The 49,212-nt window shown below is 45.3% G+C and carries 42 protein-coding genes and 1 riboswitch (1 of these 43 cut by a window edge); of the genes, 28 read left to right on the top strand and 14 right to left on the bottom strand.

Going from position 1 to position 49,212, the window contains the following annotated elements; translation table 11 throughout:
• Positions 1-704: 704 nt before the first annotated feature.
• Positions 705-1,424: a peptidylprolyl isomerase gene (locus ACRRU2_RS17565; protein ID WP_432503611.1), complete on the bottom strand. Its 720-nt coding sequence runs from the start codon at positions 1,422-1,424 to the stop codon at positions 705-707.
• A gap of 189 nt (positions 1,425-1,613) precedes the next feature.
• On the opposite strand from ACRRU2_RS17565, the gene ACRRU2_RS17560 reads away from it, so the two are divergent.
• Positions 1,614-2,441 (top strand): YheC/YheD family protein, encoded by an 828-nt coding sequence (locus tag ACRRU2_RS17560; protein WP_331700786.1) that lies wholly within the window; start codon positions 1,614-1,616, stop codon positions 2,439-2,441.
• Positions 2,442-2,631: 190 nt separating this feature from the next.
• Here the strand turns inward: ACRRU2_RS17560 and ACRRU2_RS17555 are convergent, their stop codons facing one another.
• The 3 genes from ACRRU2_RS17555 to ACRRU2_RS17545 form a co-directional block, all read right to left on the bottom strand.
• The gene (locus ACRRU2_RS17555) at positions 2,632-3,873 is read right to left on the bottom strand and encodes an S-layer homology domain-containing protein (protein WP_432503608.1); all 1,242 of its coding nucleotides are present in this window, start codon (positions 3,871-3,873) and stop codon (positions 2,632-2,634) included.
• Positions 3,874-4,155: 282 nt separating this feature from the next.
• On the bottom strand, positions 4,156-4,494 hold the full coding sequence (gene ytxJ, locus ACRRU2_RS17550; protein ID WP_432503606.1) for a bacillithiol system redox-active protein YtxJ: 339 nt from the start codon (positions 4,492-4,494) through the stop codon (positions 4,156-4,158).
• A gap of 105 nt (positions 4,495-4,599) precedes the next feature.
• Positions 4,600-5,271 (bottom strand): universal stress protein, encoded by a 672-nt coding sequence (locus ACRRU2_RS17545; RefSeq protein WP_331700820.1) that lies wholly within the window; start codon positions 5,269-5,271, stop codon positions 4,600-4,602.
• A gap of 790 nt (positions 5,272-6,061) precedes the next feature.
• Between ACRRU2_RS17545 and ACRRU2_RS17540 the strand changes: the two genes are divergently transcribed.
• The 18 genes from ACRRU2_RS17540 (at position 6,062) to deoC (ending at position 21,974) form a co-directional block, all read left to right on the top strand.
• Positions 6,062-8,467 (top strand): Na+/H+ antiporter subunit A, encoded by a 2,406-nt coding sequence (locus ACRRU2_RS17540; protein WP_331700789.1) that lies wholly within the window; start codon positions 6,062-6,064, stop codon positions 8,465-8,467.
• The gene (locus ACRRU2_RS17535; protein ID WP_331700790.1) at positions 8,467-8,889 is read left to right on the top strand and encodes a Na(+)/H(+) antiporter subunit B; all 423 of its coding nucleotides are present in this window, start codon (positions 8,467-8,469) and stop codon (positions 8,887-8,889) included. Before ACRRU2_RS17540 ends, ACRRU2_RS17535 begins: the two co-directional genes overlap by 1 nt.
• Before the next feature lies 1 nt (position 8,890).
• Positions 8,891-9,229 carry a Na(+)/H(+) antiporter subunit C gene (locus ACRRU2_RS17530; protein ID WP_331700791.1) on the top strand — a complete coding sequence of 113 codons (339 nt, stop codon included), beginning with the start codon at positions 8,891-8,893 and terminating at the stop codon, positions 9,227-9,229.
• Positions 9,222-10,703 (top strand): Na+/H+ antiporter subunit D, encoded by a 1,482-nt coding sequence (locus ACRRU2_RS17525; RefSeq protein WP_432503603.1) that lies wholly within the window; start codon positions 9,222-9,224, stop codon positions 10,701-10,703. Before ACRRU2_RS17530 ends, ACRRU2_RS17525 begins: the two co-directional genes overlap by 8 nt.
• 42 nt (positions 10,704-10,745) lie before the next feature.
• Complete coding sequence (locus ACRRU2_RS17520) at positions 10,746-11,216, top strand: Na+/H+ antiporter subunit E (RefSeq protein ID WP_432503619.1); 471 nt, start codon at positions 10,746-10,748, stop codon at positions 11,214-11,216.
• Positions 11,216-11,500: a Na(+)/H(+) antiporter subunit F1 gene (locus ACRRU2_RS17515; RefSeq protein WP_331700793.1), complete on the top strand. Its 285-nt coding sequence runs from the start codon at positions 11,216-11,218 to the stop codon at positions 11,498-11,500. Before ACRRU2_RS17520 ends, ACRRU2_RS17515 begins: the two co-directional genes overlap by 1 nt.
• The gene (mnhG, locus tag ACRRU2_RS17510) at positions 11,478-11,855 is read left to right on the top strand and encodes a monovalent cation/H(+) antiporter subunit G (RefSeq protein WP_331700794.1); all 378 of its coding nucleotides are present in this window, start codon (positions 11,478-11,480) and stop codon (positions 11,853-11,855) included. Before ACRRU2_RS17515 ends, mnhG begins: the two co-directional genes overlap by 23 nt.
• A gap of 136 nt (positions 11,856-11,991) precedes the next feature.
• A complete protein-coding gene (locus tag ACRRU2_RS17505; RefSeq protein ID WP_331700795.1) occupies positions 11,992-13,104 on the top strand; it encodes an ABC transporter ATP-binding protein in 1,113 nt (370 codons plus the stop codon).
• Positions 13,097-13,915 (top strand): ABC transporter permease, encoded by an 819-nt coding sequence (locus ACRRU2_RS17500; protein WP_331700796.1) that lies wholly within the window; start codon positions 13,097-13,099, stop codon positions 13,913-13,915. The genes ACRRU2_RS17505 and ACRRU2_RS17500 overlap by 8 nt, the downstream gene beginning before the upstream one ends.
• Positions 13,902-14,708 carry an ABC transporter permease gene (locus ACRRU2_RS17495; RefSeq protein ID WP_432503599.1) on the top strand — a complete coding sequence of 269 codons (807 nt, stop codon included), beginning with the start codon at positions 13,902-13,904 and terminating at the stop codon, positions 14,706-14,708. The genes ACRRU2_RS17500 and ACRRU2_RS17495 overlap by 14 nt, the downstream gene beginning before the upstream one ends.
• Positions 14,705-15,778: an ABC transporter substrate-binding protein gene (locus tag ACRRU2_RS17490; RefSeq protein WP_432503597.1), complete on the top strand. Its 1,074-nt coding sequence runs from the start codon at positions 14,705-14,707 to the stop codon at positions 15,776-15,778. Before ACRRU2_RS17495 ends, ACRRU2_RS17490 begins: the two co-directional genes overlap by 4 nt.
• Before the next feature lie 313 nt (positions 15,779-16,091).
• The gene (locus ACRRU2_RS17485; protein WP_331700799.1) at positions 16,092-17,351 is read left to right on the top strand and encodes a Glu/Leu/Phe/Val family dehydrogenase; all 1,260 of its coding nucleotides are present in this window, start codon (positions 16,092-16,094) and stop codon (positions 17,349-17,351) included.
• Positions 17,352-17,380: 29 nt separating this feature from the next.
• A complete protein-coding gene (locus ACRRU2_RS17480) occupies positions 17,381-18,358 on the top strand; it encodes a diaminopimelate dehydrogenase (protein ID WP_432503595.1) in 978 nt (325 codons plus the stop codon).
• A 172-nt stretch (positions 18,359-18,530) separates the two neighbouring features.
• The gene (locus ACRRU2_RS17475) at positions 18,531-18,665 is read left to right on the top strand and encodes a hypothetical protein (protein WP_432503593.1); all 135 of its coding nucleotides are present in this window, start codon (positions 18,531-18,533) and stop codon (positions 18,663-18,665) included.
• A gap of 265 nt (positions 18,666-18,930) precedes the next feature.
• Positions 18,931-19,410, top strand: a complete 480-nt coding sequence (gene infC, locus ACRRU2_RS17470; RefSeq protein WP_432503617.1) for a translation initiation factor IF-3 — start codon at positions 18,931-18,933, stop codon at positions 19,408-19,410.
• 259 nt (positions 19,411-19,669) lie between these two features.
• Positions 19,670-19,815: riboswitch (cyclic di-AMP (ydaO/yuaA leader) on the top strand.
• A gap of 178 nt (positions 19,816-19,993) precedes the next feature.
• Entirely contained in the window at positions 19,994-21,130 is a 1,137-nt protein-coding gene (locus ACRRU2_RS17465; RefSeq protein WP_432503591.1) for a KamA family radical SAM protein, read from the top strand.
• Positions 21,079-21,237: a hypothetical protein gene (locus tag ACRRU2_RS17460; RefSeq protein ID WP_432503589.1), complete on the top strand. Its 159-nt coding sequence runs from the start codon at positions 21,079-21,081 to the stop codon at positions 21,235-21,237. The genes ACRRU2_RS17465 and ACRRU2_RS17460 overlap by 52 nt, the downstream gene beginning before the upstream one ends.
• Before the next feature lie 38 nt (positions 21,238-21,275).
• Positions 21,276-21,974 (top strand): deoxyribose-phosphate aldolase, encoded by a 699-nt coding sequence (gene deoC, locus ACRRU2_RS17455; RefSeq protein ID WP_432503587.1) that lies wholly within the window; start codon positions 21,276-21,278, stop codon positions 21,972-21,974.
• A gap of 411 nt (positions 21,975-22,385) precedes the next feature.
• On the opposite strand, the gene ACRRU2_RS17450 is transcribed toward deoC, so the two are convergent.
• On the bottom strand, positions 22,386-23,558 hold the full coding sequence (locus ACRRU2_RS17450) for a peptidylprolyl isomerase (protein WP_432503585.1): 1,173 nt from the start codon (positions 23,556-23,558) through the stop codon (positions 22,386-22,388).
• 176 nt (positions 23,559-23,734) lie between these two features.
• On the opposite strand from ACRRU2_RS17450, the gene ACRRU2_RS17445 reads away from it, so the two are divergent.
• The 4 genes from ACRRU2_RS17445 (at position 23,735) to ACRRU2_RS17430 (ending at position 31,964) form a co-directional block, all read left to right on the top strand.
• Positions 23,735-25,747, top strand: a complete 2,013-nt coding sequence (locus ACRRU2_RS17445; RefSeq protein ID WP_432503583.1) for a bifunctional diguanylate cyclase/phosphodiesterase — start codon at positions 23,735-23,737, stop codon at positions 25,745-25,747.
• Between the two features lie 36 nt (positions 25,748-25,783).
• A complete protein-coding gene (locus ACRRU2_RS17440; RefSeq protein WP_432503581.1) occupies positions 25,784-27,208 on the top strand; it encodes an HD-GYP domain-containing protein in 1,425 nt (474 codons plus the stop codon).
• An 83-nt stretch (positions 27,209-27,291) separates the two neighbouring features.
• The gene (locus ACRRU2_RS17435) at positions 27,292-31,149 is read left to right on the top strand and encodes a response regulator (protein ID WP_432503579.1); all 3,858 of its coding nucleotides are present in this window, start codon (positions 27,292-27,294) and stop codon (positions 31,147-31,149) included.
• Positions 31,150-31,247: 98 nt separating this feature from the next.
• Positions 31,248-31,964 (top strand): response regulator transcription factor, encoded by a 717-nt coding sequence (locus ACRRU2_RS17430; protein ID WP_432503577.1) that lies wholly within the window; start codon positions 31,248-31,250, stop codon positions 31,962-31,964.
• 86 nt (positions 31,965-32,050) lie between these two features.
• Here ACRRU2_RS17430 and ACRRU2_RS17425 read toward each other — a convergent pair whose 3' ends face one another.
• The 4 genes from ACRRU2_RS17425 to mscL form a co-directional block, all read right to left on the bottom strand.
• Positions 32,051-32,269 (bottom strand): hypothetical protein, encoded by a 219-nt coding sequence (locus ACRRU2_RS17425; protein ID WP_331700810.1) that lies wholly within the window; start codon positions 32,267-32,269, stop codon positions 32,051-32,053.
• A gap of 87 nt (positions 32,270-32,356) precedes the next feature.
• Positions 32,357-33,001 (bottom strand): TraX family protein, encoded by a 645-nt coding sequence (locus ACRRU2_RS17420; RefSeq protein ID WP_331700811.1) that lies wholly within the window; start codon positions 32,999-33,001, stop codon positions 32,357-32,359.
• Between the two features lie 81 nt (positions 33,002-33,082).
• Positions 33,083-33,979, bottom strand: a complete 897-nt coding sequence (locus tag ACRRU2_RS17415; RefSeq protein ID WP_331700812.1) for a manganese catalase family protein — start codon at positions 33,977-33,979, stop codon at positions 33,083-33,085.
• Positions 33,980-34,551: 572 nt separating this feature from the next.
• Positions 34,552-35,016: a large-conductance mechanosensitive channel protein MscL gene (mscL, locus tag ACRRU2_RS17410; RefSeq protein WP_432503574.1), complete on the bottom strand. Its 465-nt coding sequence runs from the start codon at positions 35,014-35,016 to the stop codon at positions 34,552-34,554.
• A 213-nt stretch (positions 35,017-35,229) separates the two neighbouring features.
• Here mscL and ACRRU2_RS17405 point away from each other — a divergent pair, with 213 nt between their 5' ends.
• Positions 35,230-37,020, top strand: coding sequence for an ATP-binding protein (locus tag ACRRU2_RS17405; protein ID WP_432503572.1), 1,791 nt, complete (start codon positions 35,230-35,232; stop codon positions 37,018-37,020).
• Positions 37,021-37,089: 69 nt separating this feature from the next.
• Here the strand turns inward: ACRRU2_RS17405 and ACRRU2_RS17400 are convergent, their stop codons facing one another.
• The 3 genes from ACRRU2_RS17400 to ACRRU2_RS17390 all read right to left on the bottom strand — a co-directional run bounded on the left by ACRRU2_RS17400 (position 37,090) and on the right by ACRRU2_RS17390 (position 39,721).
• The gene (locus ACRRU2_RS17400) at positions 37,090-37,377 is read right to left on the bottom strand and encodes a hypothetical protein (protein ID WP_432503570.1); all 288 of its coding nucleotides are present in this window, start codon (positions 37,375-37,377) and stop codon (positions 37,090-37,092) included.
• 563 nt (positions 37,378-37,940) lie between these two features.
• The gene (locus ACRRU2_RS17395; RefSeq protein ID WP_331700815.1) at positions 37,941-38,546 is read right to left on the bottom strand and encodes a TVP38/TMEM64 family protein; all 606 of its coding nucleotides are present in this window, start codon (positions 38,544-38,546) and stop codon (positions 37,941-37,943) included.
• Between the two features lie 2 nt (positions 38,547-38,548).
• On the bottom strand, positions 38,549-39,721 hold the full coding sequence (locus ACRRU2_RS17390) for an MFS transporter (protein WP_331700816.1): 1,173 nt from the start codon (positions 39,719-39,721) through the stop codon (positions 38,549-38,551).
• A 127-nt stretch (positions 39,722-39,848) separates the two neighbouring features.
• On the opposite strand from ACRRU2_RS17390, the gene ACRRU2_RS17385 reads away from it, so the two are divergent.
• Positions 39,849-40,406 (top strand): hypothetical protein, encoded by a 558-nt coding sequence (locus tag ACRRU2_RS17385; RefSeq protein ID WP_432503568.1) that lies wholly within the window; start codon positions 39,849-39,851, stop codon positions 40,404-40,406.
• A gap of 96 nt (positions 40,407-40,502) precedes the next feature.
• On the opposite strand, the gene ACRRU2_RS17380 is transcribed toward ACRRU2_RS17385, so the two are convergent.
• Both ACRRU2_RS17380 and ilvA read right to left on the bottom strand, forming a co-directional pair.
• Entirely contained in the window at positions 40,503-44,480 is a 3,978-nt protein-coding gene (locus tag ACRRU2_RS17380; RefSeq protein WP_432503566.1) for a collagen-like protein, read from the bottom strand.
• 603 nt (positions 44,481-45,083) lie between these two features.
• Positions 45,084-46,352: a threonine ammonia-lyase IlvA gene (gene ilvA / locus ACRRU2_RS17375; protein WP_432503565.1), complete on the bottom strand. Its 1,269-nt coding sequence runs from the start codon at positions 46,350-46,352 to the stop codon at positions 45,084-45,086.
• 134 nt (positions 46,353-46,486) lie between these two features.
• Between ilvA and ACRRU2_RS17370 the strand changes: the two genes are divergently transcribed.
• The 3 genes from ACRRU2_RS17370 to ACRRU2_RS17360 all read left to right on the top strand — a co-directional run.
• Positions 46,487-47,341 carry an AraC family transcriptional regulator gene (locus ACRRU2_RS17370; protein WP_331701931.1) on the top strand — a complete coding sequence of 285 codons (855 nt, stop codon included), beginning with the start codon at positions 46,487-46,489 and terminating at the stop codon, positions 47,339-47,341.
• A gap of 82 nt (positions 47,342-47,423) precedes the next feature.
• Entirely contained in the window at positions 47,424-48,089 is a 666-nt protein-coding gene (locus ACRRU2_RS17365; protein ID WP_432503563.1) for an SOS response-associated peptidase, read from the top strand.
• A 235-nt stretch (positions 48,090-48,324) separates the two neighbouring features.
• Positions 48,325-49,212, top strand: partial view of a YecA family protein gene (locus ACRRU2_RS17360; RefSeq protein WP_432503561.1) — the 5' portion only. Its footprint extends 276 nt past the window's final position; the window shows 888 of its 1,164 coding nt (coding positions 1-888); the start codon lies at positions 48,325-48,327; its stop codon lies off the right edge, out of view.

The following is a 49,212-nucleotide window of genomic DNA, read 5'->3' as shown; positions in this document are numbered from 1 at the left end:
ACAGAAAAGTCCGTTAGCGGGAAAAAAGCTAGAAAATTCGGCGGAATGTTATTCTAATGGTCATAAGTGTCCGCATACACAACAAAAAGACTGCTTTTTTGGTTCTAACGGTCATGGATGTCCGCACCGCAAATAACATCGCATCGTTTGTTTTTTGCACACGATGATGGCAAGTTAGGTCACCGATAGGTGATTTTATTTAACGAAAACTTTGATTTCGATGGATAAACGTTGCTATGTTGCTCACAAATTGCTGTTTTCGAAGTTTCGCGGACATACGTTCCGTTATTTGCTCACAAATTGCTGTTTTCAAAGTTTCACGGACATACGTTCGTTATTTGCTCACAAATTGCTGTTTTCGAAGTTTCGCGGACATACGTTCCGTTATTTGCTCACAAATTGCTGTTTTCAAAGTTTCGCGGACATACGTTCCGTTATTTGCTCACAAATTGCTGTTTTCGAAGTTTCGCGGACATACGTTCCGTTATTTGCTCACAAATTGCTGTTTTCGAAGTTTCAAGGACATACATTCCGCTATTTGCCTCGATTTGGCCATTTATTTATGATTTTTGGAGCAATAGCGGAACGCCTGTCACTTTTAGCGGGCAATAGAAGCAATTTATGCATAATAGCGGAACGTCTGTCCAAGTTTTTGTTACGCTGCTATCTACGCCACATCCATACGAAATCTTTAACCGTAATTTTTACTTAATAATAACGGGTTCTTCAAAAGTTAAATTTTTTGTATCCACCGTTACTTTTTTCATTGCGATCGGCTCAAGAGGCCTGTCATTCTGACTCTTCTGCTCTACTATTTCATCAACAGCGTCCATACCTTCGATGACTTCGCCAAAGGAAGCATAATCCTTATCCAAGTGCGGGGAATCAGCTACCATAATAAAAAATTGCGAGCCTGCTGAGTCAGGCAGCCCGTTGCCTCTGGCCATAGAAATAACGCCGCGCTTATGAATAAGCAAATTCTCAAAGCCATTGTTCGTAAATTCACCTTTGATGGAATAGCCTGGTCCGCCAGAACCGTTGCCCTGAGGATCTCCGCCTTGGATCATGAAGCGTGGGATGACACGATGGAAAATCAATCCGTCGTAAAAGCCTTTATTTGCAAGTGAAATCATATTATTAACCGTATTAGGTGCTACTTCAGGATAAAGCTCCACTTTAATAACCTTATCATTGCTTAGCTCAATCGTCAGAACAGGATGCTGATCTGAGCTTTGCAGTTCCAGTTGTTTGGCAGGCGGCTCGGTTGATGCTGGCGCAGCAGGCTGCTCAGACTGCTTAGGAACAGGCGTAGCCGTTGGTGTCGATTCCGTTGTATTGTCGGGCTTGGCGCCGCATGCAGCAATGGTCAGTGCCATGGCAGCTACAGCAAGAAATAATGCGATGCGTTTTGTCATTTGTATCATTGTACCCTATCCTCCTAGAGATTGAAGCTGGACAAGCAAGTCTTATCATAGCATATAAATTTGACTAAAATCCAGAAGGCTTGACAGCAGCCTAAATCGTTTGTCTCTCTTCTTACGTATGATAATACATGCACCTTGCAAAGTAAAAGAGACTAGGGTCAATCCATTAATAAAAAGGAGAATATGAGGATGAGGATGCTGTATGTATCAGGATTGCATATTAGCAGCGCTCAAAAGTTGTCGAGCAAATGGAGAAAAACAAAGCTTCTGGGCAGTGAAGCCTCATTGCAGAAGCATATTCCAGTTACAAGGCCAATGACAAGAACAACGCTCAATACCATGCTTGCCTCTAACGGCATGGTATATGTGAAGCCTTCGATCGGCTCATTGGGACGCGGTGTAATGAGGGTGGAGCGCTTTTATGACCAGTACAATGGCAGGCGTATCAGCTATGCCTATCAGCTAGGAGCCAGTCGCCGTGTATTTGGAGATTATGAGGCATTGTACGGCGCCTTGCTGAAGGAAACAAAAGGGAAGAGGTATATTGTACAGCGTGGTATTCATGCGCTGAAGCATGATGGCAATGTGTTTGATTTGCGTGTAGTCGTCCAGCGTTCGCCAAGCGGAGGCTGGGAGGTTACAGGTATAGTAGGAAGGGTCGCGCAGCCCGGCAAAATCGTTAGCAACGGTACGCAAGGCGGTAGCATTATGCCCGCCCAACAGCTGCTGTATAATCATACAGGCTTTTCCAACCATCAGCGCTTAATGCGGCAGCTGGAACGAATAGGCATTCAAACGATGAAAAAGATGCATCGCGCAAATCCGAAGCTGAAAGAAATCGGAATCGATATTGCCATCGATCGCAATCTGAAGCCATGGATACTTGAGGTTAATGTAAGGCCCGATCATTGTCCATTTGCGGTACTGCGCGATCAGACGATGATTAAACGGATTATTCAATATGGAGCTGCTTATGGCAGGACGTATAAGCTGAATTGCTTTCGCAAAGCAAATTAAATGAATTAGGCAAGTAAAAACAAGCTAGCTGCCTGTTTATAGGAAGCTAGCTTGTTTTTACTGCTGCAATAAAACTTATTCGTACTAACACTCATTCATACTATCAATCAATCCGGTTGACCGCAGCGGAAGCAAGCAACAGAAAAGCTTGATCGCATGGTCATCATTTCTTTTTACTTAATCTGTACAGTTATCTTTTTGTCGCAATAGAAAAAATAACTGTTTTTGCTTTCTCGTCAATATGAATGCTAATTTGGTCATTGCCAATTATTTTGTTGCGGGCAATTACTGCTTTTCCTTCTTGCACCAGTGTACAAACTTCGTTGAACAGCTCGCGGAAAGAGATAGCATTATAACCGAATAAGTGATTGGCGAATTGGTCTATTGCTTCCTGGTTGCGTGCAAGCGAACCGTCACGGAGCCTTATCGTAATGCCATATGTATTATACTGCGGATCAAGCCAGATAGCTGCTTCCTCATATTCAGGCGGGGAGCCGGCCAAAGGCTTGGTAACAGCGTCCTTCTCTAACTGGTCCTTGTAGAAGCGCAGTGTCGTTTCGTATAGATCGTGATTGGCTCCGCGCAGCTGGCCTACAGCCGTTAAAGCTTCATAAGCATCCCACATGCGCTGGTCAGGGAAGACGACGATTTTGTTGCCGTTGTTAGCGGTAGGTACGACTTTTTCAAAGTTTTCAGGCGATACTTCAATCGCCAAGCGCTTTGCCTTATCTGTCAGCCTGTTGAGAATAACGAGCGCTTGAGCGCGAGTTACTTTTGTGCCTACGCCAAAAAATCCATTTGGAAAGCCTTCCATAATTCCTTTGACCAAGGATTCTGCAATAAAGCGCTGCTCACGCTCGGAGGCCCCCATTAAATCGCCATATTGCTGTGCCATCTTTTGACCGAATGAGCCATCCTCTAAAAACTCGGTTTCCTGCAGTGTATAATAAATAATTTCCGCGACATGCTCGCGATTCATATCCGCTTGAAAGTCGCTGTATCTGTTTTTGTTTAAGAAATGTAAATCGCTTGCAATATCAATGAAATCTTTTGCCCAATAGCCTACAGGGTTAGGCTGAAAGTTGAAGTAACGATAGTCCTGTTTAATAATGGCTTGATTCTCTGCGCTTAGTGACTGCAAAAATAGGTTGTTCCAGGTGCGAGAACCGTTTCTGTGAAGATCGGTGTACGATAAAATAAGCATCTTAATAAATTGGTCTACCTTAACCGGGTCGTTCGGTTTGAACGTGCCGTCCGAAAATCCGTCCAGAATGCCTTTTTCGACCATCTCAGTAATCGTTTTTTCCGCCCAATGTCCCTTTATGTCAGAAAATACCGGGACAGCTTCAGCCTGTACCGGAGCTGGCGTATAGTTCACAGTTCCCCATATCAGTGCTGTTATAACTAGTAAAAATGTCAAACGTCTTTTCACTGCAAATCCTCCTACTAAAAACGATTTATTCCGACATCTACAAATTAACCATAATTAAACAGGAATTAGAATGGGCTAAATGATACAACCATGCTGTATATGCAGGCACTATTTCACATAGAGTCTTAAGTATGAAGAAGGGCGGAGGGATAGTCTTATAGTAATGGAATTAGGGGAAGGAGGCGCAAAATAACAAAAAAAAGCAGAATATAAGCGCTATACTCATACTCTGCCCGTATGTTTCTTAAGGTCTATATGCTGTTCAAAAAGCCTATTGCGAAACTAGTCCAGCACTGCGCTCATATGAGCCTTTGTGACTGACCAATGGGAAGCCGTCCACACTTTTGCTTTGTTATCGATGTACAGAACCTGTGGTGATTCATGCTTTACTCCTGTAGCTTCGGCAATAGCATTTGAAATGGGACGTGATTCAATGACCTTCACCCAATAGTAATCAACGTCGCTGCGCGGCTCGCCCTGCAAATAGTTGCTGAACTCTTGGTAAGCATTCGCGCTGACGGGGCAAGTTGTACTATGCTTTAAGACGACGATTGGCCGTGCTGCGGACTGCTCGTAAGCATTTTCCCATTGCGCCATTGTCGTAATTTCTGTCCATGTCATGGCAAACTCTCCTCTTTTTTAATTCTTTTAATTATAGCGAAAATATAAGCTTGTCGCCAGCATAGAGAAAGACGCCGATGAAAGTCGGCGTCTATAGGTGTCTAGCTATTGCTCTTTCTTATTCGGATCGTTAGCAGCCCGCGGGTAAGCAGGCATATCCTTTACATAGTCGTCTACAATTTGCACTTCAATCATGCAGTTATCCTTCATAAACTTAAAGGTGCCGTTGTTGAAGTCTGTACCGATTTCTTTATAGAAGATGCCTTCGTAAACATCTTGAGTTGTATGATTGAAGTTAAGGCGGTAGTGGTCATTTTCTTTGAGCAAATATGCGCGAATTCCTTTTTCGTAATATCCTTCGCCATGATTTTCAAGATCTCGGGATACCGACACGATATGGAGATCGACAAAAGGAATTTCAGTCAGCAAAATATTGATGAAGGAGCCTTTCGTAATTTCCTTCCATCTGCTTTGCGCGGTTTGGCCTAATACGATTTGGGTAATATTATGTTTTCTGGCTATTTCACCAATGACTTTTGCAACAGGGCGGCTCTCGTTGTACTTTATATAAAAGTGCTCCGCATTATGTTCCTTCACCAATTGCTTCCAATGCTCAATGTAATGCGTCTTCTCGATATCCAATTCATCTTCGGGCAGCGGGTCAACTGTGAGAACATATAGAGGGCAGTTCAGCATATTAGCAATTTTTCCGCCTCTACGAATTAGTCGCTCTCCGTTTGGACCGTAATAAACACAAACGAGTATGCTTTCATCCATTTTACCGTTCCACAATTAAGAGGTCACCTCATTATTAATTCTTTGCCGGGCAAATGCAAGCTGTTCCTTATTATTATGCCCAAAATCCATGCAAATGTTCACAACATTGACTACAGAGTACATTTTTTGTTTGGTTCTGTCAATTACTATAGTGTATAATAATACTGTTAGACATTGTATGAGAACTTTCTAATCAAGGATACACGGCTCCGCTGTCGCGTTTACCGGCATATTATAAGAACAAGTTTATAGTGGAAAATTTATTAAGCCTTATAATTAAAGGCAAACGGCTTCGCTGTCTTACGGAAATCCTTTCTTAAGGATAAAGAGTTAGCTCGTATAATTATAAGATATTGTTATAAATTACATTCATGGCGCAGGCTGTTGAAACAGCTTTGCGGCATCTTAATACCTGGATAACAGACCTGGAGCGGAGCTCCAGAAGCCATTCATTTTGTAACGAATTCTGAAGGCGCTATTTCGCATAAAATGCACCTTTTTAAATTCTAACGCATCGTCAAGGCGTTATCTGTGAAAAAATACTCATTTGGGCAGCATTTTACAGCCAATAAGCATGCTACAATTCGTTACAAATTTAAAACAAGCTTTTTCGGCATAATAGCGCTACTAGCATTCGTTAGAGTTTCAAAACGAGTTTTTCAACAGCCTGATAGCTCCATTGAGTTCAAGGCAAGAAGTTTGCCTAGGAGTCCAAGGCAAGAAGTGTCTAATTGTTATTGTATAAGTCTTAATCATTCAACAAAGAAAAAAAGATATAGGAGGGCCCGTATTGTCCTTATTGCACGCAGCTGTACTGACTCCCTTTCTCTTTGCCTGCCTAGTACCTGTTTTATTTAAGAAATTCCGCAACATACATACCGGGTGGTTCGTGCTTCTCGTTCCGCTTACTCTTTTCAGTTATTTTTTTACGTATTTCATATCATCGTATTTTCCTCTTAATTCAGCAATGACCCCTATGCAATTTTCTATTCCGTGGGTCCCTTCTTTGGGTATCCATTTCTCTTTGTATGTGGACGGCTTATCGCTTCTGTTCCTGCTGATTATAACCGGTATTGGATTGCTGGTCGTGCTGTATTCGATTTACTACATGTCGAAGGAACGGGAGGCGCTGCACAATTTTTACGTCTATTTGCTCATGTTCATGGGGGCAATGCTCGGCGTAGTGCTTTCTGATAATGTCATTGTCCTTTACTTGTTCTGGGAGCTGACAAGTGTATCATCTTTCCTGCTTATCGCTTATTGGTATCAGCGCAAAAATTCCCGTTATGGGGCGCAGAAGGCGATGCTTATCACAATGACTGGCGGATTCGCCATGCTCATCGGATTTCTTATGCTTGGACATGTTGCAGGCACCTTCAGTATAAGAGAAATGATCGGAGCATTGGACCAAATTACGGCAAGCGGGCTTTTTGTGCCAGCTATGCTTTTGATTTTACTTGGAGCATTTACGAAATCAGCCCAATTTCCATTTCATATATGGCTGCCTGACGCGATGGAGGCTCCTACGCCGATCAGCTCTTATTTGCATTCCGCAACGATGGTTAAGGCGGGCATTTATATCGTAGCCAGATTTACGCCTATTTTTGGCGGCGAAATGGAATGGTTCTGGATCATTGTGACGGTAGGGATGATCACGTTATTCTGGGGCTCCTTTATGGCCATTCGCCAGGTTGATTTGAAGGCGCTGCTGGCCTACTCCACAATAAGCCAGCTGGGGCTTGTGATGACCTTGCTCGGCATCGGCTCTTTGGCGCTTAATGGACAATTCAGCGATCAATACAAGCTGTTTGCTTTTGCCTTGCAGGCCGCTATATTTCACTTGGTTAACCACTCTATCTTTAAAGGCTGTTTATTTATGGTTGTCGGCATACTTGACCATGAGACGGGCACACGGGATATCCGTAAGCTCGGCGGTTTGATGAGCATTATGCCGGTGTCATTTACATTGACGCTGATCGGCGGGCTGTCAATGGCAGGCTTGCCGCCATTCAGCGGATTTTTAAGTAAGGAAATGTTCTTTACAAGCGTATTGTCAGTATCAAGCAATATGGCCACTTGGACAGTGCTTATTCCGATTGCCGCCTGGCTTGCCAGCGTGTTTACGTTCGTATACTGCCTGAGGCTTGTCTTCAGAACCTTTACTGGCAATTATCGGCCAGAGCTGCTTGATCGCAAGCCGCATGAGGCTCCGCTTGGCATGCTTATTCCGCCTGGCATATTGGCGCTGCTTGTTGTGCTCGTATTTTTCTTCCCGAATCTGCTTGCGAACAACGTGCTTGAGCCTGCTATGCATGCGGTGCTGCCGAATTTCCTGCCGGAAGGTGAGCGCTTTGTAGAGCCTATTTCGGCATGGCATGGCTTTCAGCCAGAACTGTTTATGACGATAGGAATCGTTATTCTGGGAACGATATTGCATAAGCAATTTAAACGCTGGGCAGAAATTTATGACAATCTGCCGCGCAAATATACGTTGAATAATGCTTACGAAAAAGGTTTGCAGGCGCTGGAACGCAATTCGCGCAATTGGACCGCCAAATATATGACCGGAAGCTTAAATACTTATTTAATGTATCTGTTTTCTTTTGTCATTATTGTAATTGGCGGCTCATTGCTGCTGCAGCGTGCGTTCGTTATCGACTGGTCGTACGCATCTCCGATAAAAGTATATGAATACGTACTGGGCATCGCGATTGCAATTGTTGCAGTGTACATTATATTTGTTAATTCCCGTGTCACATCCGTCATTGCCGTAGGTGCGGTTGGCTATTTGGTGTCGCTGTTCTTTGTTATATTCAGAGCGCCGGATCTTGCATTAACTCAGCTGGTTGTTGAAACGATAACGACAGCGTTGTTTTTAATGTGCTTTTATTTTATGCCTAAGCTGAAAGCAGAAATGAAACGATTGCCGTTAAATATAGCTCATTTAACTATTTCTATAGGTGTTGGCTTAACGCTTACCTTAGTCGGATTATCGGCTATGGGGCATAAGCTGTTCCCGTCCATCACTGTCTTTTTCGAGAATGCATACGAATTGACAGGTGCTTTAAATATGGTTAACGCTTTGCTGGTTGACTTCCGCGCCTTTGATACGATGCTGGAGATTGTCGTGCTGTTTACAGCAGGAATTGGCATATACACATTGATCAAGATGCGTAAGTCAAAAGGGGGACAATAATGAACTTCAAAGATACGATTTTGCAAACGGCGGCCAAGGTGCTTGTCTTTATCATTATAACGTTCTCCATCTATATTATGTTTGCCGGCCATAACAATCCGGGAGGCGGCTTTATCGGCGGCCTTATTACAGCGTCTGCCTTGCTGCTGCTCTATATTTCCTTCAATGCTCAGACTGTGCTCGAAATATTGCCTATGAATTTCCGGATTTTAGGTGCTGTCGGCTTGCTGCTTGCCGTCCTAACCGGCGCTGGGGCGTTTTTGTTCGACGTTCCTTTTTTGACGCAAAAGTATGAGTATGTAAATTTGCCATTGTTCGGGGAAACGGGACTTGCGACCGCCGTATTGTTCGACTTAGGCGTATACTGTGCAGTTGTAGGCACGACTATGACGATTATTCAAAGCATAAGCGAGGACGCGTAGTATGGAAATATTTATTACAATTATCGCAGGAATTTTGTTTACGGTCGCAACCTATCTTGTTTTAAGTAAATCGCTGCTGCGTATTATTTTGGGCCTGTCTTTGTTTTCGCATGGTGTCCATTTGATGCTAATGGCAATTAACGGATTGAAGAAGGGGGCCGCTCCTTTGCTGGGAGAAGGCGCCGAGAGCTACACCGATCCGATACCGCAGGCGTTAATACTTACCTCCATCGTTATCAGTTTTGCACTTACTGCATTTTCATTAGTGCTGGGATACCGGGCTTATCAAGAGCTGGGTACTGATGATGTGGAGAAGTTAAGGGGACAAACCGATGAATAATATAGTTGTACTTCCAATCTTTCTTCCGCTGCTATTTGCGATTGTTTTATTCTTTTTTCAAGGGCGCCACAAGCTTCAGCATGTTATCGCTACATCTGGTGCAGCGGCGACGCTTGTTGTCTCCCTGATGCTTATCGGCCAGGTATACAATAACGGAATACAGGTTTTGCATATTGGGGGCTGGAGGGCGCCGTACGGTATTCCGCTCGTAGCTGATATGCTCGCTGTGCTGCTGGCAGCAGTAGCTTCTATAGTAACGCTCGCCTGTATTTTATATGCCCAGCATTCGATTGGAGAGCAGCGCAAAAGCAACTATGTTTACCCTTTAATGCTGCTGCTGTTGACAGGGGTAAACGGTTCGTTTTTGACAGGAGATATTTTTAATCTATTTGTATTTTTTGAAGTGATGCTGCTGGCATCTTATGTGCTCATTAGCTTGGGCAGCGGGAAAACGCAGCTTCGGGAGACGATTAAGTATGTCGTCATTAATATGCTTTCCTCTAGCCTGTTTGTTATAGCAATCGCTTATTTGTACTCGATTACAGGCACGCTCAATATGGCCCATTTGGCTGAAAGAGTGGCGGAATCAGGCCAAACAGGCTTGCTGACAACAGTAAGCTTGCTGCTCCTCACTGTATTTGGATTGAAATCAGCGCTGCTTTTATTTTTCTGGCTGCCAGGCTCTTATCGTGTGGCGCCGCTTCCTATTATGGCTTTGTTCGGCGCATTGCTGACTAAAGTCGGTATTTACACCATACTTAGAACGTTCACGTTAATATTTAATCATGAGCCGCAAATTACCCATCAAATAATGCTGTGGATGTCGGCTATTACGATGGTGCTTGGCGCAATAGGCGCGGTTGCTTATTGGAGCATCAAACCGATTCTCGTCTACAACATTATTATTTCTATCGGTTTTATTGTATTCGGCATCGCACTTGCCACTCCTGAATCGCTTGGCGGAGCTTTGTATTATCTCATTCACGATATGCTCGCTAAAGCATTAATTTTCATACTTGGGGGTACTATTATCAGTATTGCCGGCACAGATAAGCTTAAAGAAATAAGCGGGCTTATCCGCTATCGTCCATGGCTTGGCTGGCTGTTCCTGTTAGCTGCGCTAGCATTGGCAGGCGTTCCGCCGCTTAGCGGCTTTATCGGTAAAATAACCGTTTTAAAGAGTGGAATCTCAGAGCAGCAATATGTGATGACAGCAATCGGAATTATAACAAGCCTGTTCGTGTTGTATTCCGTTATCAAAATATTTATTAACAGCTTTTGGGGAGAAACCTTGCTGAGCGAAGGCGAGGAAAAATCGACTGGCAAAGGAGCATTGCTGCCAGCGGCATTACTTGCCATTCTCGTAGTTGGAATGGGTGTTGGAGCAGAGGGTGTCATGCTGTTTGTCAATGAAGCTGTACAGGTGATGACAAATCCATCTTTATATATAGAGGCTGTGCTGTACTCTTCGTAGCGCCGGCCGTTTGATCAGGGAGGAAGTGATAGGAAAGTGACGATGCAAATATTGCTCAATTTGCTCATTGCAATGGTATGGATGCTGCTTCATGATGAGTGGAATACATTAACCTTTATGATCGGCTACGTCATTGGAATGAATATGATCTTTATACTAAGACGATTCTTCCCAACACCTTTCTACGGCCGCAGAGTATGGGCTATTATTAAACTGCTTTATTTATTTGGCATCGAAATTGTAAAGTCGAGTGTTATTGTTATCGCTCAAATTACACGTCCCAAAATTAATATTCAGCCTGGGATATTCAAAATGACTACCTCGCTCAAGTCGGAATGGGAAATTACGATGCTGTCCAATCTGCTTACGCTTACGCCAGGCTCTGTCATTATGGAGGTAGCGCCAGACGAAGGAATTCTTTATGTCCACGCTATGGATGTTGCCGAGTTTCAGGAAGAGATCGAGAAGACGAAGCGCTTGTTTGAGAAAGCGATTAGAGAGGTGATGGGCTAATGTTCGATACGCTGCTCTTTATATGTATGAGCCTCTTGTCAATATCTATCGTTATCGCTCTGTATCGCGTTGTAAAAGGGCCTACTTTGCCAGATCGCATATTAGCGCTTGATTCAATCAGCTACAGCATTATTGGGATTATTGCGATTCTATCGATCCTGCTTGATTCCAGGGCTTACCTGGAGACGATTCTGCTAATCGGCATACTGGCATTCCTCAGCACAATCGCCCTATGCAGATTTTTGGAAAGAGGTGTCGTGATTGAACGGAACCGCGATCATTGAAATTATTGTGCTTATTTTAATCATATCAGGCACAATTCTCAGCTTGATAAGCTCGCTTGGCTTTATACGCCTTCCAGATGTTTATAATCGTTCTCATGCCGCTACCAAGAGTATTACTCTAGGCATTATGTTTGTATTGCTCGCTACCTTTATATACTTTTGGTTCGTCCATAACATTATTAGCATCAGACTGCTGCTCGGAATTATTTTTGTATTTTTGACTGCTCCGGTAGCTGGCCATATGATTGTCCGGTCCGCTTATCGGTCGGGGACCAAGCTGTCGGACACCAGCATCAAGGATGATCTGGGCGATGATCTAAAGAAGCATAAAGAAGCGCTGGAAAGCCAATCCTAACGATACACAATTCCTCATCAGCATATGTCTTCGTAGAAGAAGATATGGGGTGGGGAATTTTTTTGTATAATATGACGACGATCGTTAAAATTTGCTGTATAATCATGGGCAATATGACGTAAAAGGAGTATGTGCAATGCGGGAGCAAACGATTATTCGCTTTGAACATGTGACGAAGCGGTATGCTCATAATGAGGAAGCAGTCTTGAAGGATGTCAGCTTTACAATTGAAAGAGGCAAGTTCTATACCCTTCTAGGTCCTTCCGGCTGCGGCAAAACGACAATTCTAAGATTAATTGCTGGATTTACGGAACCATCTGAAGGGAATATTTATTTTAACGGGCGAATTATTAATAAGGTTCCTGCCAATGAGCGGCAGGTGAATACGGTATTTCAAGACTACGCATTATTTCCGCACCTCAATGTATTTGAGAATGTAGCATTTGGTCTTCGTATTAAAAAGCTTAAAAATGCTGCTATTGCCGAAAAGGTTAAAGAAGCGCTGCGTTTTGTTAACCTTAGCGGATATGAGAATAGAGAAATTTCCGAGATGTCCGGCGGCCAGAAGCAGCGTGTAGCTATAGCCCGGGCGATTGTAAATGAGCCGGAGATTATACTGCTCGATGAGCCGCTGTCCGCGCTCGATTTGAAGCTTCGAACAGAGATGCAGTATGAGCTGCGCGAGCTGCAGCGGCGGCTCGGCATCACGTTTATTTTTGTTACGCATGATCAAGAAGAAGCGCTTGCCATGTCAGATGAAATATTCGTTATTAATGGCGGAAAAATTCAGCAGTCAGGCACGCCTACAGATATTTATGATGAGCCTATTAACCGTTTTGTTGCAGATTTTATTGGAGAATCCAATATCGTCAAGGGTAAAATGACACGAGATTTCGAGGTGGAGTTTGGCGGCCATGCCTATGAATGCGTCGACCAAGGGCTGCTTCCTAATGAAGTAGTGGATATTGTCATTCGGCCCGAGGATCTAGAAATTACTTCTCCTGACAAAGGCAAGCTGCAGGTACGGGTAGACTCACAGCTGTTCCGCGGCGTCCACTATGAAATTTGCTGCTATGACGCTGCGAACAATGAATGGCTGGTGCATTCTACACGGAAAGCTGCGGTTGGAGAGCATATTGGTCTTTATTTTGATCCCGAAGCGATTCATGTCATGCGTTTGAATGAGACGGAGGAGGAATTCGACAAGCGTCTCGAGTCCTACGGCGGGGAGAATGATAGCGATGGCTAATAAGGCAAGAAGCTTATACCTAATCCCTTATCTACTATGGATTGCCCTATTTGTCATTGCGCCAATCGTATTGATTGTGTACTATTCTTTGTTTGATGTAGAAGGCAATTTCACGTTCAGTAATTACGAAAAATTTTTTACACCTGTTTATTTGAAAATGACGCTAAGCTCGTTTTGGTATGCTTTTTTAATTACAGCATTTTCACTGCTGGTAGCTTATCCGACCGCTTATTTACTGACCAAGACAAAGCATAAGCAATTATGGCTGCTGCTCATTATCGTGCCAAGCTGGATTAACCTGTTGTTGAAAGCATATGCTTTTATCGGCTTGTTTGGCACATATGGGTTTGTTAATGCTGTGCTGGAGTGGAGCGGCATCGGCACGAAACAAATTTTATTTACAGATTTCAGTTTTATATTTGTTGCCGTATATATATTTATTCCATTTATGATATTGCCTATATTCAACGCCCTCGAAAAAATGAACCCAACTCTAGTGTTTGCGGCCAGAGATTTGGGGGCATCGGCTTGGACTACATTTAAGCGAGTTATATTCCCGTTAACGATTAACGGTGTTAAGGCAGGCTGCATGTCCGTCTTCATTCCTGCGCTTTCCTTGTTTATGATTACGCGCCTTATTGCAGGCAATCGGGTTATTACACTTGGAACAGCTATTGAGCAGCATTTTCTCGTTACGCAGGACTGGGGAATGGGTGCGACGATTGCCGTGTTCCTTATTATTGCGATGGCATTATTTATGGTGCTGACCGGCAGCAGAAAGAAAGGAGTGCTGGACATTGTTAAAAAATAGATGGAAGCTCTCCAATCTTTACTTGATTGCTATATTTATTATTTTATATGCGCCGATTTTTTATCTGATTTTGTATTCGTTTAACAGCGGCGGCTCCATGCGCAGCTTCGAAGGGTTTACGTGGGAGTTTTATGCCGATGTATTCCAGGATACGCGTTTGCTTATTATTGTGATGAATACGTTCGTAATAGCGCTTCTGTCTGCTGTTATTTCGACAATACTGGGCGTACTTGGCGCGATTGCAATTTATCAGCTGCGCAGCAATCGTCCCAAGCAGACCTTGCTTACACTCAACAATGTATTAATCGTAAGTCCGGATGTCATTATCGGTGCGTCATTTTTAATCTTGTTCACGTTTATTGGCATTCAGTTGGGATTCGTGTCGGTATTGCTGGCCCATATTGCGTTTAGCGTGCCGATCGTCGTTATTATGGTATTGCCTAAGCTTGAGGAAATGAGCAGCACGCTCATCGATGCTGCTCGTGATCTTGGAGCAAGCTCATGGGATGTGCTGTCAAAAGTAATTTTGCCTTACATTAAACCAGGCATATTTGCCGGCTTCTTCCTGGCATTAACATACTCGCTGGATGATTTTGCAGTGACCTTCTTTGTTACTGGCAATGGCTATTCAACATTATCCGTCGAGATTTATTCACGGGCAAGACAGGGAGTGTCCTTGTCGATCAATGCGCTTTCGGCATTGCTGTTCCTCTTCACCATATTACTAGTTGCAGGCTATTACTTTATTAATCAGCGGAATCAAAAGCCTGCCAGCAAGGAGGAGAGAGGATGAAACAGCTAGTCCGCACATTTCTGCTTGTCGTTATAGCAGCTTTAGGAATGATGTACGCAGCCAAAATGCTTAACTCCAGCGCAGGCTATTCCAGTGGAAATACACTGACGATCTACAATTGGGGAGACTACATTGATCCAGATTTAATTAAGCAGTTCGAGCAGGAAAGCGGAATTAAAGTTATTTACCAAACCTTTGACTCCAACGAAGCGATGATGACTAAAATTTCGCAAGGCGGAACCGCCTTCGATATCAGTATTCCTTCAGAGTATGCCATCAGCAAAATGAAGGAGGAAAATTTGCTTCAAAAGCTGGATCATAGCAAGCTTCCGAACTTGCAATATATTGATCCGCGCTTTATGCATCTTTCTTTTGATCCGGACAATGCGTATTCAATCCCATACTTCTGGGGAACGTTAGGCATCGTCTATCATCCTGATTTGGTTGGCGATCTGACCTTTGAAAGCTGGGATGAATTGTGGAGCGAACAGCTGCGCAATCAAATTTTATTGGTGGACGGGGCGAGAGAGGTTATAGGAATGGGCCTTAACAGCTTGGGCTATTCCTTGAATGATACGAATGAAGAGCATTTGCAGGAAGCGGTGAAGAAGCTTACGAAGCTGACACCCAACGTAAAGGCTATTGTAGGCGATGAAATCAAAATGCTGTTGGCCAATGAGGAAGCTGCTGTAGGCTTAGTATGGTCCGGCGATGCTTCAGAAATAATGGATGAAAACGATGTGCTGGAATATACAGTTCCTGAAGAAGGTTCAAATCTATGGTTTGATAATATGGTTATTCCAGCCTCTGCGCGCAATGTAGAAGGAGCGCACCAGTTCATTAATTTTATGCTCGATCCCGAGGTCGCTGCGCAAAATGCAGAGTATGTCGGCTATTCTACGCCTAATAAAGCTGCTCTGGAGCTGTTGCCCGAAGATATTTCAGGAGATGAGCGCTTTTATCCGGATGAGGAATTAACGGCGCGGCTTGAGGTTTATAACAATTTGGGCGCTAAAATGCTGTCGCACTATAACGAGCTATTTTTGCAATTCAAAATGCACCGCAAGTAATGTAATTATTTCCAGTCCACCCTGCTTATTCGAGTGTCTAGAAAGGGTAAGCCTGTGCTTATTATGTCTTGTTTACTACAAGATCGGGTTGCTGTTTAAGAGGAAGACACAACATCTAGGCAAGCTTAAAGCAGGGCGGATATTTTATAAAATCTGGTTAAAATTAAAGACATATTAATGACAATTGGACAAATTCCTAAAAATATACACATTTTTTTGTGAAAAAATCCTTTCAAAATAAGATATGACAGGTTAAAATTATTAAATCGGCTACTGCCTCGAGTCGAACTTTAAAAAGAAGGACTGAAACGGTATGACAGCAACTACGGTTAAAGAGAATTTAAACCCTTATGAGATCGCTCAACAGCAGGTTGATGCAGCCGCAAAGCTGTTGCAACTGCCGGAGCATGTCACTAATTTATTGAAGCATCCAAAGCGTGTGCTTTCGGTAAGCTTTCCAGTAAAAATGGATGACGGTTCGGTTAAAGTTTTTGAAGGCTTTCGAGCGCAGCACAATGATGCGATCGGACCTACAAAGGGAGGAATTCGATTCCACCCGGGAGTTACACTTGATGAAGTGAAAGCTTTGTCGATGTGGATGAGCTTTAAGTGTGGTGTAGTAGGTTTGCCGTATGGCGGTGGCAAAGGCGGCGTAATTTGTGATCCTCATGATTACAGCAAAGCTGAAGTTGAACGGATTAGTAGAGGATTTATGGAAGCAATTGTAGACTTCGTTGGACCGGACAAAGATATACCTGCACCAGATGTGTACACTACCCCGCAAATCATGGGCTGGATGATGGACACGTACAGCAGGTTGAAAGGCACTTATTCACCTGGCGTTATTACAGGCAAGCCGCTAATTGTCGGTGGCTCTAAGGGTCGTAATGAAGCAACAGCTCAAGGCTGTGTGTACACGATTCTTGCAGCACTAGAGGACAAAGGATTGCCGGTTGAGAACGCGACAGTTGCTATTCAAGGGTACGGAAACGCGGGAAGAATTGCAGCGCGCTTGCTAAGCGAAGCAGGCTGCAAGGTTGTAGCAGTAAGTGATTCGAAATGCGGTATCTATGATGCAAATGGCCTTGATCTTGAGGTTGTAGGTAATTTGAAAGACAATTCCTCCATTGCAGAATATGGCCAATCCCATATCATTACAAACCAAGAATTGCTTGAACTAGAAGTAGACATCCTCGTACCAGCCGCTCTAGAGAATGTCATTACGGCAGCTAATGCAGACAACATTAAAGCAAAAATCATCGCAGAAGCCGCTAATGGACCAACTACCCCTGAAGCAGATCGCATCCTATTCAGCAAAGATATTACAGTTATCCCAGATATTCTTGCTAATGCAGGCGGAGTTACCGTTTCCTATTTCGAGTGGGTACAAAATCTTCAGCACTACTACTGGAGCGAAGCAGAAGTATTGGATCGTCTAAAAACAAATATGATTATTTCCTATGAAGCAGTTCGCGATATGGCAAATGAATTCAAAACTGACTTCAGAACTGCTGCGTATATGATTTCTATCAAGCGCATTGCATCTGCAATGGAAGCACGCGGCTGGATCTAATAACCGTCATAATGAAGGATGATGTTAGATTGAAAAAAAAAATTAAGATTGGAATAGTAGGCTATGGCAATCTGGGCCGTGGAGTAGAGCTTGCAATCGCACAAAGCCCCGATATGGAGCTGAAGGCTATCTTTACGAGACGCGACCCGGCTACTATTACTTCAACGACAAAAGCATATACGATAGATGACGCAGAAAAGTTTACCAATGAAATTGATGTTATGATTTTGTGCGGCGGTTCGGCTACTGATTTGCCTGAGCAAGGCCCGCAATTCGTAAAAATGTTTCATACGGTGGACAGCTTTGACCGCCATGCGCGAATTCCGGAATATTACGATTCTATTAACGAAGCTGCGGTTGCAAGCGGCAAGATTGGAGTAATCTCCACCGGTTGGGATCCAGGATTGTTTTCCTTGAATCGCCTGCTTGGCGAAGCGGTATTGCCAGAAGGCAAGGAGTATACGTTCTGGGGCAAAGGTGTGAGCCAAGGTCATTCCGATGCGATTCGCCGTGTGAATGGCGTCAAAAATGGCGTGCAGTACACGATCCCAAGTGAAGATGCTGTCGAGAGAGTACGCGCTGGAGAAAATCCTGAGCTGGATACTCGCGAGAAGCATATCCGTGTTTGTTATGTTGTGAAGGAAGAAGGCGCTGATGAGACGGCAATCGCAAATGAAATCAAAACGATGCCGAATTATTTCGCTGACTACGATACAACGGTACACTTTATTACAGAAGACGAGCTGAAAGCTGAGCATTCTGCAATGCCTCATGGCGGCATGGTGCTTCGCAGCGGCAAAACAGGAACAGGCAATACGCAAATTATAGAATTCGGTTTGAAGCTGGACAGTAATCCTGAGTTTACAGCGAGTGTTGTAGTAGCATGTGCAAGAGCAGCCTATAAGCTTGCTGAAGAGGGTCAAAGAGGCGCTAAGACGATCTTTGATATTCCGCTAGGCTATTTGTCGCCTAAGTCTGGAGCTGAGCTTCGAAAGGAAATGCTGTAATCATCTAATTGCGGCGAGCCTAATATGAATCAAACAGATTGAAGAAGTCCCAGGCAGAGTAATGCTTGGGACTTCTTCACTATTTAAGTAAGCTAAGGTTACTTTTGTATGAAAGTTGACTTATTATTACATAAAGTAAATAATTTCTTGAACGTATGCAGGAGGGGCTGCAATGATGAAATGGATAAAAATGAGCGGTAAATGCCTTCTAGCCGCATTTTTATTGTTGTTTGCGCTACTCTGTTTGTTTGAAATTGTTTTTATAGCAGGCATATGGTTTAAATCGACTTTTGAGGGGATCGATTAATTGTGGGCAACTAATGATAAGCAATAAGAAAGGGGAACGAAGAGCAAGATTGGGAATGGAGAAGCGGCAGCGTCCGCCTTTGTAGACCAATTTTATCCTTTATAGGGGTTATTTCATCAAAAAATTGGACTACAACAGCGGTCGGAATCCCAAACTTGATCGTAGCAGTATCCCTTACGATTGCCTTATCCACAATTAATCGACACCCTCCATTTATTAGCCGAATAAAGAACGGAGGCTGGCAGTAGTGGCAGGTTCAATCATTATGAATGAGAAAATAAAAGCAGCAGAAGTTTTGCTGACTGGATTAGATGGGCAGGAGATAGGCGTAGTTTCTCGCGAGGATGCACTTGATATGGCTAAGCAGCAATCCGCAGATCTGGTATGTACATCGCTGATGAGCAGTCCGCCGCCCTGCCGCCTTGTTGCCAAGGGGCAAGCCAAGCAGCAGCGCGATCAGCAGAAAAAGCAGGAAAGCAATAAGCCAGCCAAAGTGAAGGAGCTTCGTCTGTCACCAGAGATTGAAGAGCATGATTATGAGACGAAATGCCGTCAGGCACAAAAGCTTCTTGAGTCAGGCCACTCCGTACTGCTGGTTGTCAAAATTAGCGGCAAGCAGGGAGCGGCAGCGAAGGAGCTTGTCGAAAGATTAGTAAAGGATCTGGCAGAATCGGGGAGCAAGCAAACAGGAATACAAGTGAGCGGCAAGCAGGCGGCAGTACAACTTCAGCCTAAAGCTGAATAGAGTTACGGGCATAAGAGAGCAAGAATGGGAATGGAGAAGCGGCAGCGTCCCCCTTTGTAGGCCAATTTTATCCTTAGCAGGGTTTATTTATTAAGAAAAATTAGACTACAACAGCGGTCGGAATCCCAATCTTGATCGCAGTGGCACCCCTTCTTATTGCTTGTTGCCTTATCCACAATTAATCGACAGTCTCCAGGGAAGCCTTAATGTAATAAAAATATCCAGCCTGAGGTTGACGAACAAGCATTCAATCATATAAACTATAGTTACGCTTAATTTCCGATCTTTCGAATCGGAAAGCGGGGGAACCAATCTTGTGGGGCGAATAGATCGCATGAAGCGAATCTTAGGGGACCATCTTACCCGAGTCCGTCAGCTAACCTCGTCAGCAGTGGGTGGGTCATTGCTTTCTTAATTTATAATCTTACACATAATGACCCTGTTAAAGTGATAGCAGCAGTCCTACGCGACTGCAAGCTCTATTGCTTTGCTGGCACCTGCCGGCCGGGGTTATTTTTTGTTTTTCGTCAGACCATCCACTGGTGAAGCGTGCATATCAAATCTTATTTTAGGAGGGGTTTGAATGGCGCAGCCAAAGTATGTTATGAATTTAGATCGTCTCACAATGATTCCGGAGAGTGAACGAGAGCGACTAAAGCCGATAACAGAAAAGTTTGCATTTCGTGTGAATGATTATTACTTATCGCTCATTGATTGGAATGATCCCGATGACCCGATTCGCAGGTTAGTTATACCGAACGAGGGAGAGCTGATGGAATACGGCAGATGGGACGCTTCTGATGAGGAAGCCAACTATGTCGTGCCAGGGTGCCAGCATAAGTATGGCACAACTGCACTGCTTATTGTGTCAGAGGTATGCGGTGCGTATTGCAGATATTGCTTCCGCAAACGTTTATTCCGCAATGATGTGAAGGAAGCAGTATCCAATGTCGATCCGGGAATTGAGTATATCGCCGCCAATCCGAGTATTAACAATGTATTGCTCACTGGCGGAGACAGCTTAATACTTGGAACACCTAAGTTAAGAAGCATTATTGAACGCTTGAGAGAGATTGACCATGTCAAAATTATTCGCCTCGGCTCCAAGATGCCGGTATTTAATCCGATGCGAATCTATGAGGATGAAGCATTGCTGGAGTTGATCAAGCAGTATTCTACGCCTGAGAAGCGAATCTATGTCATGGCTCATATCAACCACCCACGAGAAATTACGCCGGAGGCAAAGCGCGGCTTTCAAGCGCTGCATGAGGCTGGCGCCATTGTTGTCAATCAAACCCCTATTATTCGCGGCATAAACGATGATGCTGACGTACTTGCCGAGCTGCTGGATCAATTGTCCTGGGCCGGCGTTACCCCTTACTATTTCTTTATTAACCGCCCTGTTGCCGGAAATCGTGATTTTGTCGTTTCTTTGCAAAGAGCATACCAGCTTGTTGAACAGGCTAAAGCAAAGACGTCAGGTCTAGGCAAGCGCGTCAGATTATCGATGAGCCATTCTTCAGGCAAAATAGAAATATTGGCGATTGAGAACGGTAAGGCGTATTTGAAGTATCATCAGTCCCGAGAGGGCAATTACGGTCAGTTTATGATTCTTGATTGTCCGCCAGAGGCGTCATGGTTTGACGATTTGCCTGGCAGCGAGAAGTATTGGCAGAAGGAAGTAGAAGAGCAGGAGAGCGAGGCTATCGAGGCAGTGTAACTGGAACTGTACTTGCTCATGCAGACTTGCGCAAGCTGCTGCCGCTGCTGCTTTGCAGTAAGCTATTGTTGTTCAACGAGGCAGGCATTATAATGAATGAACAATAGCTATTGTAAAGCAGATTAGCAGGAAGGGGCATGTTGCAATGAATATACATGAGCAAGACAGAGAGCTTACAGCTGCTCAACTGGCCGCTATGATCGACCATACGCTGCTGAAGCCGGAAGCAACCAAACAAGAGATTATTGAGCTGTGCAAGGATGCCAGGCAGTATCAATTTGCTACAGTTTGCGTAAACCCAAGCTGGGTTTCGCTGGCAGCCAAGGAGCTGTCAGGCACTTCAACTGGTGTTACAACTGTAGTAGGCTTTCCATTGGGGGCGACCAGCTCGGCTGCCAAGGCATTTGAAGCCAAGCAAGCGATTATGGATGGGGCTAATGAAATTGATATGGTGCTGAATATCGGCTTGCTGCGATCTGGAGAGCTTGCAGCAGTAGAGCAGGATATTGCTGCAGTTGCGCAGGCATGCGGCGATCAGGCCGTTCTGAAGGTTATTTTGGAATCAGGCATGCTGTCTGACGAAGAAATTGTTACTGCATGCGAGCTGTCCGTCCGTGCAGGGGCCAACTTTGTCAAAACGTCTACCGGCTTTGGGAAGGGCGGAGCAACAGAGCAAGCTATTGCTTTGATGCGCCAAACGGTAGGTCCTAATATCGGCGTCAAAGCCTCTGGCGGAGTCCGCGATTATGATACGACCTGCCGCATGATTAAGGCAGGCGCGAGCCGCATTGGTGCTAGCGCAAGCGTTGCGATTGTGCAGGGTCAAAGCGGAGAAGGCTACTAATCATCATATTTAAACAAAAAAGCTGCCAGTCATATACTAGATTGCGCAGCTCATTTTGTTTATATCCTACTGCTGCAGGGAGCGATTTGCTCACAGAGCCGGTCAGTCGTTCCGTTATTTCGCCCAAAATTGCAGTTTAGAGGAAGTAAAGTGACAGACGTTCCGTTATTTGCTATTAAATGGCGGAAAGAGCCCCGTTTAGAACCGAATAGCGGAACATGTGGCCGCGAAATTAAAAAAATGGTGGTTTTAAGGCAAATAACGGAACGTGTGTCCAATTCGATTCATTATGGGCAAGCATTTATAAGCACGAAACAACGGAACGTCCAGCCAGGGATATTCCGTTTTCTATATTTTACTAAGAACCGGCACTTCCTTACCCAAGGAAGTGCCGGTTCTGCTTGTCGCCTATTATTTTGCGTCTGCTGTTTCTTCTTTATTTTTATCCAGTGAGTTTTCAATTTTTGCTTTATCTTGGAGCTCTGCAGTCAAACCGCTCTCTTCAGCTGCAGCTTCCTGGCCAATAAGCATAGTGCGGATCGGGTTTTTGAGCTCGTCCAGCGAAGCGCCTTTCTTATCTTCGGTTTTCTTAATAATATGATATCCGAATTCAGATTTGACGATATCGCTTACTTGATCAACTTCTAGTGCGAATGCTGCCTCTTCAAATTCCGGAACCATTTGTCCTTTCCCGAAGTAGCCCAGATCACCGCCCATGCTGCTGGAGCCGTCTTTTGATTTCTCTTTGGCCAGCTCGGCAAAATCTGCTCCGCCTTTCAACTGCTCAGCAATTTCCTTTGCTTCCTCTTCTGTATCAACTAGAATATGCGAAGCTCTGATTGTATCAGTACCGCCAATGCTGTCCTTGTACTGCTCATAAAACTCTTCAATTTCCTTGTCCGTTACTTTCGTATTCGGTTCATGTGCCTTTCTGACCAAAGCTTGCTGACGAACATTAAAGCTTAGCGCCTCGATAGTAATATTATTTTGTTTAAGCGCTTCCTGGAATTGCTCCTCGCCGCCCATGCTCATTTTAATAGCGTCAATTTCGTCGGTGATATCCTGGTCTGTAAAGGAAATGTTTTTTGCTTTAAGCTCCTGCTCAAGAAGCTCGTTGTTAATCATCGTATCAAGAATGGAAGGGCCGGCCAGCAATAGCATTTTCTCATATAAGCTTTCTTTATCAATCGTATTGCTGTTAACCTTCGCTACCGCTTCATTTTTAATGCCAAACGGCGGCTTGATCAATACAAACACTAGTACGGCAGCAAGCACCAGGCTCGTAATCATCCAGGCAGTTCCGCCTTTTTTTACAACTGGAGCTGGAGGAGCAGTGAAGCCGGATGAAGCATTTGCTTGTTGAACGCTATTGTGCGCTGCAGCTTCCTGTTCAATACTTGCATCGTCTTCCTTGAAAGCTTGCTCGTCAGCCTCCGCTTGCTCTGAATTTTCTGCGTCATCCGGGTTGCCTGAGCTCACAGCTGCTGAATTTTCTGCTTGTTCTTTTTCGTAAGCGTATCTTTCTGTATTCGCAGCCTCCACCTCTTGATTCTCTTTTTTGGACTGCGATTGCTCGTTGCTCATTCCATAAACTCCCTTCGAAATCGCTTTTTCCATAACTATATCAAAATATGTACAAAAAAACCTTAATCTAATATAAAATTGTTGCAACTTATGTCGAATCCCTTGGTGCTAATTGGTATACTAATACTTGGTAGTATGACTACAAGTGTGAAGCACGGGTTGTTGCGGAGGGATCAATGATCAGTATTAACGGCAGTTATAATGACTGGATAGTATTATTATCTTTTATGATTGCATTATTTACATCTTATTCTGCTCTTAATCTTACCTATAAGCTATCGAAAACGACAGGCCGGGCACAGTGGAGGTGGCTTGTCGTTTCCGGGTTAGTTATGGGGTTTGGCATATGGTCCATGCATTTTGTCGGAATGCTGGCTTTTCATATGGAAGTTCAAGTAAATTACCATTTGCAAACCACGATCATATCATTATTAGCCAGTATTTGCGCTTCAATGTTTGCTTTTTACATAACGAACAGGAGCACCAGCAGTAAATATACGCTCCCATTGGCTGCAGTTATTATGGGCGCTGGTATTGTAACGATGCATTATACGGGTATGGCGTCGATGCAAAGCGCATTTCTACAAATTAAATATGATCCGCTGCTCTTTATTTTGTCTGCTGTTATTGCAGTCATGGCCTCGTATGCAGCGTTGTTCTTCTTTATTCGTTTTCGCCATCGCCATAAATCGGCATGGACCAAATGGCTCGTTGCTTTTCTCATGGGCACAGCTATTTGCGGCATGCACTATACAGGCATGGAAGCGAGCTCCTTCTGGTGTATTGACCCGGTATTGGCAGCCTCACTGCCGCAGAGCTCAACAGATATTTTTCTTATTTTTGCAGTCAGTATTGTTATGCTTGCCTTAGTGGTCGTAACTTCCTTCGCCCTGTTCTGGGAGAGGAAGATATTGAAACAGATGGCGTATAGCGATCCTTTAACAGGATTGCCTAACCGGCATGCGATGAATCAATATTTTACGGACATACAGCCCAAACATTCCTTTTCTGTGCTTTTTCTAGATTTGGACCAATTTAAGCTGATTAATGATACGCTGGGGCATGATGTTGGCGATTTGCTTGTGAAGGAAGTCGGCAGTCGTATTAGCGGCTTTATGAACGCCAGCAGTCATATTTTCAGGCTTGGCGGCGACGAGTTTTTAATGGTTACGAATGAAAAGCAGCATCACAACGCAGAGCGATTGGCTGAACAGATCTTGGAAGAAATACGCAAACCGTATGTGTTAATCGGCAATGAGCTGTATGTAACGGGATCTATTGGCATCAGCTATTCGCCTGAGCACGGGACAACCTTGACCGATTTGCTGAAATCTGCGGATACGGCTATGTACTACGCCAAAGGGTTGGGCAAAAATCAGTACTGTTCATACAATGAAGAACTGAATCATAAATTAGTAAGGCGCATGGAAATTGAAAAGGGCTTGCGTACTTCTTTTGTGCTGGATCAATTGAAAATCCACTACCAGCCAAAATGGAATGCGGAGACAAACAAGCCTATCGGCTTCGAAGCGCTGCTGCGCTGGACTCATCCAACGCTCGGCAATATTGCACCGGCAGAATTTATACCTATTGCGGAAGAAACGGGATTGATTGTACCTATAACAAGATGGGTATTGAAGCAGGCTTGTATGGATTGCACGCAGTGGAATGCAAAAGGCGACAGTAATCTTTCGGTATCTGTAAATCTCTCTTTGAAAGTTATTGAAAGCAAAAATCTATGGGATATGGTGGACAAATCCTTACAGCAATCTGGCTTATCGCCAGAGCTGCTGGAGCTGGAAATAATAGAGTCAGTTGTACATAACGACGTGGAGGAAGTGCTGCAGCAGCTTAAGCCTATTCAAGAAATAGGCGTGCGTATTTCCATGGACAACTTCGGCTCGGGCTATTCGTTCTTGGGTTCGATTGGTCAAATACCATTTCATACGCTAAAAATCGACAGATTATATATGCAGGATTTTGAATCGCCCACCAAACAGGCAGTTGTTAATTCAATCGTCACCTTGGCAAGTGAATTAAAGCTTCAGCTCATTGCTGAAGGAGTCGAGAATGAAAGCCAGCTGCAGTTTTTGAAAAGAGCAGGCTGCTCTATTATGCAAGGCTATTATTTTAAGCAACCAATGCCGCGAGAGGAATTGGATGCTTGGCTCGATGGGTTGTCCGCATAGTTTAATAGTCCCGCAATGCACTGGAGGAGGAGACAGATGAGGAAAAAAGCGGGCGTTTATGCAGCGCTGTTGGCATGTATTTTTTTGCCTCTGCTTGCTTATTTACTATTGAACATCTCTGCCTATAATGTGACTATCGAAGCGCCAAGAGAGCATTTTTATGTAGTCAGCATTGTTTCGATGCTGGCGCTTCTCCTTGCCATTGTTGTCAGTTTTATTGCTGTACGAGTTCGAAATATTAAAGTTAGCTTCTTATCCTTAGCGTACTTATCTCTGTCTGCTCTTTTTTTGTTAATCGGCTTGTCCTCATCGGCAGATGTCATGCGATTGCATGAATCCGAGAGTAATGCGATTTATTTGAGTGTTCTGCTAGCCTCGTTCTGGCTGTGGCTTTCTACAATCGCAGTTGACCGTTTTGCCATTCGCTGGTTTGCCAGAAGGCAAGCCTGGCTTTTGCCGGTTTGGTCCCTTTTACTGCTAATCGGCGTACTCGTGGTATGGAATGAACCAGAGTTAATGAAGCTGCTGTACATGGGCTCGTTAAGCAAATGGATTATACTAGCGGTTATTATTGCGCTTAACAGCTGGACGATTCGTCATTATGTCCATAATTATACGGTGTCGTGCTTTCCGTTGCAGCTGGCGATGGCTTATAGTACAGGCTGGATGATGGCTGCTGGAATTATTATAACAACAGGCGAGACATGGAGCTTGAGCTGGTGGACGTTCCATGTGCTCTTGTTTGCTGCTGTCGCTATTATGATGATCGGTATGCTTAGGGAGTATTGGAGCAGAGGCTCGCTGCTATCTACGTTTAAGCAGTTATTTTATATTCATTCCTTTGACTGGATGAGAATGTATATACGGCCGAGCGTTAAGCAGCTTGTTATGACGACCGAGGCAAGGGATGCTTATACGGCGGGTCATAATTATCGTGTAGCTAGGTATGCGTTAAAGCTCGGAGAAGAGCTTAAGCTTCCGCTGGCTCAGCTACAAGCAATTATGCAAGGAGGGCTAGTGCATGATGTGGGCAAGCTTTCCATTCCTAATCAAATATTGAACAAACCTGGGAAGTTAACGCCAGAAGAACGGGCTATTATCGAAGAGCATCCCGTTGCGGGATATGAAATATGCAAGCGACTCGGTTTTATGATTGAAGGGCTGTCTATCATTCGATCTCATCATGAAAAGTTCAATGGCACTGGCTACCCAGACCGCCTGCAAGGCCAGGAAATACCGCTGCTGGCTAGAATTACAGCAATAGCAGATGTCTATGACGCGCTTACTTCAACACGCTCGTATCGAAAAGCAATGACGCAGGAAGAAGCGATGGCCATTATTGTAAAAGAGAGCGGCAGACATTTTGACCCCCATTGCGTAGAAGCGTGGAAACGTGTCGTGGCAGAGCAATCAGATTTTTTTTCTAATATAATGCAGACAAATTCTCCTGTTAAGCTATAATAACATTTATACACTAGTTCAATATTTTGGAAGTGATGGAAATAGAACGAATGGTGGAGGAAGCGGTATAAGGAGGAATATGCATGTCACTTCGTACAAAAGGGTTACTTCTTATCGTCATTATTTCTCTCATTCCTCTTCTTATTGCGGGCTACGGGAATTATACTGCAGTCAAGCATACGATGCTGCAAACGGAGTATGACAAAATTGCAAGCCAGCTTGATATGCGCTCTAAGGAGCTCTCCGCTTGGATTTCGATCCGTCAGGCAGAATTATTGATAATGAGCCGAACGCGTCTCGTAAGATATGGAACGAGCGAGGAGCGAATCGCTTATTTCGAGCGGGAGCTGGCTCGAAGCGGATTTTCAGAAGCAGCACTCGGTTTTATTGATTCAAATGGAACGGCAGTACGCAGCGATGGCGCATCATTAAATTTAAGTGATGAGTCTTTTTTCCAGTTGGCTCTAAAGGGCGAAACTATTATAACCGATCCCTATACATCAAAGCATTTTTTAAATTACGAAACGGTTATAGCGGTACCGGTCTTTGACCCCGAATCCTTTCAAAATGTCGGAGTGCTTTATGCAGCTATACCATTCACCTCATTGCTTCCTTACTTAAATATACCTGATCCGGGAACGCCGACAAGATTGTACAACCAGGACGGATTGGTGCTTTATTGCTCAGACATCAAAGAAGCTTCCTTATATAATATACAGGACAAGTCCTCCAAGTTTTATACAGCATCAGCGGAGATGCTATTGAATGACAGCGGAACTGCACTAGCAAAGTATGAGGGGAAGCGCGATCTTGTCTTTTATACAAAAGTTGCTGATACGCCATGGCGGCTTGCGCTTCAGGTGCCGGAATCAGCCTTCCAAACGAAGCTGAATCCAATCTTTTGGAGAATTATGCTTATGATCGTTTTATCGGAAGCAACGATTGTTTTATTGTTCCTTATTTATTTTGAAAGAATTATACATCGCTTGAAAAAGATTTTATCGGTAACAGAGCTAGCCGCTGGCGGAACTTTTCGAACGGAACGATTGAATGCGGTTCCAAGAGACGAAATAGGAATGCTGGCGCATTCTGTGAATGGGATGACAGAGCATTTGCAGGAAATGTTTGATCGGCTAAGCGCGATCATTAATCAGAACCAGTATCCGTTTATCGTTTTGGATGAAAATTATTATGTCACGTATATGAATAAGGCCGCAGAAGAAATGCTCGGCTATGAGCTTTATGAGCTGAAGGGAATTGCTACCCCGCTTGATTTTATTGCAGAGGATGAAATTAATAGAGAGGCACAGAAGCTTTCTATTAAGCTAGGCAAAGTAATAGAGCCGTCACTGGAGCTGTTTCAGGCGCTGCAAAACGAGCATGCCTCATATGAGAGAGAATGGTTTTTTATCCGGAAGGATGGGACTCGAATTCCAACTATTTTAAGCTCTAACGGCTTGCATGACCGATCCGGCCAACTAACAGGCATCGTCGGCATGCTTCAGGATATAACGGAACGTAAAAAGACGGAAACCGTTCGCAACCGCCTGCTTGAAATATTGGAATCAGCAAAGGATCTCATTGCTTCGGTAGATATTAGAGGAGATATTGTCTACATTAACAAAGCAGGCAAAGAGCTGCTCGGTATTACGAGTGAAGGAGAGATGTCTGAGGGTACGCTGGAGCAATTTGTGGATAACCAAATGTTTGAGGTGCTGCGCAGAGGAGGCGATTGGGCCAAGCGACACGGATTTTGGGAAAGCGACGCGGTGCTGAAAAGACTGGATGGGCAGGCCGTATATGTATCGATGATTGTCGTTACACATATCGATGAATTGACCGGCGAGATTTTTTTCTCTTGTGTAGCAAGAGATGTATCCGAGCAAAAGCTCGTACAGGAGGAGCTGCTTAGAGCAACCTTAAAGGCTGATGAGGCGAATCGGGCGAAAAGCCACTTTCTGGCCTTGATGAGTCATGAAATACGTACGCCGCTTAACGGCATTATCGGCTTGCTGCAGCTTATGAACAAAACAGAGCTTTCACAGGTTCAAAAGGAATATATGAATATGCTGGCCGTTTCCTCCGAAACCTTGCTGCATATTATTAATGACGTGCTTGATTTCTCGAAAATCGAGGCCGGCAAGGTTGAGCTTGACCGCTATCCTTTTCAACTGGATGTACTGCTGCAGCGTTTGACCAATCAATTAAGCGTATTTCTGGATGAAAAGGAAAACCTGGAGTTTATACTGGATGTCCCAAAACGGCTGCCGCTTATTCTTGTAGGAGATGCAGTCCGCTTAGAGCAGGTTCTGCTTAATTTATGTACGAATGCGATTAAATTTACATACAAGGGCAATGTGAGGCTTAAAGTGGAAGTGTTAGACCAGTCTGAGCAGTCAGCAGATATCCGTTTCCTTATTTCCGATACGGGAATTGGAATGAGCGAGGAACAGATGGACAAGTTGTTCAAGCCGTTTACTCAGGCAGACAGCTCCACCACGCGTAAGTTTGGAGGCACTGGTCTGGGGCTTGTTATTTCCAAAACATTTGTAGACCTGATGGGAGGGGAATTACAGGTTTCCAGCGAGGAGGGGATTGGCAGCACCTTTGAATTCGTACTTACCTTTGCTTCCAATGCTTTGCCGCTGGAGTCCGCTGCAGCTATAAGTATTGAAAACAAACAACGCTCAGTCTGGATTGTCGAGGATAATAAGCAAATGCGCGAGCAGCTACTGTCCGTCGTCGATTTTTTTGAAATGAAGGCGACTGAGTATTCAGCCTGGGAATATGCCTTGGAGCAGCTGCTTGATCAAAAGCAGCCATCGCCTGACATTATTATTTTTGATATGTCTATGTTTTCAGGCAATAAAATCGAGCATTGGCTGGAGCTGAAGCATGTAGCGGACAAGAAAGCTGTACGTACTGTAGCGATTACAACATCGTCGAATCAAAATGAACTGTTGCGCCTTGCGGAGCAGGATCAGCCCTATTGTATCGTAACGAGTCCGATTACGCGCATGAATTTATTCCGTGCAATGAATAAGGTTTTTGAAACAGAGAGCAATGATTTCGTCAAAGCTGCCCGTGAAACGGCCGCAGCGATAAGCAGCAGAATCCCATCCACTCCAAAAATATTGCTTGTTGAAGATAACAAAATCAATCAAATGGTTGCTATCGAAATGCTGCAGCAGGGGGGGTATGAGGTTGAGCTGGCTGAGAACGGGTCGATAGCTTTGCAGAAGTTTGTTGCTGACAGCTGGGATTTGGTGCTTATGGATATACATATGCCGGTTCTTGATGGGGTGGAAGCCGTTCGCGCTATAAGACAGGATTCCAAGTACGATCATATTCCTATTATTGCGATGACAGCCAATGCTGTTAAAAAAGATCATGAGTCTTATATCAGCGTAGGAATGAATGATGTCATTACAAAGCCGGTAAGAGCAGAGCGCTTATACAGTGTAATAGATTTTTGGCTAAAGGGCGGCCATATTTTGCAGCTGCGAGAACGGGAAGTAAACGAATGGGCGGATAAAGGGGAAGAGGAAAAGAAGCGGGAGCAGGCAAAAGATGCTCATATGGAAGTTTGCGGAATGGATATTGCCAATGCATTGGAGCGCATTAATGGCAAAAAAACGATTTTACTTCATATGATGCGGCAATTTTCTCTCGATTATTTTAGATTTTCTGAGCAGCTTAGCATGGAAATCAGCAATCAAAATGTTGATGTAGCGCTTCGTATGCTGCATACATTGCGAGGAGCCTCCGGTTACCTTTCGGCGATAGAGGTTTATCAATCCGCCAGTCGAATTTCAGAGCTGCTCAAGGAAAACGACCGCGGCAGCGATGCGGTTATCGAACGGGAACAGCAGCTGTTAAAAAATAATTTAAGCATGTTAATTAAAGGCATGGAAAAGTATTTAAAGGAGAATTGGGAATGAGCTAACAAATTTCTAACAAATAGTTGTTCATGTTCTTTTCCTCATGTATAGTTAAATTAATTAACTAAATGACTTCATGCCTGTGAAGGGTGACTTCTATGTATAAAATATTAGTGATCGAAGATGACATCATGATGTGTAATATGCTCGCTATGTATTTGTCCGAAGAGGGTTATCATGTTGCACAGGCTAATCAGGCGGAAGAAGGACTGGCGCTTGCTGAGCAGTTTATGCCGAATTTGATTTTATTGGATCTTGTACTTCCTGATAAAAGCGGACTCGAGGTATGCTCTCAAATACGCATGCATTCGATGGTGCCTATTATGATTTTGTCTGCAAAAAGCGAGGTCTCGGAGCGTGTGCAGGCTCTTAGAGCCGGTGCTGACGATTATATGTGCAAGCCTTTCAGCATGCATGAGCTTACTGCTCGTATTGAAGCTTTATTACGGCGGTCGCAGGTGCATGTTCAGGATGAGTCAGCTGCAGATACGGCTCAGCAGGAGCATAATAAACGGCTTCAGCTGGATCATGAGCGGCGTGTTTTATTGGTGCAGGGCAAGGCAGTAGAAACAACCTTTTCGGAATATGAGCTGCTAAAGCTGTTCTTGTCGCATCCTGATAAAGTGTTCAGCAGAGAAGAACTGATCAATCAAATAAGAGGCTTTAATTCTTATGTTACAGACCGCTCAATAGATGTTCATATCGTGAATTTGAGGAAGAAGATTGAACCAAATCCTAAGGAACCGGTGTATTTGAGGACAGTATGGGGGTTTGGCTATAAATACACAAATGGAGCAGCAGAACCCGTCATTTAAATAAGAATGCAGTTGAAATACAAAGGGACTGTCCGAAGGCCTATGGCCTAAGGCAGTCCCTTTGTCTGTTGCAAACCTAAAACTAGTTAGCTAACTTCCATATATAATTTTGTGCCGTCGTTGTATTGTAATATGGCAACTTCATGAATAACCTCAATGAAATGAATTCTTTTCCATTTTCTTCGGAATTCAAAGTTTAGTTCTAGGTCCTGCAGTTTATGATGAATTTGCTCAACCAGTGCGTTGTTGTCTTTATTACAGTAAACAGGAACAGAGCGGTTCTTAAATGTAATAATTTTCATCATTGCAGACACCTCCATTAGTCTTTCATCTACAATAACATAAACTATTTAGCCGCTTATGAAACAATTGTCAGATTCATATGATCTTTACTAATACTTTTCTAACAATTGTACAGCAAAAAGCACAAGCATATGAGCAGGATAGAAGCTAAGCCATAGCCAGCGAGGTATGCGGATTTTGTCTATTTGTTTCAGCAGCAGAGGGAAGTACACGATCAGCACGGTTGCAAGGAAGCTGTATACCTGCACGAACCAGCCATTAATAAACAAGCCGATAATTATATTAAGGGCGATATGCAGCCACAGCATATGCGCCGGCCGGGCATAGCGGTATATAAGCACAAGCAGCAAGCCGTACATGCCGTAGTCAAAAGCAATGAATTCCATAAAAAAAATAGCGATACAAACAACAAACATCTGTATGAACAAAGCTGAACGGAAATGGTCAATAATGCGAATCGTAAACAGAGCCGCCAGCAAGGTTGCAACGGCGTTTAAATGGTAAGTATGAAATAACAGTGAAAAAGGAATTTGCGAGATAAGCGCCAGTACAGCAAGTCTAGCTGTATATCTTGTAATATTGCGCGTTCTCCCATAGCCAAGAACGAGCAAATAGGCATAGAGAGGAAAGGCAATCCTTCCCACCACGCGGAAATAGGAGTCTTCTGGAAAAAAAGCAGCACCAATATGATCAATCAGCATCGTAAGCATAGCAATGAATTGTATGACAATCACCTCGTAAGGCGTTTCTTCTTGGTAGTATTATAGCATGCTCCTTGCTGGGATTAATAATAAATCCGGAACAATGAAAAATAACTACAGTCCGGCATTTTTTTGCAGTCTTCTGGCAATCTCCATAAAATCCTCTTGTGATATGCCGGGTGCGAATTCCTCCGGAGAGGAAGGCAAGTCAAACATAGGCGCACCTTCGGGAACACCTTGAATGACCTCAAGCGGCAAGCCGTTCAAAGGGTTTTGTCCGTTCCAAATCAGTGCAATATCTTTATAGTCATTAGGACTGAAGGTATATAGCTTATTTCCTAAGCCCATCGCTTCAAATTTTCGGGCTGTTTCAAAATGCTCATTGCTTAAATCCGGTATAGGAATAAGACGCTTCACATCCACTCCGGTTGCAACTTCAAGCGCTTTGGCATATGCCAAAACATGAACTCCCCCTCTTACAAGCAAATAACCAATCATTTCTCGTGCGGTTGGATGATCGGTCATTTCGTATACTCGCATTTTATGTGTGCGCGCCCCGCACTCAAGAAAAAAGTTATGGAGCAAGTCCAAAACCAAATTGCCGCTGCTGAATACATTGTCTCCGGTCCAGGCTCTGCCCATAGAATCGCCTGGCAGCGAGGTTTGGGCTGTACTAATAAAAAAGTAGCTGTTACGTTTGTTCAAGCCTTCATGAAGCGGGGTGGAATCTGGCTGTCCGGCACTGGTTGTACCAGTTAACACCATATTTATAGCTGCTGATACGAGTTCAACATGACCAAGCTCTTCTGCAGTTATGCTAGCAACTAAGTCATAGAAAGGTTTTAGCTTTTTCTTCTCTCGGAAATTGAAAGATTGAAATAAGTAATTGTTCAGCGTGGACATCTCACCGTATTTTCCGCCTAGCAGCTCTTGTACAGCTGCTGCAGCGTTGGCATCAGCGTAGGGAGATGCAGGCAGCTCAATCTGAAGTCGATTCAAGCGTTGAAACAAATAAAAAACCTCCCATCGTAATTGATGCTTTAGTGTATGCCGTGGGAAGAAAAACCATGCTGACTTAATTTGTATAAATTTGTATCACCGTTTATATAAACCTGTTTGTTTGTACCATCCAAAAATAGAAAGACTGCATATAATAGAACAGCTAGATATGAGAGGGGGGATAATATGAGTAGAGTGTTGAACTCCCGTTTCAATAGACACGAGTCTGCGGTTGCTGCTACTCAAAGATCTGGCAGGGAGCTAGGTTCTTTCTTTAGAAAGCTAACAAATCGCCGTGTTGCTAGAGAATTCAATAGAGCCGTTCGCTGCCGTGATGCAAGATTCATTGAGCAATTGCTAGGCAGACATTGCCGTGTAGTCCGATTTTTCTGCTGCAACGGATTTAGCTGTGTAACGATTAGATGCGTCTTCGGCCGCTTTGCTTCCAATGTTACAACAGTAGAGATTTGCGTTCGCAATGAGAGATTCTGTGACGGATTTTAAAAAAAAGGAATGCGGCAGCGTTAAGCTGTGCATTCCTTTTTCAAATTATTAGACTTTATAAGTTTTCACGTAATAAGCTGTCAGCCTGCTTGCTTGGAGCCTTCCAGCTCGGATGTGCAGTACTTGCAGCGGGTAGCTTTAATAGGGACTTGAGAGAGACAGCGCGGACATTCCTTTTCAGTCGGATCAGCCGGCTTTTCTTCTTTTTTATGGCTGTTGCGAAGGAAGTTAATACCTTTTACCAGCATAAAAATACAAAATGCAACAATAATAAAGTCTAGCATAACATTAATAAACTGCCCGTAATTAATAGCAGCAGCAGTCGCTAAAGCATCTTTGTCCATATTGGACGTATCTACCAAATAATATTTAAGATCTTTAAAATTCACTTCGCCTAGCAATCTGCCAATTGGCGGCATAATAATATCATTAACAAGGGAGGTAACAATTTTTCCAAATGCACCGCCGATAATGACACCGACTGCCAGATCGATGACATTGCCTTTAACAGCAAATTCTTTGAACTCATTTAATATTTTTTTCATAGCCAATACCTCCACGATTCTATCATTCACAGTATTACCTGTTAACAATCTCACTATTCATGACATTCTAGCCTATGTAGTCTATTAAACACCTTATTTGCAATAGTTTAAAACCAATCCTTACAAAATGCAACATATTGAATCGACATGAAAAGGATTTTATGGAAATTTGTCGAACTTTCTAATATGTTTATACATTCGAGGAGGCACAGAATGAGTTGGGACATGCTGCTGGAGCCAATCGTTTTGCTGACGGTTGCTTTAGGTGTAATGATCTATACATCTTATACAATGTTTACAATGGTAGACTATTACAAAATGCATAGAAGCAAGCCGCTCCTGTTTATTTTAATTGGCGCAGCTTTCGTATATTCAGTTGGGCAATGGACGACCGGTATGGCAATAGAAATGACAGTCTCACCACATACCTATCTATTTGTCGATAAAGAATCAATTCTGCTGCATGGCTTTGTTGTATCCAGTGCGGCAATCGCAACACTTATATGGAAAAAAAAGCTTCGGTCGAGATATATGTTAAGTGCTGGCCTGTTCATGCTGGGCATAGCAGTACCCCTTGTACATATCTTGTATTTTGACGATTCCATTAGCCATTCTTCGTTTTATATCCATCTTATTTTTATTTTTTTAATTTGCGGTGCAGGTGTTATAGGTGCCTTTTATTGGTTCAGACAGAAGCTTATTCCGTTTTATCGCTTGAAGGCAGGCATTATTTTGGCCGCAACTGTCACAGCCAGCAGCTTCTTGGTCATGCTCGCTATAAGGCAAGGGCGGCAGGTCATCTCCTTTAATTATCCTAATAATATAATTCAATTGCTTAAATTGCTTGTCCTGTTTTTTGTTGTCACAATGTTTAGTATGGCTTTGCAATGGTGGCTTTCCAAGAAGACGATTTTGGAATCCTACCATAAGTATAAACTGCTTGTCGAACAATTTTCAGATACTACAGCACTAATTAAAGATGACCGGTGGGAGTATATTAACCCGTCAGGGCTCCGGCTGTTCCAAGCCTATCATGAGCGGGATTTAATAGGGAAATCGATTTATGCGCTCATTGATCCGCGCGATCATGAACGATTTTCACAATGGCTCAGCCTGGCATACATGCAGCAAACTGAGCCGATCGAGCTCAGATGGAAAACCTTTGAGGGAGAGCAGCGCCATACTGAAGTAACATTGCTTATGTGCACAGAGGCGGGGAATGCTTACCAGCAAATATGGATTAAAGATATTATGAAGCAGAAGAAGGAAGAGGAGAGAAGATTATCTGCGGCCAAGCTTTCCGCTACAAAGCATATGGCAGCGTGCATCGCTCATGAAATTAGAAATCCGCTTACTTCAATTAAAGGGTTTTTGCATTTAATTATGAATGGAAGACTCAGCAAAAAAACATATTACACCGTTATGAAACAGGAACTGCTGGATATCGAGTCCATTATTAATAATATGCTGATGCTGGTCAAGCCTCAAACAACGGATTATAAATTGCTGGATATATCGAAGCTGGTGAATGAAGAGATAGCAGGCTTGGAGCAGCTGCTTACGTCTACCTCAGTGCAGATTCAATGCAGAATGGATACTCCGCCCTTGCTCGTTCGAGGGGTTGAGCAGCAGCTGCGCATCGTATTTCATAATTTATTGAAAAATGCAACGCAAGCTACACAAGAAGGCGGTACCGTTTACATACAGCTTTATTTGAACAGTATGGATGAGATTGTTATTGTCATTAAAGATGAAGGCGAAGGCATTACGGAGGAGCAGCTGGCTCGTATCGGTCAAGCATATTTTACGACCAAGGAGCAGGGCACTGGCATCGAGCTGATGGTGTCCTATACGATTATCGATCATCATGGCGGAAGAATTAGCGCGGATAGCAAGAAAGGCTTCGGTACGACATATACAATATGGCTGCCGAAAAACAAGCAGGCGACTGGAGCGATCGGAGTGCTGAGCGCGCATGCCGAATTAATTGCAGATAAGCCGTAAGTGCACTCACTAGGCTGAGACTGCTAACTGCTGACTGCTGAGACTGCTGACTGCTGAGACTGCTGACTGCTAACTGCTGAGACTGCTGACTGCTGAGAATATAACAGGATACACTGTTTTGATAGCGTGTCTCAGTAGGATGTCGATTAATTGTGGATAGGGCAATAAGCAATCGAAAGGGATGTTACTACGATCAAGTTTGGGATTCCGACCGCTGTTGTAGTCCAATTTTTTTGATGAAATAACCCCTCCCTGCATAGGATAAAATTGGTCTACAAAGGCGGACGCTACCGCTTCTCCATTCCCAATCTTGCTCTTCGTTCCCCTTTCTTTTTGCTTGCCAATCGTTGCCCACAATTAATCGACACCCTCCTCAGTTCCGTTAGCGTTCAACGGCCTGATTTTATGCATCTAGACCTCCTTTTTTATCAAACATAGGATTCTAAATGGATTTCATGTATCTAGTTTGCAACAATGGCGAACTCTTTTTTTATGGAAGGAGTACTCACGCGCCAAAGCTAACTGCATTTCTTCAGTTTGTTGTGGAAACTTATATTGGAAAATTGTTGACGTGTACCGCGCGGTTACAGAGCTATGTATCAACCATCACATATTGCTTGTTGCCCTTTCTACAAGGAATCGACAACTTCGATCAATGGTCAGTCGTTCCGCTATTTGGCCCAAAATCGCAGTTTTGAGGAGGTAAAGTGACAGACGTTCCGCTATTGGTCAATAAATCGAAGAATAAGTCCCATTTAGAGCCGGATAGCGGAATGTGTGTCCGCGTAATTTAAAAAAGGGCGGTTTTTAGGCAAATAACGGAACGTGTGACCACGTCCATTCATTGTGAAGCCCAAACTGGATCGCAGTTCCACCTCTTCTGTTGCTTATTTAAGGATGATCATCATACTAGAAGCCAGTTAGTTCAACTGGTAACGTGATTCCAATTTCTTGCCGCCATACCATAGTACAACAATAGTAATCGTAATAACGACAAACCGCCAAGGCTGCTGCATGGCATGGGAAATATCGAAGCTAATAAGAGAAATGATCAGAATCATGACAGCTTTTCCAAGTACAGTTGCAAGGAAAAAAGTATGAAAGGGAACTCGGCTTAGGCCAGCGACAACCGTAATAACAACAGACGGTGTAAAGGGAAAGCTGGACAGCAAAAATAACGGCGAGAAGCCTTTCCTATCGATCCAGTTAAAAAAGCGCTCTGACTTTGGATATTTTTTTTCAATACGAGCTTTTACATTTTTTCCGAAATAGCGGCAAATTAAAAATAACACTACTTTTCCGGCCGTTACACCTACCCAGGATAAAAGGAATCCAACGCCCAAACCGTAAATGTTTACATTCGCTGCAATAATAACGATAAGCGGAAGAAAAGGCAGGAACGCTTCCACAAAAGGCAAGAGAATGCCTGGGAGAGGGCCGTATTCTGAAAGACGCTCCAATGTTTGCTGCATTTGCTCCAAATCCAAATTTTTGAGCTTATCTATCCAATCGTGCAATTGACTCATTACTAATCCCCGTTCTTGTAGATAATTGCGTAGAAGATCCCGATTATTGCAAATAATATGGCGCTTGTCCAAATAACAGAAATCGAGCCATTCCAAAGTGCGATGAAGCCCCCCGCAACAGGTCCAATCATGACCCCTACGCCTTCGAAGGCGGAAAGCATTCCCCAGCCCAAACCTTCTTGCTTGGGCGGCACATAAGAAGCCAGCAAGGCATTCCATGTAGGTAGAATAGCGGAATAGGCAATTCCCAAGCCTATGGCAATAAATAAACAATACCAAAATGATAAGCCCCATGCCAATACATAAAGACAAATTGCAAATGCGCTAAATCCAATTCCTAGAAACCAGCGTTTGCCGCCTAGCCGGTCTGCAAGCTTGCCCATCGGTATTAATCCGATAACGGCACAAGCTCCGCCAGCTGTTAGCAGGATGGAGTATTGTATACCTGAAAGGCCCAGGTTGTCTTGGGCAAAGGCAGGCAGAATAGGCAGCAGCATGCTGGCGCCGAGCGTCTGTAAAATCATGCCCGGCAGCAATAGACGCATCTGCGAGATTTGCTGCTTCAAAACTTGGAACTGCTTCCCTAATGGAACAGGTGTAGCGCTGGCTGCTGCTTCTTTTTTCATAAATGGCGTAAGAATACACGCAAGTAAAGATAATCCAACAAGCAGCTGATAGGCAAACGGCGTGCTATAATCTAATATGACATTGCAAACGATAGGTCCGCTGCCGAGGCCGACAAGCCATATCGTGTATAACACGCCCATTTGCGTCGCACGATGCTCCTCTGTTACTTTAGTAAGACACACGATCCAAAGAGGAGACATGCCGACACCGTAAATCGCAGCTGCACCTATAAACATCCATGGCAAATCGGCGAATTGCAAAGTATATATTCCGATGAGAGAAAGAATGAAGCCAACGAGGACCACTAATCTTCCTGAGAAACGATCCAACAAATAGCCTATGACCATCTTGAGCACAGTATCGACAATATAATGAGCCGAAATAGCTATGCCAATAATATCAGACGATAAGCCTAATGTTTTTGTTCCATAAATCGGCAATAAACTAACCAGCACTGCGCCACGAACAAATTCTACTATAAATAATATGACTGAGACGAGCTTCATTTCAGCTCCAAACCAGGCTTTGGCTGTGGTTGATGTGTGCACGATATAACTCCTTTATATGTAAGTTATTATCATTATTAATGTTTGTAAGGTAAAATATCCAGTTTGTGATGAAATTAAATGATTCATTTGTTAAATATTGTACGAAAAAACTGCTGGGAGGTTTCAGATGAAGACATTGAAACGGTTGTTTGCTTGGCTAATGATAATACTATTAGTGGCAGTTATTATAACAGTAAGCTTAATTATTTACATCAGACCTTCGGATAATCTCGACCTTAATTATTCCAACATATCAATTGCGGATAAAATATTGGAAAATGTACAAAAGCGCAGCTTAGATATAGAACTCACACAGAGAGAGGTAAATAATCTTATTAAAAAAAATTTGATACCGGAATATTCCGAGGACATAACGATTAAAGGCGCTGATTTTCAGCTGCGTGATGGCGGAATTATAGCACTTTTGCATATAAAATATAGAGGCGTGGTAGATGCACAAATAGTGGCTGATTATGACTTGACTTGGAATAAACCGAACTTACAGCTGGTGCCTGTTTCTTTGGCTATGAAAAAGATTAAGCTGCCTGTGCAATTATTGGAGCCAATAAATGTACCTATTGAATTGCCCGCTGATGACATTGTCAGTATAAAGACAATGAATGTGACAACTGAGAGCGTCAAGCTAAAGCTGGGACTTAATCGCCTTGATTGGTTAGGTTGGTAATAGGCTGGAGCGATATAGAAAGGGCGTGCCCGAAGTCATTTATTAATGATTTGGGTACGCCCTTCCGTTATTAATTTCGTTTAACAATCACAACTCTTACTCAATCACTAGTCCTGCGCTTGCATAGCCTGCAGTTGTCTGAAGGACAGCAATGCCTGCAGTTTCTGCAGAAATTACTAACAGCAAGCGAGTTCCTGCAGTGACAGGTATATTAAGCCCAGTTGTAATACCTCTAGCCGCAGTACCAATAGCAAGTATGCCTGTTAGTGAAGGAGCTAGTGTTACTGTCGCGCCAGGTACAGGAGAGAATATATTGTCCGTACCGGTTGATTGATACATAGTTGCAGTTAGAGTAACTGAACCAGTTAAGAGGGAAAGAGCGGCAGTAATGCTAAAGTATGCTGCCATGCCAGTAATGACGCCATCACGCGGCATGCTGTAAGCGAAGTTTAGCAGTGTACCGGCAGCCCCGGTCAAGTCGATTTCTTGGCCTACAAGCAATGCTGTAGTTCCACTATTGCCAAAGCCTATCAACCCGACGTTTCCAGCAAGTCCAGATACAAGACTTGTTAATGCAACAGGCAGTCCGGATGAGAATGGAATTAGAGCGCCTGGTCCAGGTTCGCCAGTAGGCCCTGTAGGTCCCGTTGGTCCAATATCGCCAGTCGCACCCGTCGCTCCGTCGGCACCCGTAGCACCCGTAGCACCCGTAGCTCCATCAGCACCCGTCGCACCAGTAGCTCCATCGGCACCTGTAGCGCCAGTAGCTCCGTCGGCACCCGTCGCGCCAGTAGCTCCATCAGCACCCGTAGCACCAGTAGCTCCATCAGCACCCGTCGCACCAGTAGCTCCGTCGGCACCCGTCGCGCCAGTAGCTCCGTCAGCACCCGTCGCACCAGTAGCTCCATCGGCACCTGTAGCGCCAGTAGCTCCATCGGCACCTGTAGCACCAGTAGCTCCATCAGCACCCGTCGCACCAGTCGCTCCGTCGTCACCCGTCGCGCCAGTAGCTCCGTCAGCACCCGTCGCACCAGTAGCTCCATCGGCACCTGTCGCGCCAGTAGCTCCGTCGGCACCCGTCGCGCCAGTAGCTCCGTCAGCTCCATCAGCACCTGTTGCTCCATCGGCACCTGTAGCGCCAGTAGCTCCATCGGCACCTGTAGCGCCAGTAGCTCCATCGGCACCCGTAGCACCAGTAGCTCCATCAGCACCCGTCGCGCCAGTAGCTCCGTCGGCACCCGTCGCGCCAGTGGCTCCATCGGCACCTGTCGCACCAGTAGCTCCATCGGCACCTGTCGCGCCAGTAGCTCCGTCAGCACCTGTTGCTCCAGTAGCTCCGTCAGCACCAGTAGCACCCGTAGCTCCGTCAGCGCCAGTAGCACCCGTAGCGCCATCAGCACCCGTCGCGCCAGTAGCGCCATCAGCACCCGTCGCTCCGTCAGCGCCAGTAGCACCTGTCGCTCCGTCGGCACCTGTAGCGCCAGTAGCTCCATCGGCACCCGTAGCGCCAGTAGCTCCGTCGGCACCCGTCGCGCCAGTAGCTCCATCAGCACCCGTCGCGCCAGTAGCTCCGTCGGCACCCGTCGCGCCAGTAGCTCCGTCGGCACCCGTCGCGCCAGTAGCACCCGTAGCTCCATCAGCACCCGTCGCGCCAGTAGCTCCGTCGGCACCTGTCGCACCCGTAGCGCCAGTAGCTCCGTCGGCACCCGTAGCACCAGTAGCTCCATCAGCTCCAGTAGCACCTGTCGCTCCGTCGGCACCTGTAGCGCCAGTAGCGCCATCAGCACCCGTCGCACCAGTAGCTCCGTCGGCACCATCAGCACCCGTCGCTCCATCGGCACCTGTAGCACCAGTAGCGCCATCAGCACCAGTAGCTCCGTCAGCTCCAGTAGCACCTGTCGCTCCGTCGGCACCTGTAGCGCCAGTAGCTCCGTCGGCACCTGTCGCTCCGTCGGCACCAGTAGCGCCAGTAGCTCCGTCGGCACCCGTCGCGCCAGTAGCTCCATCGGCGCCTGTAGCACCAGTAGCGCCATCAGCACCCGTCGCTCCGTCAGCTCCAGTAGCACCTGTCGCTCCGTCGGCACCAGTAGCGCCAGTAGCTCCGTCGGCACCCGTAGCACCAGTAGCGCCATCAGCACCAGTAGCGCCAGTAGCTCCGTCGGCACCCGTCGCTCCATCGGCACCTGTAGCGCCAGTAGCACCAGTAGCTCCGTCGGCACCTGTAGCGCCAGTAGCTCCATCGGCACCTGTAGCGCCAGTAGCTCCGTCGGCACCTGTAGCACCAGTAGCGCCATCAGCACCCGTCGCTCCGTCAGCTCCAGTAGCACCTGTCGCTCCGTCGGCACCTGTAGCACCCGTCGCGCCATCAGCACCCGTCGCTCCGTCAGCTCCAGTAGCACCCGTAGCTCCGTCGGCTCCAGTAGCGCCAGTAGCTCCGTCGGCACCCGTAGCGCCAGTCGCTCCATCGGCACCTGTAGCGCCAGTCGCTCCGTCGGCACCTGTCGCACCCGTCGCGCCATCAGCACCCGTCGCTCCGTCAGCTCCAGTAGCACCTGTCGCTCCGTCGGCACCAGTAGCGCCAGTAGCTCCATCAGCACCCGTCGCTCCGTCAGCTCCAGTAGCACCTGTCGCTCCGTCGGCACCTGTAGCGCCAGTAGCTCCGTCAGCTCCAGTAGCTCCGTCGGCACCCGTAGCACCAGTAGCACCAGTAGCTCCGTCGGCACCCGTCGCACCAGTCGCTCCATCAGCACCCGTAGCACCAGTCGCTCCGTCGGCTCCAGTAGCACCAGTCGCTCCATCAGCACCTGTTGCTCCAGTAGCCCCGTCAGCTCCAGTAGCCCCCGTCGCACCAGTAGCGCCATCGGCACCCGTCGCACCAGTAGCTCCATCAGCACCCGTAGCGCCAGTAGCTCCGTCGGCACCAGTAGCACCCGTCGCTCCGTCGGCACCTGTCGCACCCGTCGCGCCATCAGCACCCGTCGCTCCGTCAGCTCCAGTAGCACCTGTCGCTCCATCGGCACCTGTAGCGCCAGTCGCTCCGTCGGCACCTGTCGCACCCGTCGCACCAGGAGCTCCGTCGGCACCCGTAGCGCCAGTCGCTCCATCGGCACCCGTAGCACCCGTAGCTCCGTCGGCACCTGTCGCACCAGTAGCTCCATCAGCACCCGTCGCACCAGTAGCTCCATCGGCACCCGTAGCACCCGTAGCTCCGTCGGCACCTGTCGCACCAGTAGCTCCATCAGCACCCGTCGCACCAGTAGCTCCATCGGCACCCGTAGCACCCGTAGCTCCATCGGCACCCGTCGCACCAGTAGCTCCATCAGCACCCGTCGCACCAGTAGCTCCATCGGCACCCGTAGCACCAGTCGCTCCGTCGGCACCCGTAGCACCAGTAGCTCCATCAGCACCCGTCGCTCCGTCAGCTCCAGTCGCACCTGTCGCTCCGTCGGCACCCGTCGCGCCAGTAGCTCCATCAGCACCCGTCGCGCCAGTAGCTCCAGTTGGCCCTTCGCCGTACGGTCCAGTAGCACCCGTCGCTCCCGTCGCTCCAGTCGCTCCAGTAGCACCTCTTTCACCGGATGGTCCAGTTGGCCCTTCGCCGTACGGTCCAGTGGCCCCTGTCGCTCCCGTAGCTCCAGTCGCCCCTGTAGCACCTCTCTCACCGGATGGCCCAGTTGGCCCTTCGCCGTACGGTCCAGTAGCACCAGTCGCTCCAGTCGCTCCAGTAGCACCTCTTTCACCGGATGGTCCGGTTGGTCCTTCGCCGTATGGTCCAGTAGCGCCCGTAGCTCCAGTCGCCCCTGTAGCACCTCTTTCACCGGATGGTCCAGTTGGTCCTTCGCCGTACGGTCCAGTAGCACCAGTAGCTCCAGTGGCACCCGCTGAAGCAATTAAAGTATAGTCGGGCGAGGTATCAGGTGAACCAGATGGCGGAGCATTGTTGACAATATAAGTGCTGCCGTTGTAAAGAACGACCTGTCCTTCTGGATAGTTCGGTTCGTCAGCAGGATCAAAAATAACAGCACCGTCTAAACCTAAACCTCTAGGTCCCGTCGGTCCGATTTCGCCAGGCAAACCATCGTAGCCTTGAGGTCCTCTTTTACCACGCTTGCCTCTGTAGCCGCGCGGTCCGCGAGATCCGTCATGTCCTCTTTTACCGCGTTTGCCGCGAGGGCCTTCAGGACCTCGCTTGCATTTTGCGTGAATGCAGCGATGCTTCTTAGAGGAATGCTTGGACTTTTTGGAGAGAGAAGTCTTCTTTTTTTTCCACGACGTTTTCTTAGTCTTGCATTTGCATACGGTTATTACCCGTTTGCATTTTGTAAGACTAACCTTCTTTTTCTTTATAGTACTCAGTTTACACACCTCCTATTGGATTTGCTCTATTCTATGGTCCTTGTAAATAAAATGCGTGGGTATTCGACTTTAAAAATATTAATTTTTGATTTTTATATGAATAATAACTAGTTTATTATGGCCAAAAAGATCTACACAGAACAGGGAGTATAATATGAGACGAGATCACCAAGGGAGATAAAAGAGGGCTTCTATTAAATAGATAGGAGTAGAGGAAATAGCGAAAAAAAATAAGAGTCTCAGCAAAAAGTAGGTACGAGAACCTTTTTACTGAGACTCTATTTCATGTATGATTAATAATGTAACAGCTGCATAGCAATATTAAATTAATAGGTTAAACAGGACAGGGTCCTTATTCAGCTCAAGGAACTGGAAGCCCTTTTTGCTCATGCGCTCCACCAGCGGAGCATAATCTTCACGATGCTTAAGTTCAATGCCTACTAGTGCAGGACCATTGTCTTTGTTTGATTTTTTCGTATACTCGAAGCGGGTAATATCATCATTAGGACCAAGCACCTGATCAAGAAATTCACGCAGAGCACCGGCGCGTTGCGGGAAACTGACCATAAAGTAATGCTTATAACCCTCATAGATTAAGGACCGTTCTTTCATTTCCTGCATACGGTCGACATCGTTATTGCCGCCGCTTATAATGCATACGACGGTTTTACCTTCCAATTGCTCACGATAAGCGTCAAGCGCAGCAACGGGCAGCGCTCCGGCCGGTTCAGCGACAATCGCGTTTTCATTGTAAAGGTCCAGAAGGGTAGTACAAACTTTACCTTCAGGCACGACAACGATATCATCAAGCAATTCCCGGCAAATCATATAGGTAAGCTCGCCGCTCTTTTTGACTGCTGCTCCATCTACAAACTTGTCTATTTTGTCCAATGAAACAACATGGCCTGCTTCAATAGACGCCGTCATCGATGCTGCACCTTCAGGTTCGACGCCAATAATTTTGATAGATGGGGAAACGCTCTTGATATAAGAGGCTACGCCGGCCGCAAGACCGCCGCCTCCAACCGACAAAAATACATAATCCGGCACTGAATCAGCCTTTTCCATCAATTCTTGTCCAACAGTTCCGTTCCCGGCAATAATTTTACGATCATCAAAGGGGTGAATAAAAGCCATGCCGCTCCGCTGGCTTTCGGACATTGCCGCCTCATAAGCGTCGTCAAAGGTATCGCCTGTCAATACAATTTCAACGTCTTTGCCGCCGAAGAAAGACACCTGATTGACCTTTTGCCTTGGTGTAGTGCTGGGCATATAGATTTTTCCGGGAATGCCAAGAGTTTGGCAGGAGTAGGCAACGCCTTGCGCGTGATTGCCTGCGCTTGCGCATACCACTCCTTTTTGCAGCGTTTCTTCAGATAAGGAACGTATTAAATGGTAAGCCCCGCGGATTTTGAAGGAGCGCACTACTTGCAAGTCTTCTCTTTTGAGTAAAATATTACAATTGTATCGTTCTGATAAAACGCGATTATGTTGAAGAGGAGTCCGAACTACGACATCCTTTAAATGCATTTGAGCTTGAACAATCTCTTCGAGGCTGATACGCCCCGATGGTACAGAAGCTTCATTCATTTCCTATCATCCTTTTTCGATATGTCTAATAATTAATTATAACATAACATGGACAAGTAATAGTGTTTCAAGTAACATGACGTTAGTTAATTTAAACTGCCACTATTTTGTTTGCTTTCAAGGAGAGATTTAAGGTGCAAGAAGAACTGCTTCTAACATTTCGCTCACCGCCATTGCCCTTTTTTATAGAATCAGAACATGTTGTCTATGACACTGGAGAAGAGTATCCGAGCCGATCAAATGTAGGTGTATTTGGATTATTGTTCGTCAATTCGGGCACGCTTCATATTGCAGAGGGAGACAGAAAATGGACGCTTAAGCAAGGCGATGCGCTAGTTCTGCGGCCGGACCGCAAGCATGCATCATTTCAGCCATGCAGTGAAAGAACGACCTTTGATTGGGTGCAATTTCAAACGGTTGGAGCGTGGGAGGAAACTGTTCAGCAGGAGCAGGCCACGCTGTTAGGCGACCATTACAGCTATGTGATAAGAATGGCCAAGCATATGAGGCTTGCCGCGATAAATGAGGCCAAAGCTATGTTCGCACAGCTGCACGCAGCAGCTGCAAGCTCGGATCCAAGCGGGTTTTGGAACAAGCAGGAAGCCTTTCTGGCTTTGCTGCGCTTGCTCGATGAACAGTGGAAATCTGAAATGGCCGGAGCGGCGATATCGGTTGCTGAGCGTACAGCTGCCTATTTAAAACAGCATTACAAGCAAACGGTTACCAATACAGTGCTTAGCCATGAGTTGAAGCGCCATATTAACTATATTACACGCTGCATGCTTGAAGTTTTTGATTGCACGCCTCAGCAGTATTTGCTGTTCTACCGACTCGATCAAGCGAAGCTGCTGCTGCTAAGAACGGATTGGCCTATAGCTAAAGTAGCGGAGGAAACAGGCTTTAAGCAAACCCCTCATTTTTCAAGATTATTTACCGAGCATACGGGTATATCTCCGCTTCGGTACCGCAAAAGATTTATGAATGAATAGTTTATGCATAAAATAACAGCCGGTAGCAAAAACTGGATTCAATTACGCAAATACGATGGATTGCAGAACAGGAGCGATTGCGATGATTGACCGGTTTTCGTTATCTGCTGAGACTGGAAAGATAGTAGATAAATTTCATGTGCGAAAAGCGTTGCAAAGTGATACACAACGTTTTAATATTACGCCTACTCATTCAGCGGCAATAATAATGAATGACAGACATGAGGTGCGGACGCTGCAGCAGGCTCGCTGGGGGCTGTTCCCTTTTTGGGCAAAGGATGCTGTCAATACTTCCTATGATCAAATGACTCGAAAAGCTTTTTTAGGCCGGATGCTCAGCAGGCAGCGCTGCGTAATACCATGCAGCGGTTTTTATGGCCAAAAACAGGTGGGGCAGGAGCGCGATCCTCGCGCGATGCATATCGTCTTGCCTAGCAAGCCCTTGTTTGGAATTGCAGGTATTTTTGATCGCTGGCGCTCGCCGGGCGGGGAAGAAATAAGAGCTTTTACAATGCTGACCGCGGAAATGTCGGGAGCGATGTCGGTTTGGCAGCCGAACGTGCCGATTATTTTGGACGAGGAAGGGATTGAGGAGTGGCTGCATCCGCATATACATCAAATCGATCAGCTGCGGAAGCATCTTGTGCCGCTGGACAGTTATTTTATGAGAGCCTATCCTGTTACGAATGCTGTCCGCGATGATCAGTATGAATCTCCGGATTGTGTGCGCGAGATCGATTACGCTTAGCTATTGATACGACGTAAAACAGGCTGCCCCGCTAACGAGGCAGCTTTTTATCTTTTGGAATGATGAAGCCACTTGGCGGCGAGAAGGAATGCTTGCTCACAATTGCCTATGTATGCTTCTTCCCAGTGCTCCGAATAGCCAGTCTTAAGCGATACGTGTATAATAAAATATATTTGATGAAACGGACTATACGATAGTTTTCTGTTTTGCCTGATTAATGGGAGGATTTTTAGAAATGCAAGATTATACAGAATATCATTTTGAAATGAACAAGAAGACAGCTATTAAACAGGATGTAGAAACCAAGCTGGAGAATATATTGCGGCTGCTTACCAAAACAAAGCTGCAAGCTTTTGCTGCGCAGCATCAAATTGCCGGCCGATCCAAAATGGGCAAGGACGAGCTGGCAGCCGCACTTGTGCCTGCTATTTCAGATGCCCAGTATTTACTTGATACGTTGGTTATAATGGGCGAGCGTGAGTGGATGCTGTTTGATGAAGTTATGAATAGCAAGCAGCCGCTTGTTTATGATGGAGCTCCAATAGGATTCTACTCGTATTTGCAGGACGCTGGAATCATTCACTTATTTTATTATGAGGATCATATATATTTAGTAATAGCTGATGAAATTAGGGATACCTGGGAAAGCTTGAATAAGCAAACTGTTAGAAAGGAAAAGCGCCAGTATCAGCTTGTACACAACTATATTGCGGCTTTCTCCAATCTATATGGCGCGTTTAAGCCTGAGCAATTGGTCGAAGTGTTTAATAAGCAGCAAGCGGCTCAGCTGACAGAGGAAGAGCTTATGCAGTATGTGAATAAGTTTTTACAGAAGCAGCAAATATTTACATGGCAGCCGCCGTATATCGCCAGCAGTTATTTTGATGATGAGAAGACTAGCAACGAGTTAGCTGATTTGCTGCTCAAACGCAGCGGAAAACCGTTTTATGAGCCTGAAGCAAAAGAATTACTGAAATATGCTGATTCTGGTTATTATGAGGTAACGTCGCAGCTGCAAACTTTATATGACTATGTTGGGGCTTATTTGTGCAAGGACAAGGATTTCCTTGAAATGTTGATAGATGATATTCAGCTTGCCTGTTCGATGGAATCATCGATGTCC

Source organism: Paenibacillus sp. GXUN7292 (assembly GCF_050864975.1).
Lineage (GTDB): Bacteria > Bacillota > Bacilli > Paenibacillales > Paenibacillaceae > Pristimantibacillus.
This window is presented reverse-complemented; position numbering and strand designations above follow the sequence as displayed.

What these genes read in the sequence shown, in the direction of transcription:
- ACRRU2_RS17565 (WP_432503611.1), bottom strand. Translation starts at nt 1,424, where the DNA reads ATGATACAAATGACAAAACGCATCGCATTATTTCTTGCTGTAGCTGCC.
- ACRRU2_RS17560 (WP_331700786.1), top strand. Translation starts at nt 1,614, where the DNA reads ATGAGGATGCTGTATGTATCAGGATTGCATATTAGCAGCGCTCAAAAG.
- ytxJ (WP_432503606.1), bottom strand. Translation starts at nt 4,494, where the DNA reads ATGACATGGACAGAAATTACGACAATGGCGCAATGGGAAAATGCTTAC.
- ACRRU2_RS17545 (WP_331700820.1), bottom strand. Translation starts at nt 5,271, where the DNA reads ATGGATGAAAGCATACTCGTTTGTGTTTATTACGGTCCAAACGGAGAG.
- ACRRU2_RS17535 (WP_331700790.1), top strand. Translation starts at nt 8,467, where the DNA reads ATGAACTTCAAAGATACGATTTTGCAAACGGCGGCCAAGGTGCTTGTC.
- ACRRU2_RS17530 (WP_331700791.1), top strand. Translation starts at nt 8,891, where the DNA reads ATGGAAATATTTATTACAATTATCGCAGGAATTTTGTTTACGGTCGCA.
- ACRRU2_RS17525 (WP_432503603.1), top strand. Translation starts at nt 9,222, where the DNA reads ATGAATAATATAGTTGTACTTCCAATCTTTCTTCCGCTGCTATTTGCG.
- ACRRU2_RS17520 (WP_432503619.1), top strand. Translation starts at nt 10,746, where the DNA reads ATGCAAATATTGCTCAATTTGCTCATTGCAATGGTATGGATGCTGCTT.
- ACRRU2_RS17515 (WP_331700793.1), top strand. Translation starts at nt 11,216, where the DNA reads ATGTTCGATACGCTGCTCTTTATATGTATGAGCCTCTTGTCAATATCT.
- ACRRU2_RS17505 (WP_331700795.1), top strand. Translation starts at nt 11,992, where the DNA reads ATGCGGGAGCAAACGATTATTCGCTTTGAACATGTGACGAAGCGGTAT.
- ACRRU2_RS17500 (WP_331700796.1), top strand. Translation starts at nt 13,097, where the DNA reads ATGGCTAATAAGGCAAGAAGCTTATACCTAATCCCTTATCTACTATGG.
- ACRRU2_RS17490 (WP_432503597.1), top strand. Translation starts at nt 14,705, where the DNA reads ATGAAACAGCTAGTCCGCACATTTCTGCTTGTCGTTATAGCAGCTTTA.
- ACRRU2_RS17485 (WP_331700799.1), top strand. Translation starts at nt 16,092, where the DNA reads ATGACAGCAACTACGGTTAAAGAGAATTTAAACCCTTATGAGATCGCT.
- ACRRU2_RS17475 (WP_432503593.1), top strand. Translation starts at nt 18,531, where the DNA reads ATGATGAAATGGATAAAAATGAGCGGTAAATGCCTTCTAGCCGCATTT.
- infC (WP_432503617.1), top strand. Translation starts at nt 18,931, where the DNA reads ATGAATGAGAAAATAAAAGCAGCAGAAGTTTTGCTGACTGGATTAGAT.
- ACRRU2_RS17465 (WP_432503591.1), top strand. Translation starts at nt 19,994, where the DNA reads ATGGCGCAGCCAAAGTATGTTATGAATTTAGATCGTCTCACAATGATT.
- deoC (WP_432503587.1), top strand. Translation starts at nt 21,276, where the DNA reads ATGAATATACATGAGCAAGACAGAGAGCTTACAGCTGCTCAACTGGCC.
- ACRRU2_RS17450 (WP_432503585.1), bottom strand. Translation starts at nt 23,558, where the DNA reads ATGAGCAACGAGCAATCGCAGTCCAAAAAAGAGAATCAAGAGGTGGAG.
- ACRRU2_RS17445 (WP_432503583.1), top strand. Translation starts at nt 23,735, where the DNA reads ATGATCAGTATTAACGGCAGTTATAATGACTGGATAGTATTATTATCT.
- ACRRU2_RS17440 (WP_432503581.1), top strand. Translation starts at nt 25,784, where the DNA reads ATGAGGAAAAAAGCGGGCGTTTATGCAGCGCTGTTGGCATGTATTTTT.
- ACRRU2_RS17435 (WP_432503579.1), top strand. Translation starts at nt 27,292, where the DNA reads ATGTCACTTCGTACAAAAGGGTTACTTCTTATCGTCATTATTTCTCTC.
- ACRRU2_RS17430 (WP_432503577.1), top strand. Translation starts at nt 31,248, where the DNA reads ATGTATAAAATATTAGTGATCGAAGATGACATCATGATGTGTAATATG.
- ACRRU2_RS17425 (WP_331700810.1), bottom strand. Translation starts at nt 32,269, where the DNA reads ATGATGAAAATTATTACATTTAAGAACCGCTCTGTTCCTGTTTACTGT.
- mscL (WP_432503574.1), bottom strand. Translation starts at nt 35,016, where the DNA reads ATGAAAAAAATATTAAATGAGTTCAAAGAATTTGCTGTTAAAGGCAAT.
- ACRRU2_RS17405 (WP_432503572.1), top strand. Translation starts at nt 35,230, where the DNA reads ATGAGTTGGGACATGCTGCTGGAGCCAATCGTTTTGCTGACGGTTGCT.
- ACRRU2_RS17395 (WP_331700815.1), bottom strand. Translation starts at nt 38,546, where the DNA reads ATGAGTCAATTGCACGATTGGATAGATAAGCTCAAAAATTTGGATTTG.
- ACRRU2_RS17385 (WP_432503568.1), top strand. Translation starts at nt 39,849, where the DNA reads ATGAAGACATTGAAACGGTTGTTTGCTTGGCTAATGATAATACTATTA.
- ilvA (WP_432503565.1), bottom strand. Translation starts at nt 46,352, where the DNA reads ATGAATGAAGCTTCTGTACCATCGGGGCGTATCAGCCTCGAAGAGATT.
- ACRRU2_RS17365 (WP_432503563.1), top strand. Translation starts at nt 47,424, where the DNA reads ATGATTGACCGGTTTTCGTTATCTGCTGAGACTGGAAAGATAGTAGAT.